The following is a 57,671-nucleotide window of genomic DNA, read 5'->3' as shown; positions in this document are numbered from 1 at the left end:
TTCGCGGCTACGCCGCGTCAGTCTCCAAGACGATCGGCCGGTTCCGCGCGCTGGTCAGGCTGGAGCAATCTGCCGGTCCGCCGGCATCGCACATGCGGCCAAGGGTATGTTCGAGGCACGGCTCGTGTCCGATGCAAGGCCGGGCGCCACGGCAAGAGCCGGGCCGCCGGCGTCCAGGCTGCCGATCTCGAGATATGGGCAGACGACTCCGCCCGCCTCGCTCACGAGCAGTAGGCCGGCAAGGCAATCCCAGGAATTCATGTGCAGTTCAATATAGCCGTCCAAGCGGCCATCAGCGACGTAAGCGAGCGCCAATGCGCCGGAACCGGCGCGGCGAACATTGGCGCCCATGCCGAGCAGCGCTTCCATGACGCCGAGATAGGCCGTGTTCGGAACGCGCATCGACCAACCCATTTCCAGCGACGCAGCATCGAAGCGGATTGTTTGAGCGACCCGGATGGGAACCCCATTACGCGTCGCGCCCGCGCCTCGGCGCGCGAAGTAGAGTTCGTCCAGCGCCGGATTGTAGATCGCGGCGATCTCGGTCGACCCGCTTTGGACAAAGGCGATCGAGATGCAGAAATGCGGGATGCCCCGCGCGAAGTTCGCGGTGCCGTCGATGGGATCGACGACCCAGACCCGATCGCTTATCGCTCCCCCACCCTCTTCGCCAAAGAAGCCGTCTCCCGGAAAATGCGCGGCAAGCGCCTCGCGTATATGGGCCTCGGAGGCCTCATCCACCTCGGTCAGGAAGTCCTGAGGCCCCTTCATGGAAATATTTTGCCTCGCCTCGCCCTGAAATCCTTTCAGGATCAATGCGCCGGCAGAGCGAATGACCTCGCGACAAAGTTCTGCTCGACCATCGAGGTCATCGGAAAAAGACTGTCGACTCACTGACGCTTCCACTTCATTGCACACGCGCGCAATATTGCACACGTGTTCATTGCGTTCAAGACCCCTGAGCAGAGCCACTGCCGCAAGAGTTGGCGTCCAGGCAGGAGCGCGTGGCTCCGCAAGTTCAGTGGTCCGGCAGAGGATGCCACCCCATGCCAATCCACCGAGCGCGGTAACGCGATCGCGTTCCGGTGCCATGCATTCCGTTGCGGCAAACCATCCAGAAAAATTTGTAAATTTAAATTTGCAAATCCCTGCAACACATGTAGAAAATACAACATGTAAGATAACAACAATCGGATTTTCAGCGTCTCCCCATGCTTGTGATTCTCGCCGATGATCTGACGGGTGCTCTTGATTCAGCTGCCCCGTTTGCGGGCCGCGGCCTTCGTACGGAAGTCGCTCTCGCGCTGGACTCCGTGGATGCTGCACTGGCGGACGCACCGGACATTCTCGTCGTCAACGTGAAGTCCCGCGAGGTTTCCGCGGATGAGGCGCGCAAGGCGACATCAGACGTCCTGAAGCACATCCCTGAAAGTGCGCGGATTTTCAAGAAAGTCGACTCACGGTTGAAGGGCAATATCGAAGCTGAGCTCGACGCCACCCCTTTTGCCCGCGCGGTCGTCGCGCCGGCTATCCCCGATTTCGGCCGCATCGTGGTGGACGGCCATGTCCGGGGGTTCGGCGTGGAAGCGCCGATCCCGGTCGCCGAAAGGTTTGGCCGACATGCGGGTCGGACATTGATACCGGATACGATGTCTCGCACAGACATGCTCGCCGCCTTGGCAAGCGCCGAGGCGGCCGGCTGCGACCTCATGATCGGCGCGAGAGGGCTTGCCGATGCACTTGCCCATCTAATGACGGATAGCGAAACGCTGCCGCTGATACCGCTACCCCGGCAACCTATACTGATCGTCGTCGGATCGCGCGACCCGATCACGGTCGAGCAGGTCGACGTGCTGCGGGAAAACCATTCCACCGAATATGTCCCGGCAGCCGGAGGCAGGGTGCAGCAGCCCAGCGCCCCCGCAACCGGGACGGTGACCATCATTCAGGCGACCGAGGGCGTAACGCCGCTCGGCCCGGCCGAAGTCTCCGCCAACCTGGCCGATAGCGTCGTTCCGGCTTTCACCGGCGGGGCCGCGACCCTGCTTCTTACAGGTGGTGCGACAGCCGAGGCAGTGCTGGAACGGATGGGCGTTTCCCGGTTCCGCCTTCTGGGCGAATGCATGCCCGGGATCGCGCTGGCCTTTGCCGATGGCCGCTATATCATCACGAAGTCCGGCGGCTTCGGCGGGCCGGACACGCTGAGCGACATCGCAAGGCAAATAATGGGGGAGGCGAGATAGACGATGGGACTGCAGGAAGGGACCCCCCGCAAGGGCCTGCCCGACATCGTGTTCGAAAGAATGCACCGAGCGATCAAGTCCGGCGCCTACAAGCCGGACGAGCGTCTGCCGACGGAGCATGAGCTGGCGACGGAGTTCGAGGTATCCCGGCCCATCGTGCGGGAGGCATTAAAGCGCCTCCGGGACCAGGGGCTCATCTATTCCCGGCGCGGCGCGGGCAGTTTCGTGAGAGCCGTGGGCCTTCGCGAGCCGCTCGGCTTCGGTCAACTGGAAAACGTCGCCGATCTCCTGAACTGCTATGAATTCCGCCTGACGCTGGAACCCGCAGCCGCAGCCGCGGCGGCGCTCCGGCACGACGAGACGAGCCTCGCATCGATCCGCCGGGCACTCGAACTGCTGCGCGACGCCACCAACCGGCAGTCCCACCGGGAAGATGCCGACTTCCAGTTCCATCTTGCGATCGCCCGTGCGGCCCAGAACAGCTACTTCTCGACCGCCATGGAGGCACTGAAGGAGCACATCGCCGTGGGCATGAAGTTCCATGGCATCTCGGTGAAGCGCGAGGCAAGCGGCCTATCCAGGGTTTTCGCCGAACACGAGGCGATCGCAGATGCCATTGCCGCCGGCAGTGCCGAAGAGGCCCGCATGCTGATGCTGAAGCACCTGACGGGGTCGCGCGACCGCCTGTTCCTCGCGTCGCAGTAGAGGCCAGGGCGGCCCGAGGAGAAGGAGAGAAATACCCCCGTCCGCGCTGCTTGAATTAAGGCCCCTCCTCTTCTCCTCATCTTTGTGCTTGTCACAGAGATGAGAACCGCGCCGCATCTGCGGCGCGGGGAAGAGTTCTTTCAGCCCAAGGACTTGGTCTGGCTGGATCCCTGTGACGAACACAGGGATGAGCCGCGGCGGGTATCCCGAATCTCAACAGGTCTTAGAACGCCGCCCGGTAGATCTCCAGCACATCGGCCTCGCTCATGTCGACCGGATTGTTGTCCATCAGCCGCCGGATCGCATGCGCATCCGCGGCAAAGCGCGGCAGGTCGGCCGCCTTCGCGCCGTTGACGGCCAGAGACATCTCTATGCCGAGGCCGGCGCAGAAATCTTTCGCGGCCGACAGCAGATCACGTTGCGAGAGACCCTGCCCGAGCCCGAGGGCATCCGCGACTTCCGCCGTCTTTGCCGCAGCGGACGGCTGGTTGAAGGCGAGCACATGCGGAAAGATGATCGCATTGGCGAGACCGTGCGGCAGATGCAAGAGCGTGCCGAGCGGATAGGAGATGGCGTGCCCGGCCGCCGTGTTGACGGGGCCGAGGCATATGCCGCCGTAATAGGAAGCCAGCATCATGCCCTCGCGCGCCTCGGTATCTTCGCCGTCGCGCACGGCACGGGCGAGATATTTGCCGACGAGGTTGAACCCCATGCGGGCGAAGCCGTCGATCATCGTATGGGCTTTGCGGTTGGTGAAGGCCTCGACGCAATGGGCCATGGCATCCACGCCGGTCGCCGCGGTGACCGCAGGCGGCACGCTGTAGGTGAGTTCCGGATCGAGCACGGCGAGGTCGGCGATCATGTGCGGGCTTTCGACCGCGATCTTGCTGCCCTTGCCCGGGTCGGTGATCAGCGAACGGATCCCGGCCTCAGAACCCGTGCCGGCGGTCGTCGCGACCTGCGCAAGGCGCGTGTTGCGGCCGGCCACGCGATTGGGTCCGGCGACATCGGCGAGCGATTGCCCGGAGTCCCAGAGTACCGCGACCAGCTTGGCTACATCCATCACCGAGCCGCCGCCAAGACCGACGATCAGATCCGGGCGAGCGTTCCGCGCGGCTTCAAGCGCCGCCTCGAGCGTCGTGATATCCGGTTCGCCGGGGATGGCGTCGAATAAGGTGACCTTGCCCGAGAGCTTCAGGCTGTCGGCAAAGCGGGACGTGACCGGCGTCGCAATGACCAGGGTGGAGCCGGCCTGACCGGCCCACGCGCCGACTTCGCCGCGGCTTCCGGCGCCGACGACGAGCCGGCGCGGCTGATGGATCGTAATCATGACGCTGCCTTTCTGCTTGCCTGACCGGCCACGAGCTTGCGCGCATAGGCGATCGCGGAATTCAGGTTGCCGTGATTGGCGATACCCTTTCCGGCAATATCGAAGGCAGTCCCGTGATCGACGGAGGTGCGGTCGATCGGAAGATCTACGGATACGTTGACCGCCGTATCGAAGGCGACCAGCTTGATCGGGATATGACCCTGGTCGTGATATTGCGCGACGACCAGATCGAAGCCTCCCGAATAGGCGCGATGGAACACGGTATCGGCAGAGATCGGCCCCTGCACGTCGATGCCCTCTTCACGCGCGGCCGCCACCGCAGGCCCGATCTGATCATCGTCTTCCGTGCCGAACAGGCCGTTCTCGCCGCAATGCGGGTTGATGCCGGCGACCGCGATGCGCGGGTGCTCGTAGCCGATGCGCTTCAGGTGCGCGTTGCCGGCGCGGATCGTGGCAAGGACCCGCTCGGTGGTGGCGCGGCCGATCGCCTCCTTGAGCGACACATGGGTCGAGACGTGAATGACCTTGAGGCGCTCGGAGGCAAGCAGCATATAGGCGGCGCTCGATCCGGTCAGGCTGCGCAGCATGCCGGTATGGCCGTCGTAATGGTGGCCTGCCATATTGAGTGCTTCCTTGTTGATCGGCGCCGTGACGATGCAGCCGATGTTGCCGGCCTCGGCATCGCGTACCGCGCGCTCGATGAACCGGAAGGCTGCGTCGCCTGCCACTGCCGAAAGGCTACCCCAGGGGAGCGGCGCGCCCTCGACCGTAAGGTCGACGACATAGGGCTGAAGATCGACCGAGAGACCAAGCGCCTCCCTTGCAGCCTCGAGCGTCGCGAGGTTGCCGTAGATACGGGTCGCCTCCCGGTCAGCAGCCGACATCTCAGCAAGCGATCGGACCGTGATCTCCGGTCCGACGCCACAGGGATCGCCCATGGTGATGCCGATAATCTTGCTCATCAGTTTCTCCCCTCGTCGGCCCACCCGGGCGGCAGACGGACATATTTGATTGCCCGCCGATGGTAGGTGTAGGCGACGTGCAGGCTGCCGTCGTGTCCTTCCAGGAGCCACGGATAAGACATCTCCTTGTTGTGTCCATCGGTCGAATTGTTGGAAAGGCAGGTCCCCGGTCCGTCCTCGATCGCGATACGATCGGGGAAGGTCCGGCCGTCGTCGGCCGACAGGCAGACGCTCACCGGCGCCCGCGGCACGCCCCAGATCGGCACGCAGCCGCCTGAAGGATCGGCATCGGGCCGGCCGTCGTCGTCTCCGAGCTCGTCGTAAAGCGATGCGCGCCGGTCGGCCGAAAGGGCCGCATTCACCGGATTGCAGATCATCGCCAGCCGGCCGTCCCTGAGCCTGACGACCGCGATGGAGGAATTGTTGTTCGGCACGTCGGTCGGCGCCGGCAGGCTCCACGTCCGCCCGCCGTCGACGCTCTCGACGCGATAGACCTGGTCCGCTTGGCGGCGGCGGAAGAAAGCGGCGTAGCCGGTGTCGCCGACGCGCACCGGGCTCATGTGCACGCAACCGATCGAGCCGTTGAGATCGGCGAGCTGCCAGCTTCGGCCGCCATCGATCGAGACGCCGACGGCCGCATTGTCGTGGCTGCCGTTCCACTTCTGGCCGGGGCGCTGGATGCAGCGAAAGATCGGCAGAAGCCAGGCCCCGTCATCTCTGATGACCAGCGGCGCGCGGATAAAGCAGCCGCGCGGCAGGTCGAGATAGCGCCCCTCGGAAGCGGCAAGCCTCGTCGGATCAGCGGCATCCCTCTCGATTGCGGCCATACGGATGCGGCATTCGTCCTGGTTGCCCGAAGGCTGCGACGTGTGGAAAAGCCAGAGCCGCCCGTCGGGCGCCGTGAACAGCACCGGGTTCTGCTCTGAGTGCTCGGCATCGAAGCTCAGCCGCTGCGGCTCGCCCCATTGCGCGGCGTCTGGCGCGAGCACCGACGCGAAGATCGAAATGTCGGATTTTCCCTCGAGCGTCCCACCGAACCAGGCACAGACGAGACTTCCGTCCTCGAGCCTGTGCAGAAAGGCTGCGTGGTTCTGCACCATGGGCGAGGGCAGGAGCGATTCCAATCGCCCTCCCCCGGTCTCCCGGAGCTTGCCGGTCATTGCGTTTGCGATTTCGTCAGGCGTCATGAAAGCCTCCTCATGCATTGGACAATCGCGGAATTTCGAAAGTTGTCAAGTTTTCTATTTGTCTGCAGCGCGTTCAAGCCCGGGCCTATGTGCTACCAACATATTGTTTTTGCTACTTAGTTTCGAGATCAAAATTTTTCATCCCGGAATATCGGCGAAAACAATTTGACAAACTTGCTGAGAAATCGGATGGTCTGGACAATTCGGCGGCAGAAGGGCGCTTAGCGGCGAGGAGGCTGATTGCCGCTAATACCTGCATGGAGAGAGGCGCACGAAGGTCGCCGCGCCACACACGAGATCCTAGAGGGAGGAGAATGCAAATGAAAAGAACACTGATTATGGGAGCCCTCATGCTGGGCTCCGCGCTCGCCCCGGCCTTCGCGGCATCCGGGCCGGTCAAGATCGTTCTGCCGGAGGAGGCGGACCTGCTTGAACCCTGCATGGCCACGCGCTCGAATATCGGCCGCATCATCATGCAAAACGTCAGCGAGACTCTGACCGAGCTCGACGTTCGCGAGGGCAAGGGCCTGATGCCTCGTCTGGCGGAAAGCTGGGAGCAGAAGGAGGATGGCAGCTGGCGCTTCAATCTGCGCAAGGGCGTGAAGTTCTCCGACGGCACGGACTTCAACGCCAAGGACGTCAAGTACAGCTTCGACCGCGTGATGAGCGACAAGAATGCCTGCGAGTCGCGCCGCTATTTCGGCGGCATGAACATCAAGATCGACGTCGTCGACGACACGACCGTAGATTTCACGGTCGATCCGGTCCAGCCGATCCTGCCGCTGCTCCTGTCGTTGCTGACGATCGTGCCGGAAGAGACGCCGATGGAATTCGTGCGCGAGCCCGTCGGCACCGGCCCCTACAAGCTGACCGACTGGACGCCCGGACAGCAGATCGTGCTTTCCGCCCGGGACGACTACTGGGGCGAAAAGCCCGAGGTCACCGAGGCCACCTATCTGTTCCGCGCCGATCCTGCGGTCCGCGCCGCGATGGTCCAGACGGGTGAAGCCGACCTTTCCCCGTCGATCTCGCAGACCGAGGCGACCAACCCGGCCACCGACTTCTCTTATCTCGACAGCGAAACCGTCTATCTGCGCATCGACCACAATATCGAGCCGTTGAACGACGTCCGCATCCGTCGCGCTCTGAACCTTGCGATCGACCGCGAGGCCTTCCTCGGTACGCTGGTGCCTGACAGTGCCGTCCTCGCCACCGCGATCGTTCCGCCGCCGACGCTCGGCTGGAACCCCGACGTGAAGGTCTTCCCCTACGATCCCGAGCAGGCCAAGAAGCTCATCGAGGAGGCCAAGGCCGATGGCGTCAAGGTAGACACGCCGATCACCATCATCGCGCGCACGGCGAACTTTCCGAACGTGACCGAGATCATGGAGGCCATCCAGGCGCAGTTGCAGGAGGTCGGGCTCAAGGTCGAGCTCAAATTCGTAGAAGTCGCCGAGCACGAAGTCTATTATTCGAAGCCTTTCAAGGAAGGGCGCGGTCCCCAGCTGGTTGCGGCGATGCACGACAACTCGAAGGGTGACCCCTCCTTCTCGATGTTCTTCAAATACGACTCCGAAGGCACGCAGTCGGGCTTCTCCGATCCGAAGGTCGACGACCTGATCGCCCGTGCCTCGGCAGCCGTCGGCGACGAACGCGCCAAGCTCTGGTCCGAGGTCATCGCCTATGTCCATGACGAGGTGGTGGCAGACGTGCTGCTGTTCCACATGGTCGGTTTCTCGCGGGTGTCCGAGCGACTGGACTTCAAGCCTACGATGGCGACGAATTCCATGCTGCAGCTCTCCGAGATCAAGATCAAATGATCTGAACCGCGGACGAGCGGCCATTCGAAATGAAGACCTTCCGGCGGCGGGACCCCCGCCGCCTCATGCAAAATCGAGGGCTGCCATGCTCAGATTCATCCGCCAACGTGCGCTCGCAAGCCTGATCTCGCTCATCGGCCTGATCGTCATGGTATTCTTCCTGTCCCGGATGACCGGCGACCCGGCGGCCCTGTTTCTGCCCGTCGAAGCCTCCGCCGAGATGAAGGAGCAGTTCCGCGAGCTGCACGGACTGAACGATCCGATCCTCGTCCAGTTCGCGCGCTATGTGGGCGATGTCGTCACCGGCGACCTCGGCGAATCCCTGCGCAAGGCCCGCCCTGCGCTCGATGTCGTCCTCGAAGCCTTCACCTGGACACTCTGGCTTGCCGTCATCACGATGACGCTCGTCACGGGAGCGGCGATCGTCGTCGGCTCGCTGGGCGCCTTCCGCTCCGGCGGCTTCTTCGACCGGCTGTCCTCGATGGTCTCGCTCATCGGTGCGTCCGTCCCGGATTTCTGGCTGGCGATCGTCGCCATCGTCATCTTCTCGATCAACTTCGCGATCCTGCCGACATCCGGCACCGGATCGGTCGTGCACTGGATCCTGCCGATCGCGGTTCTCTTCGTCCGCCCCTTCGGCATCATCGTCCAGGTGGTTCGCGGTTCCATGGTCAGCGCGCTTTCCTCAGCCTATGTGAAGACCGCGCGGGCCAAGGGCGTGAAGTCCGGGCCGATCATCTTCATCCACGCACTGCGCAATGCGATGCTGCCCGTCATCACCGTGGTCGGCGACCAGGCGGCGAGCCTGCTGAACGGTGCGGTCGTGGTCGAGACTATCTTCGGCTTTCCCGGCGTCGGCAAGCTCATGATCGATTCCATCCTGCAACGCGATTTCAACGTGGTGCTGGCGGCGATCCTCGTCACGGCCATTGCGATCTTCCTCATGAACGTGCTGATCGACCTCGCCTATGCGCTGCTCGATCCGCGCATCCGGCATTGAGGAGGCAACGACCATGAGCCTGGCAACCACCGACAATGTCATCGCCGCAGAGCCGTCCTTCCCGGTCCGCATGATGCGCATGCTGCTGGCGGACAAGTTCGCGCTCTGCGCGGCGATCTTCCTTCTCGTCATTCTCACCATAGCCATCATCGGCCCGGCCTGGCTGGGCGACCTCGCGACGAAGCAGAACCTGCGCGGCCGCAACCTGCCGCCATTCGACTGGACCCGCACCTGGGTCTGGTGGATGGGGGCCGACGCGCTCGGCCGTCCGCTTTTCGCCCGTATCATCGTGGCCGCTCAGAACACCCTGATGGTCGCCGCCGGCGCCGTGATCCTCTCCTCGGTGATCGGCACCGTTCTCGGCCTCATCGCCGGCTTTTCCTCGCCGCGCATGAGCCAGATCATCATGCGTCTCGCCGACGTGATCATGTCCTTCCCGTCTCTGCTGATCGCGGTGATCGTACTCTATGTGCTCGGCTCCTCGATCCTCAACCTCATGCTGGTGCTCGCCATCACCCGCATTCCGGTCTATCTGCGCACCACGCGCGCCGAAGTGCTCGAGATCCGCGAGCGCATGTTCGTGCAGGCTGCCCGGGTCATGGGCGCCTCCAGCAAGCGAATCCTGTTCCGCCACATCCTGCCGGTCGTGCTGCCGACGCTGACGACGCTCGCCACGCTCGATTTCGCCTATGTCATGCTGGCGGAGAGCGCGCTGTCCTTCCTCGGCATCGGCATCCAGCCGCCGGAAATCACCTGGGGCCTGATGATCTCGCAGGGCCGGCAATATCTCACCAATGCCTGGTGGCTCTCCTTCTGGCCCGGCCTTGCCATCATTCTCACCACCATGTCGCTCAACCTGCTGTCCAACTGGATGCGGATCGCGCTCGATCCGGTACAGCGCTGGCGTCTCGAAATGAAGGGCGGCAAAAATGGCTGAACATCTGCTCGAGGTCCGTAACCTCTCCGTCGAATTCCACACCGCGGCCGGCGTGGTCCATGCGGTGAAGTCGATCTCCTATCACCTTGACAAAGGCGAAACGCTGGCGATCCTCGGCGAAAGCGGTTCCGGCAAGTCCGTCTCGTCCTCGGCGATCATGAACCTCATCGACATGCCGCCGGGCCGCATCAGTAGCGGCGAAATCCTGCTCGACGGCAGGGACCTGCTGACGATGCCTGCCGAGGAACGGCGCGAAGTCAACGGCCGCCGGGTCGCCATGATCTTTCAGGATCCGCTCAGCCACCTCAATCCGGTCTACAGCGTCGGCTGGCAGATCTCCGAAGCCATGACCACTCACGGGCTCGCCGGCAGCAAGGCGCGCGAAGAGGCGCTGCGGCTCCTTCGCCGCGTCGGAATCCCCGAGCCCGAGCGGGCAATGCGCAAATATCCGCACGAATTCTCCGGCGGTCAGCGCCAGCGCGTCATGATCGCCATGGCGCTGGCGCTCCGGCCGGACCTCCTGATCGCCGACGAACCGACCACCGCGCTCGACGTGACCGTGCAGGCGGAAGTGCTGAAGCTTCTGAAGGAACTGCAGCGCGAAACGGGCATGGCGGTGCTGATCATCACCCACGATCTCGGCGTCGTCTCCGAGATCGCCGACCGGGTCGTCGTGATGGAAAAGGGCGCCATCGTCGAAGCGGGAACCGTGCGCGAGATCTACAAGAACCCGCAGCATCCCTATACGCAGAAGCTCATCGCCGCCGCCCCCGGCAAGGGCGCGATGCACGAACCCGGCGCGCGCGCCGAACCCCTGCTCAGCGTGCGCGACGTGCGCAAGACCTACGGCTCCTTCGAAGCGCTGAAGGGCATCTCCTTCGATCTGATGCCCGGCGAGACCATGGCTGTCGTCGGAGAGAGCGGCTCCGGCAAATCGACGCTTGCCCGGGCCCTTTTGCGTCTCGACGAGCCGGACAGCGGCACGGCGCTCTGGAAGGGCCGCGACCTGTTCGCGCTTTCGCCGGCAGAGCTCTACAAGCTCAGGCGCGACCTCCAGATGGTGTTCCAGGACCCGACCCAGTCGCTCAACCCGCGCATGACGGTCTACCAGCTGATCTCCGAGGCATGGGTCATCCATCCGGACATCCTGCCCAAGGCAAAGTGGCGTGAACGCGTCGCGGAGCTCCTGGTGCAGGTCGGTCTTTCGGCCGAGCACATGAGCCGCTATCCGCACCAGTTTTCCGGCGGCCAGCGGCAGCGCATCGCCATTGCCCGGGCGCTTGCGCTCGAGCCGCAGCTGATCATCTGCGACGAGGCCGTTTCCGCGCTCGACGTCTCCGTCCAGGCGCAGGTGATCGAGCTTCTCGACAGGCTGCGCCGCGAGATGGGGATCGCCTTCATCTTCATCGCCCATGACCTGCCGGTCGTTCGCGATTTCGCCGATTACGTCATGGTCATGCAGCAGGGACAGGTCGTCGAGCTCGGCACCGTCCGCGAGGTCTTCGATACGCCGCGGCAGGCCTATACCCGCGCCCTTCTCGCGGCCAGCCTCAGTCCCGATCCGGATGCAAAGGCCGGCCACCTAGCATCGGTGCCGGCCGAGGCTGCCGACATTCTTATCCCAAAGCGGAGTCACTGATGTCCAAGAAAGCCTTCGTCGCCCTCGTCACCTGCTTCAACGAGGACGAGACCATCAATTACGAGGCGACCCGCGCCCAGGTACGCCGGCAGGTCGCCGCCGGCAACAATATCATGTGCGCCGGCACCAATGGCGACTTCACCGCGCTCACGCACGAGGAGAAGATCCGCCTCACCGAGGAAGTGGTCGACGAGGTCGGCGGCCGCGTCGATGTCATCGTCAATGCCGGCATGCCCGCGACCTTCGAGACGCTGCAGCTCGCGCGCGCCTTCGACCGCATCGGCGTCAGCGGCATTGCCGTCATCACCCCCTTCTTCATCGCCTGTACGCAGGACGGCCTGATCCGGCACTTCTCGACGGTCGCCGATGCCGTGGAGACCCCCGTCTATCTCTATGACATTCCCTCCCGCACCCAGAACCATATCGAGCCGGAGACGGCGTTGAAGCTTTCCGCGCACGGCAATATCGCCGGGATCAAGGATTCCGGCGGTGCGCAGGATACGCTCGAGGCCTATCTGCAGGTAGCGCGCGACGTGCCGGGCTTCGAAGTCTATTCCGGCCCCGACCATCTGGTTCTCTGGTCGCTGCAGAACGGTGCGGCCGGCTGCATTTCCGGCCTCGGCAATGCCATGCCGGAGGTGCTCGCCGGCATTCTCAGCGCGTTCAACAGCGGGAACATTGCGGAGGCGGAACGCCAGCAGGCAATCTACACCGCCTTCCGCACCGAGCTTTACGCCCTCGGCTTCCCGCCGGCCCTCGTCAAGCGCTCGCTCTACCTGCAGGATCCCTCCGTCGGCGCCTCCCGCCAGCCGGCACTGCTTCCGAGCGAGGAGCAGGACGCAAAAATCCGGGAAGTTCTGGTGCGGCACCGGCTGCTGTGAGAGCGGTCCCCACCCCGTTCATCTCGAAAGGTCTCGTTTACCTGACCGGTACAGGACCCACCCGGCAATCAGCATCAAGGCTCCCCAGAGAAGAAAGCCTGTGTCCCAGTAGACCCACTGATCGCGCGACACGGTCTCGTTGACATGATGCAGGCCGAGAATCTGGTGGTTGACGGTGCCCTCGATCAGGTTGAAGCCGCCAAACCCGATGAGGAAGGTACCGGCAATAAGCTTTGCCGACCAAAGCAGGGGTCTCCGCCGCCCCCTGCGCCACAGAACGATCAGGCCCAGCACGACGAAAACGTATGTGCCCACATGGAAGAGGCCGTCGAAGAACGTATTCAGCCTCAGATTTTCCAGGCTGTCGGGGGGAAAGCCTGCGCTGCTCAGCATATGATGCCACTGCAGTACCTGATGCAGAACGATGCCGTCGAAGAAGCCCCCGAGACCGAGGCCGAGGAGGATTCCGGCTGCAGCCGGAAATTCTGCGTTTTCTTTTGCGGTGTCGTCCAATGCCTGTACTCCGCTGATCAACCGCTCACAGAATGAATTCTTTCGAATTATTTATTAATTGATCAGTTTGATGAAATGTACTTTTCATTCCCTCTAAGCTGTCTTAATATTCTCCACGTCAGTAGAAGCGGTCAGCCGCGTTAGTATCTCACGATACAACATCCGGTCGGGAATTGCTGACATGCGATCGCGCAGACCGCAGCCCGACGGATCTTTCTGACCTCGCCTTCAGCAAAGTTGACGTCGAACTCCGGGGCGCTTCGCTCATGGACAATCCGTGAATTGGATTGACGGCAACTCTGGAGAGACTGATGATTATCGACATTAGCTGCTACCCGACCAAGATTGTGGATCTGGCCTGGCGGCACGATGGCGAGCCTTTTACAGGTGAGCGCCTCCTCAAGATGATGGACGGCCCTTATTATGTGAACGGGAAGCCGCGCCGCATCGACAAAGCTTTCATCCAGCCCCCGCAGGGCAACACCATTTACACCGACGGTTACGGCGATCTGACCGGCAAGGCGGCGATCCGGGACTACATGTCCTATACCGTCGAGCTCATTCAGAAATATCCGGACCGCTTCCTCGGCTGCTTCGTCTACAATCCCCGCTACGGCACGCAGAACGGCGCCGAAGAAATCGAGCACCACGCCAAGGAATACGGCTTCAAGATGGTGCAGCTTCAGGCGAACATGCATGCCTACCGTCCCGACCGGGCGCTCGACTGGCTGCGGCCCGCGATGCGGAAATGCGCCGACCTCGGCCTCATCGTGAAGGTGCATACCGGCGACGGACCCTACAGCATCCCGACCGAATTCTATCCGATCATCCGAGAGTTTCCGTCGGTCAATTTCGTCCTCGGGCATTTCGGCGTGCAGACGGGCGGCGTCTATGTCTTCGAGCCGTTCCAGATGGCGATGGATGCGCCGAACATCTATGTCGAATCCGGCTGGTGCCTGCAGTCGCGCATCGTCGAATTCGCCAAGGAACTGCCCAAGCACAAGATCCTGTTTGGCACCGACACGCCCCCGAACGAGCCGGGTATGTGGCTGCGCCTTCTCGAGGTGCTGTGCCACGAGCCGCCCCAGGGGCTGAACCTCGACGAGGATACGCTCGAGGACTACCTCGGCAACAACATCGCCCGGATGATCGGTCTCGATCCGACGCCGCCTCCACGCAGCGTGGAGGAGGCGCAGGCGCGCCTCAAGGGCACTCATGCCAGCCTTCAGCCGGCATGAGCCTCCCGCACGCGCGTTTCATGAAATCGGAGAAATAGCATGATCATCGATACCCACCTCCACCCGACCAATCTGGTCGACGAGGCATGGCGCCACACCGGCACGCCCTTCAACGGCGAGCGCATGCTGAAGCTGATGGACGGACCCTATATGATCAACGGCAAGCCTCGCCGGATCGACATGGGCTTCATCCAGCCGCCGCCCGGCAATACAGGTTATCGCGACGGCAACCGCATGGGCCGCGAAGGCATTCGCGATTACATGGCGTATATCGCCGAACTTTGCCAGAAATACCCGGACCGCTTCATCGGCAACTTCAACTACAATCCCCGCTGGGGGCCGGAAAACGGCGCGGCCGAGCTCGAATTCCATGTCAAGGAATACGGCTTCAAGATGCTGAAGCTGCATGCCAACATGCATGGTTACCGGCCCGACCGGGCCCTCGACTGGCTGCGCCCGGCGATGAAGAAGTGTGCGGAACTGGGAGTGGTCGTGCTCATCCACACTGGTGATGGGCCTTACACCATTCCGACGATGTTCTATCCGATCATTCGCGAGTTCCCGATGGTCAATTTCATTATCGGGCATTTCGGGATCCAGACCGGGGGCAACTACTCGTTCGAGTCCTTCTGGATGGCGATGGACACACCCAACGTCTACTGCGAGTCCGGTTGGTGCTTCCAATCCCGCATCGTCGAATTCGCGAAAGAGCTGCCGAAACACAAGATCGTCTTCGGTACGGACTCGCCGCCGAACGAGCCCGGCATGTGGCTGCGAGAGCTCGAGGTTCTCTGCCACGAACCGCCCCACGGCCTCGGCCTTTCCGAAGACGATCTCGAGGGCTATCTCGGCAACAACATCGCCAAGCTCGTCGGCATCGACCCGACCCCTCCGCCACGCAATCTCGAGGAAGCTCAGGCGCGCCTGACCGATACCTATGCGGGTCTGAGACGTGAGGAGCGCCAGCCTACTCCCGCCTGATCGGCCCTGGCCGATCCAAAAGTCAGAGCGGGATTCGGGCGGAACATCGCCCGCATTTTCCTCATCCCGCTCCAGGGCAGCGGCTCCCTCCAAGGCCGCTGCCCGCTCATGTGAAGTAAACGACACCGCGAAGGGCAGTATTATGGAGTTCGGCAGCCAGGACGTCCGCTACTTTCTCCGGGAATACCAGAAGGCGTATCCCGAAGACGTACTCACCATCGAAGACTGTATCACGGACGATCAGGACGCGTCGGCGTTCATCTGGAAGCTCAACCAGCAAGGCCGGGCGCCGCTCCTGCATTTCCGCAACGTCGAAGGCGTCGGCGGCGAAGTGATTGCCAACACCTTCGGATCGCGCGAGCGGATCGCCCGGATGTTCGGGACCTCCCAGGACCGGCTGCACGAAGCCTATCAGGCACGCTCGCGGCAAGCCCTGCCGCCGCGGCTGGTCGACGGCGGACCGGTCACCGAATGCGTGGAGGAGCACGACATCGACCTCGGCACCCTGCCGATGCTGAAGCACTTCGCGACCGACAGGGCGAAATACATCACCAGCGGCATAATCATCGCCGAGCATCCCGAAACCGGCGCCGGCAATCTCAGCTATCACCGCGCGATGATCCATTCGAAGAACGAGCTGGCGACGAGCCTGCATTCGCGCGGACATCTGTGGCGGCTGCTCAACATGGCCAAGGACCGCGGCGAGAAACTGAAGGTCGCCATGGTCATCGGCGCACATCCCCTCTTCATGATTGCAGCCTCGGCGCGCCTGGCGTTCGGTGAAGACGAGCGCGACGTCGCCGGCGGCCTCATTGGCGAGCCGCTCGAGGTGGTACGGACGCCGAAATACGGCATCCGGGTTCCGGCCTATGCCGAAATCGTCCTGGAAGGGGTGATCGAGCCCGAAGCGCAGGTTGCCGAGGGGCCCTTCGGAGAGTTCACCGGCTACTCGTCCGACCGGTCGACGAACAATCTGTTTCGCGTCGAGACCTTCCTGCGCCGCAAGGACGCAATCCTGGTCAGCGTTGCCGGCGGCAACTCGTCCGAACACCTTAATCTCGGCCGGGTTCCGCGTGAGGCGGAGATGGTGGAAAAGCTGAAGCAACGCTTCCCGAGCGTGACGGCGGTGCACTATCCGGCATCCGGCACGCATTTTCATGCCTATGTCGCCCTCAACCAGACGAGGCCCGGCGAGGCCCGCCAGATCATGCTCGGGCTGCTCGGCTGGGACGCCTATCTGAAGACGGTCATCGCAGTCGATGCCGACGTGGACATCACGCGGGACTCCGACGTGCTTTGGGCCATGTCCGCCCATTTCCAGCCGCACAAGGATGTCGTCATCATCGAAGGACTGCCCGGCAACGCGCTCGATCCTTCGGCATCCGGTATCGGTACGACGTCCCGCATGGGCCTCGACGCGACCCGCGGGCCTGATTTTCACGGCGTGCTCGCCAGGATCGACGAGGTCGCCTTCGACCGCGCTTCGACGATTCTCGCGAAACTCGGCCGTCCTTGGACTGAATAGCGGCGCTTGGAGGTGAGAGCGATGAAGGCGGACCGGGAACAGAGAAAGCGGATCATCGTCGGCATCAGCGGCGCCTCCGGCGTGATATACGGCATCCGGCTCCTGGAGATCCTGCGGGATCTGGACATCGAGACGCATCTGGTGATGAGCCGTGCCGCCCAGATCACGCTGGCGATGGAAACGGACTTCAAGGTCGCCGACGTCGAAGCCCTGGCCGCCTACGTCCATTCCAACAAGGACATCGGCGCTTCGTGCTCCAGCGGTTCTTTCCGCACGCTCGGGATGATCGTTGCACCCTGCTCGATCAAGACCCTGTCGGAAATCGCGACCGGCGTAACCTCCGGCTTACTGTCCCGGGCAGCGGATGTAACACTGAAGGAACGCCGCCGGCTGGTTCTCATGCTGCGCGAGACGCCATTGCATATCGGCCATATTCGTTCGATGGCCCAGGCGACGGAGGCGGGAGCGATCATCTGTCCCCCCGTGCCGGCGTTCTATGCCCGTCCGCAGACGCTGGACGAAATGGTCAATCATACCGTGGCCCGCGTCCTCGATCTCTTCGATATCGATACCGGGCTCGCACATCGATGGAGCGGGCGGCGCGCTGCCGTCCCTGACACTCGACGTGAAGATGTCGAGGTGAAGATGAGGTGAGGAATACCGCCCGTTCATCGGCCGGAGGAGGGTCGGGGTTCGGCGGAAGGCTCTTGGAAAAACAATGGGAGGAGCGAAATGAATACGGACTCGAAGTGCGATGCTATCGAAGCAATGTTTCCCGCGCCGAAACTGGCGGCGCTCGGCCTGCAGCATGTCCTGGTGATGTATGCCGGTGCCATCGCGGTTCCCCTGATCATCGGCAGCGCGCTGAATCTCTCCAAGGATCAGATCGCCATGCTGATCAGCGCGGATCTTTTCTGCTGCGGCATCGTCACCCTCATCCAGTGTCTCGGCATCTGGAACGTCGGCGCGCGCCTGCCGATCATGATGGGCATCGGCTTTACCGCGGTTCCCCCGATCATCGCCACGGGCACGGATCCGGACCTCGGAATGCCCGGCGTTCTTGGTGCGGTGATCGCATCCGGCGTGTTCACACTTCTGGCCGCCCCCTACTTCAGCCGCTGGGTTCGCTTCTTTCCGGCGGTGGTGACCGGAACGGTGATGCTGGTCATCGGCTTGTCGCTGATGCGGGTCGGAGTAAACTGGGCGGCGGGCGGACAGCCCATGATAAAAGGCCCCGACGGGCTCATTCCCAATCCGGCCTACGGTGAGCCCTTCGCTCTTGCGGTCGCTGCGATCGTGCTGGTCTCCATTCTCCTGATGACCCGCTTTCTCAAGGGATTTCTCGCAAACCTCGCCGTTCTGTTCGGCATAGGGATCGGATTTGCGATCGCCGTCGCTTTCGGAAAGGTAGATTTCCAGGGCGTCGCCGATGCGAGCTGGGTCACGGTGGTGACGCCGTTCGCCTTCGGCATGCCGATATTCGACCTGTGGGCGACTGTTGCGCTCTGCACGGTCATGATCGTCATGATGATCGAAGCGACCGGCCAGATCCTGGCCGTCGGCGACATGGCAGGCCGCACGATCAGCGAAGCCGACCTGGCGCGGGGGCTGCGCACGGATGGTCTCGGCAACATTATCGGCGGAATCTTCAACACCTTCACATACACCACATATGCCCAGAATGTGGGCCTGCTCCAGATCACTGGTGTGATGAGCCGCTGGGCGGTTGCCGCGGGCGGCGTGGTGCTCATCCTTCTGGGCTGCCTGCCGAAGATCGCATTCATTACCGCGTCGATACCGAGCTATGTCGTCGGGGGCGCCGCGATCGTGATGTTCGGCATGGTCTCGGCGACGGGCGTCAAGATCCTCGCCCGCGTCAACTTCGTGGACAACCGCCGCAACCTCTACATCGTCGCCGTCAGCGTCGGCCTCGCGATGATCCCGGTGGTCGCGGACAAGATCTTCGCCCAGCTGCCGGAGTTCATCGACCGGTTCTTCCACAGCGGCGTTCTCGTCGGAACCTTCTCGGCGGTGCTGCTCAACCTGCTCTTCAACGGCGTTCCTCCGCGCGAGGAGGTGCAGCCGGATTTGCTCGGTGAGGGCGCCATGCGGCATCCCGGCTAGGCGCAGCCGGAAGTGAATGCACAACATGCACCGCCCCCGGCCAGGCGGGGGCGGTGCGGTTTTATGCAAGGTCCATCAAAGAGGGTGCTCCTCGCCTTTTCCGGTCCGGCTGCGTCCAGTGGGATCCGCTGTTCCCGCTCAAACACGACAAATCCGCCGAAGCCTCCCGGCCTCGGCGGATTCTCGTCATTCCCCCGGATCAATTATCCGTATCGTCCGCCGAGGCAAGGCAACGCTCCAGTCCTTTCTCCAGCGCCGCCCGGTCGAGGTTGCGGCCGATGAAGACCAGCTTCGTATAAGGCATGTCCTTCCCCCAGACATGGTCCGGACGGAAGTCCATCAGCTTGTGCACCGCTTGGAGCACAAAGAAGCGAGGATCGCCGGCAATCGCTATGATGCCTTTGGTTCGGAAGATGTCGTCGCCTTCCTCCCGAAGCAGGCCCGAGAGGTAGTCCGTCAGGCGGCCCTGGTCGAAAGGCCGGTCGAAGACGAAGGATTCCGAGCTGACCGTCGCGTCATGCAGGTGATGGTCATGGTGGTGATGATCGTGGTGGTGATGATGATCGAGGTCGAGCAGCTTGGCCCGTTCGGCCACGTAGGACGGCGCGAAGCCGGAAATGCCGAGAATGCTCGACAGATCCACCCTGCCGTAGCTCGAGCGTACGATTTCGGCCGTCTGGTTGAGCTTGCGCATGCCGCGCTCGAGCGGAGCGATCTCTAATTCCGACACGAGGTCGATCTTGTTGATGATGATGCGGTCGGCGGCGACGATCTGGTCGACAGCCTGGTTGTCGCGCCCATCGAGCACGGGATCGTCGATATGCTGGCCTATGTGCTTGGCATCGACCAGCGTCACGATGCCGTCCAGCGTTACGTGCTTGCCGATTTCGTCATCGATGAAGAAAGCCGTCGCGACGGGGGTCGGATCGGCAAGCCCGCTGGTCTCGACAAGGATGTGGTCGAACTTGTCCTTTCGGGCAAGCAGCTTCTGCAGAACCTCGATCAGGTCGTTGCGCACATCGACGAAGCAGCAGATGCAGCCGTTCTTCATCTGGTAGATTTCTTCCTCGGAGGCGAGCACGAGATCCGAGTCCACATCCACCTCGCCGAACTCGTTCTCGATCACCGCGATGCGGTGACCGTGCCGTTCCGTCAATATGTGGTTGAGAAGCGTTGTCTTTCCGGCGCCGAGGAAGCCGGTCAGGATGGTCACGGGAATTTTGCTGTCCTGAAGATGGTTGGTCTGCATCACTGCCTCGTTTCGTTGGCTTTGGACTTGAGAGCGTTCAACACCTGCTCGGGCGTTATCGGGTAGTGGTGGAAGCGGACGCCGATGGCGTCGTAGATGGCGTTGGCGATGGCGGGCCCGATCGCGATGATCGGATCCTCGCCGACGCCCTTGGCACCGTAGGGACCGCCGGGATCCGGTGCCGTCTCGAGGATGATGGTGCGGATGGACGGCATGTCCATCGACAGGGGCATCTTGTAATCGACGAAGCTCGGATTGAGGGAACGGCCATCGGTAAGGTCGATGACGTAATCCTCGCTGAGGGTGTGGCCGATGCCCTGCTGAATGCCACCCTCGATTTGTCCGGCCGCGGCGATCGGATGGATGACCCTGCCGATCTCATGTACCGGAACGACCTCGAGAACGGCCACCTCGCCGGTCTCGGTGTCCACCTCGACTTCGGCGAAATGGGCGGCGAAGGAGTAGGACTTCGTCGGCATGTAGGTGCCTACGCCGACCAGTTGCACCGCCGGCATCCCCCGTTGCGGCCCGACGGCCTCGGAAAGCCGGATGCTGCGGTTGGAGCCGTTGGTGACGACCACGAAACCGTCCCGGATCGCGAGATTCTCGGGCTCGGCCTTGAGCATGGGCGCGGCGTGTTCGAGCACTTGTCTGCGCACGTCGGCGGCCGCGAGCTGAGCCGCCCGTCCGCCGAGATAGGTCGTGTGGCTGGCGAAGGCACCGATATCCCAGGGGACGATATCGGTGTCCCCTTGAACGACCGAGACGGCTTCGAAGGGCACGCCGAGTTCCTCGGCGACGATCTGCGAAAGGGCCGTATGCGCGCCGGTGCCGAGGCCGGCGGTGCCGGTGATCAGTGTCACCGTTCCGTCCTCGTTCATCTTCACGATTGCGTTGCCCTGTTCCTTGATGCCCGGATAGGCACTGGATCCGTGCATTTCGCAGCCGATCCCGATCCCGCGGCGCTTGACGGTTTCCGGCTTCTCCCGCCTGCGCAATCCGTGCCAGTTCGTCTCCTCCATGACGCGGCGGATGCAATCCCCGAGGCCGTGTCCGACGATCGGATGCCCGGAGGGTGCGATGTCGCCCTCGCGCACCGCGTTCATCAACTTGAACTCGGCCGGGTCGAAGCCGAGCTTCTCGGCCGCCTCGTCCATCATGAGGTCGAGCGCATAGTAGGTCTGAACCACACCATAGCCGCGAAAGGCGCCGGCGATCGGCGAATTGGTATAGATGCAGCAGCCTTCCAGCCGGACATTCTCGCAACGGTAGAGCGAGGTCAGCGCTGCGGTGCCGACATTGGTGACGCCTGGACCGTGCGAGCCGTAGGCGCCGGAGTTGAAGGTGACCCTGGCTTCGCGTGCGACGATCCGGCCGTCTTTGGTGAAGCCCTGCTTCAGCCATATCTTGCCGGGGTGTCGCGAGCGGCCGCCGAGGAACGTTTCCTTGCGGCTGAACTCCATCTTGACAGGACGCCCCGTCTGTCGCGCGAGCAGGGCGCAGAGGAACTCGTTCTGAAACAGATCCTGCTTCGCGCCGAAGCCGCCGCCCATGTGATCGACGATAACGCGTACCTTGTTCAGCGGCACGCCGAGCACTTCGGCAAGCGTGCCGCGGACCATGAATGCGCTCTGGGTCGAGGTCCACATGGTGAGCTTGCCGTTGCCGTCCCACTGGCTGACACAGACATTGGGCTCCATATAGGCCGGTGTCGGGCGTCCGAGATCGTATTCGCGCTCGAGGATCAGATCCGCTTCGGCGAAACCCCCGTCGACGTTGCCGCGGGTGACGAAGACCGGCGGCAACACCTGGTTCCGGTCGAGACCATTCTCATGGATCGGCGGGGCGCCGGGCACCGATGCGGCTTCGATTGTGAAGAGGCCGGGCAAGGGCTCGTACTCGACCTCGATGAGCGCGACCGCGCGCTCAGCGATTTCCCCGCTGACGGCAGCGACTGCGGCGACGCCCTCGCCCCAATATCGCACCCTGTCATCCAGGATGTACTGATCCTTGGTAACCGATGCCGAGCGCGGATGCGGTGAGCCCGCATGCAAAACGCGCGGCACGTTCTCGTGCGTCAGCACCGCCTTGACGCCCTTGAGCGCCAGCGCCTTGCTCGTGTCGATGCTCCTGATGCGCGCATGCGCGATGTTGCTGCGCTTCATCTTGGCGTGGAGCATGCCGGGCAAGGCGACGTCGCCTGCATATCTGGCCGTCCCCGTGACCTTCTCCAGAGTATCGGAACGCTTGACGCTCTTGCCCACGACGGTGAAGTCCCGGTCGGACAGGTCTCTATCGATCCTTTCATATGTGTTCATAGCGTCCCCGCCTTTCTCAGTTCCTCGGCCGTGGCCCGAACAGCGTCGATGATCTTGGTGTAGCCGGTGCAGCGGCAGATATTGCCGGCCAGAGCGAAGCGGATTTCGTCCTCGCTCGGGTCCGGGTTTTCGTCGAGCAGCGCCTTGGCCATCATGATGATGCCCGGCGTGCAGAAGCCGCACTGCGCACCGCCGTGCTCCATGAATTTCTGTTGCAGGAGGTGCGGCTGGTCATAGGCCGGCTGCAGGCCTTCGATGGTCTCGATCGTCGCACCTTCGGCCTCGATGGCGAGCACCAGACAGGCATTGACCGGCCTTCCGTCCATGATGACCGTGCAGGCACCGCAGTCGCCGACGTCGCAGCCTTTCTTGGTTCCGGTGAGACTGCCTTCGTTGCGTAGCGCATCGAGCAGCGTGCGGTTGGGAACGACCGCGAGTTCACGGGCCTCGCCATTGACCGTCATCGAAACGAGCCGGTTCATTGGGCACCTCCCATGGCGTAACCGATTGCCCGGCGCGTCAGCACGCCGACCATGTCGCGGCGGTAGGCCGCACTTGCCCGCACATTGCCGATGGGAGTGGCTTCCTGCATTGCGCTTTCCGCAGCTTCGGCCAGCAGCGCCGCGTCGATCCTGCGTCCCCTGATAAGGTCCTCGGTCCTGCGGGCGCGGATCACGGTCGGCGCCACGGCGCCGAGCGCGATGCGGATGTCCGAACATTGTCCGGCGACATGCTCGATGCTGACGGCAACGCCGACGGTCGCGAGTTCCATCGCCTTGCGGCGGCCGTGCTTGATGTAGGCGCGGCCGCTCGTCGGGCGGGGCGCCGGCAGGGATATGCCGGTTACGATATCTCCGGGCGAAAGAACCGTCCGGCCGGGACCGGTGAAGAAGTCCTCGAGCAGAATGGTCCGCTCGGTGCCTCCATTATAGACGGACAGGCTGGCGCCGTCGGCGATCAGGGGCGGGATCGTGTCGGCCGAGGGGGAGGCGCGACAGATGTTGCCGACAATGGTTGCCCGGTTGCGCACCTGTACCGAGCCGAGGAGGCTTACCGCCTTGGCGAGGTTCGGATAGTTGCCGATGACGTGCGGCGAGGTCTCTATCTCCCGGACCGTCACCAGCGCGCCAAAGCGAAGCCCGGCGGCCGGATCATAGGTAAAATCCCTCAGGTTCGGGATCTTCTTGATGTTGACGAGATGAAGGACGCTGCGAAGCTCCTCCTTCATCTCGACGAGCAGATCGGTGCCGCCCGCGATGATGCTGGCATCCTTGCCGAGCCGCCTCAGCAGATCGCTGGCCTCCGCCAGGCTCGCCGGCTCGTAATATTCGAACGGTTTCATGCATTCCTCCTCCCAAAAACAGCGGTACGCCGCCGCGTTCCGCACTTGATTCAATCGATACCGGCGTCACCATCCTCCCGTTGTGCGCTTTCGCCGGACGCGGCGTTGGCCTGAACGGAGCGAAACGCCTGCATGGCCGCGGCGCGATCGGCCACCAGTTCACGTTCCAAGGCCCGAAGGTGCTCCATATTGAGGCGGGCGGCCCTTTCGCCGTCTCCGCTCGCTATCGCTTCGACGATCTCGGAATGCGCGTGATTGCCGCAGAATCGCGGCTCGGTATCCGGCCTCGACCAGGAGAGCAGCGGCTGGCGGTTGATGAGATCGCGTATCACCCCCGTCAGCACGTCGTTGCCGGCCATTTCCGCCAGAAGCAGATGGAACCGCCGGGACAGATGCCGGGCTTCTTCCATGCGGCCCTCTTCATAGGCGTTGCGTTCGTCCTCCACGAACGACCGCAGGCGCGCACGCTCCGTCTCGCCGATCGTGCCGGCGAGCTTCTCGACCGTCGCCGTCTCGATCACGATGCGCGCGTCGAATATCTGCCGCGCTTCGTCGGGCGAACACATGGCGATGGACGCTCCCTTGTTGGGGCTGAGTTCCACCAGCCCCGCATGCGCCAGCCGCATGAGCCCGTTGCGTATGGCCGACCTGCTGGCGCCGGAGGCGATCGCCAGCTCGCGCTCGATCAGTCTGGCGCCGGGGGCCACCCGATGATGCATTATCGCCTCGACGATGACCTGGACGACACGTTGCTCGGCCTCCGGCCCGCTCATCGCGGCCCCGGCAGGGGGACGGTATCTTGCACTCCTGAAAAAGGGCGACGCGGCCATCCGAAACACTCCAGATTAGATTGTCAACAATCTATACTTGGATGCCTGGATGTCAACGTTATGTATTATCGCGCCGCTAAACGCGTAAATGTATGGCTTAAAAGTATTCTCCTCGCGAATTGCATGACTTGGTCGCGGTTCCTGGCGCGTAACCATACACAAATTTGCAGAAATGAAATCACTTCCGGAATTTCTGCGGATCGCATCTCCGCAGAAACACCTGCTTGGTAGCCGATAATACGATTTTCTTGGCGGATAAAAACACTGACGCGTGATAATATATTATATCGTTCCTTTTGATATCGCGCACTGCACTGACGGATGCGGTGCCGTGGGAACATTCATGAGAAAACCGAAACAATATATATCTATTATGAAATTGCCTCAATAATCGTCGCTTCTTAGTCTCCATCCAGATGGAATGACCCAGACGGAACGGGTCAGACGGAATGGAATGGAGTCACTCGATGCATACGGTTCTCGGAACCCGTCATGGCGGCGCCCGCCGTGCACTTCTCCTGCGTGGCTGCCGGATTGCCGGCGAAGCCGCGGCAGCCGATGAACGCGATATCCTCGTGGGGGAAGACGGGCGCATCGCCAGCATCGGCCATCGCCTGGAAGTGGGGCCGGATGTGATCGGCGTCGATCTCCGCGGCGCGCTCGTCTCGCCGGGCTTCGTCGACGTCCACCAGCATCTGGACAAGACAGGTGTCCTCAAATTCACGCCCAATCCCTCGGGAACCTTGCAGGGAGCGCGGGAGGCATTCGCCAGATATGCCCGCCAGGCGCCGGAAGACGACGTGACGCGACGTGCGGCGCGGACAATGGAACGCTGCCTTGCCCGCGGCACCACGGCGATACGCAGCCACATCAATGTCGACAAGGATGCCGGCTTCAACGGCATCAACGCCTTGGCCCGGCTGAGATCCGAATGGGCGGACCGGCTGACGCTGCAGCTCGTCGCTTTCATGACGCCGCATCCCAATCAGGATATCGAATGGCTGGAGAAGAACATCGATGCCGCGGTCGAACAGGCCGACGCGGTCGGGGGCACCCCGGCGGTCGCCGAGGACCCGATGCGGTATCTCGACATCCTCTTCGCCGCGGCCGAGCGGCATGGCCGACCCATCGATCTGCATCTCGACGAACACCTGAACCCCGAACGGCCGCTTTTCGACGCCGTGTTCGAGCGGGTCCGGAGATTTGGCCTGCAGGGGCGCACCGTCCTCGGTCACGCATCCGTCCTGAGCGCGCTGCCGAGGAAGGAATTCGAGCGCATACGCGACCAGATGATCGATCTCGACATCGCGGTCGTGACACTGCCTGCGGCCAATCTCTACCTGCAGGGCCGCAGCCACGACATGTTGCCGCCCCGCGGTCTGACGCGTGTCGCCGAACTGATCCGCGCGGGGGTGGCCATCGCGACCGCATCCGACAATATCCAGGACCCGTTCGTGCCGACCGGCTCGGGCGACATGCTCGAGATCGCGCGCTGGACGCTGCTTGCCGGGCATCTGCGGGGCGACGAGCTCGCCACCGCCTATGACATGATCACCGCAATACCGGCACGCATGATGAATCTGACCGACTACGGCATCCGCGAGGGCGCCTGGGCGGACCTTGTCGTCACCGATTGCGAGGATGTCAGCGCTCTCGTCGGCGGGGGTCCCGACTGCATCCAGGTGCTCGCGAAAGGCCGGCCGGTCGCAGCACCCGCATCGCCTGCCGTGGAGGCCATACGCGCATTGGAAGATGTCCCCTGAACGGCAGCAAGCCGTCGGACGGGCATGATGAGGAGAGGAAGGGAGGAGCATCATGATGATTACCAGAAGAGGCTGTTTGGGGTCGGCGGTTGCAATGGCCGCGCTCATTGCCGCGGGGCCGGCTTTCGCCGAGGGCTCACCGTTCAAGATGGGACTGCTGGTTCCCGGCAGTGTTTCGGAAGAAGGATGGAACAGGATAGGCTTCAACGCACTCAAGGGCGTGGAGGCGGAACTTGGTGCCGAGGTCAGCTATGTCGAGCTGCAGCAGAACCCGGCATCCTTCGAGAAAGCCTTCCGTGACTTCGCCAGCCAGGGCTACAACGTCATTCTCGGGCACGGCTTCGAGTTTCAGGATGCCGCTCTCGAGGTCGCGCCGGAATATCCCGATACGGTCTTTCTCATTTCCTCGAGCTATATATTCGAGGGAAATGTCATCGGCCTCAACACGGATACGAGCCAGCCCTTCTACCTGATGGGCGTGATCGCGGCCAAGACGGGCAAGAAGGCGGGTCTCGTCGGAGGGATGGAGATCCCGCCGATCAAGGAGGCCTTCGAGGGCTTCACCAACGGTGTGCGAAGCGTCGCGCCGGACTTCCCCGTCAGCGAGGTCTATATCGGCAACTTCACCGATGCGACCGCGACCAAGGAGGCGAGCCTCAGCCTGATCTCGCAAGGGGCCGACTTCGTGCTGCCGAATGCTTCAGGGGCGACGGTGGGCGGTTTCCAGGCCGCCGCGGAATCCGGTGCCGACGTCAAGACCTTCAGCATCTTCAGCGATTACACCTCGGTCGCTCCCAAGAACATCCTCGGGCTTTACGTCGCCGACTATGCCCGGGGCGTCATCCGCATCGTCGGAGACATCAGGAACGGCAAAAAGCCGACGACCAATGTCGAGTTCGGCCTGAAAGATGCCGACGTCATGAAGTTCACCTACAATGATCAGGCTGCAAATCCCGTGACGGAGGACGTGCGCAAATACGTCGATGAGGTGAAGGGCAAGATCGCCGCCGGAGAAATCAAGACCCGGCAGAAATAACGACCGCAGGCGCGAGAAGGATGGGGCACTGCCCGATAGGTTGGGCCGGACCGGCGCCGTTCGGCGTGTGCCCCATTCTGCCACGATAACCGCTTCGATCGATTGTTCGATGGAAAGCTTCAGGCTTTTCCTAATCCGAAGGCAGCAAACTCATGGCAAACAGTGAAAGTGGACAGCCGCTGGCGGTCGTCCCCCAGGCCTATGGCGCCCTTTGGCGAGGCCTGCTCGGTCCTTTACGCACGATTATCCAGCCGGCCGCCGCTGTTGTTCTGGCTCTCGCATGCGGCGCGGCGCTCCTTGCCTTCAACGGTTACGAAGCACGCGCCGTGATCGATGTGATGGTGCTTGGCGTCTTCCAGGACACCCGCTCGATCGCCGAAATTCTCCTGAAAGCAACGCCGCTGATCCTGATCGGCGTCGGCCTTTGCGTCGCCTTCCGCTGCAGCATCTGGAACATCGGCGCCGAGGGGCAATTCTATGCCGGCGCCATCGCCGCAACCGCCGTCGGCGTTTCCTTCGACGGGTTGACCGCGTGGATCTACGTCCCGCTGGTCATGATTGCAGGCGCTCTTGCAGGTGCGGCATGGGCGGCGATCGCCGGACTTCTGAAGGTCTATTTCCGGGCCAGCGAGATCGTGACGACGATCATGCTGAATTACATCGCCATTATCATGACGAGCTATCTCGTGACCGGCCCGCTGCGGGATGCGGCTGCGGCCTATCCGCAATCGGCCCGGCTGGTCCAGGAGGCATGGATGCCGCGCATCCTGCCGCCGACCCGCCTCCATATCGGCATCCTCGTCGCCCTGGCGCTGGCCGTCGTGATGTACATCTTTCTGTTCCGCAGCACCCGGGGCTATGCGCTGAGGGTGGTCGGCATCAGCCCGGACGCCGCGCGCTATGCCGGGATCAGCGTTCCCAGGAACATCATGCTGTCGATCTGCCTGAGCGGCAGCATGGCCGGGCTCGCAGGGGCCTTCGAGATCGCCGGCGTCACCCGGCGGCTCTTTCAGTCGATCTCTCCGGGCTATGGCTTCGAAGGCATCGCGGTCGCTCTTCTCGCAAACAACAATCCGATCGGAGCGGTCTTCTCCGGCCTCTTGTTTGCAATTCTGCGAAGCGGCTCCGAGCTCATGCAGATCACGGCACAGGTGCCTCAGGTTCTCGTGCTCGTGATTCAGGGCATCGTCATTCTCTCGGTCGTGGGATTTGCCGTGTTGCGGATCCCGTCGATGCGCCCTTCCGAATAGGTGGACCCATGGAAGATGTAGCTAGCCTGAGCTTTCTCGCCGCGACCATTGCAGCCTCATGGCGGCTGGCAGCGCCGCTGATGTTCGCATCGATCGGCGAAGTGTTTTCCGAGCGCGCCGGTGTCCTCAATATCGGCCTCGAAGGCGTGATGCTTGCGGGTGCCTTTGCGGGTTTCGCCGCCGCCTTCACCAGCGGAAGCATCCTGCTCGGTGTCGCCGCGGCGGTCGCGGCAGGTGTTCTCGTCGGCCTGTTGTTTGCGTTCTTCACCATCACGATCAAGGCGGACCAGATCGTGGTGGGCGCCGCCATCAACCTGCTCGGCCTCGGCCTGACGGCCTTTCTGTTCCGCGCCTATTTTTCCTCGGCCGGCAAGGGCATCGAAATCGCCAAGCCTGTCGATCTGCCGTGGCTGAGCGATCTGCCGTTCTTCGGCGAAGCGTTCTTCCGGCAGAACGCCTTTGTCTACAGCACGCTACCGGTGGCCGCGCTTGCCGTCTTCGTGCTCTACAGGACGTCGTTCGGACTGACGCTTCGCGCCGTCGGCGAGCATCCCAAGGCTGTCGACGTTTCGGGCCGCAGCGTGGCGCTCTACCGCTACGGCGCGGTGCTTATCTGCTCGGCGCTCGCGGCGCTCGGCGGCGCCTTCCTGACGCTCGCCCACTCCAACCAGTTCGTCGAAGGCATTTCCTCGGGCCGCGGCTTCATCACCCTTGCCGTGGTCGTCTTTGCGAGATGGTCGCCCATCGGCGCCTTCATCGTCTCGCTGCTCTTCGGGGTGTTCTATGCGCTGCAGCTGCAATTGCAGGCGCAGCCGGTGCTCTTCCTTCCCTATCAGCTCTTCCAGGCTCTGCCCTACGTCATGACGATCGCGGCGCTGATACTTGTCCGAAACCGGGTCGACACACCGAGCATGCTCGGCGTCGCCTACAAGAAAAGCTGAGGGGGAGAAATGGCGGGCAAACAACTGCTTTTGATGGATGGAATCCATAAACGATTCGGACCGCTCATCGTCAGCGCAGGCGTGACCCTCGACGTCGAGGAGAACGAGATTCACGCGCTGCTTGGCGAAAACGGCGCCGGCAAGACCGTTCTGATGAGCATTCTTTGCGGTGTTCTCTCGCCCAATGAAGGGCAGATCGTCTTCAAGGGACGGCCACTCAAGCTAGGCTCCCCCCGCGAAGCCATCAAACATCGCATCGGCATGGTCCACCAGCACTTCATGCTGGTCCCCAACCTCACGGTCGCGGAAAACTACGTGCTAGGACAGGGCTCGCCCTTCAGCATGATCCGCGACATGAGGGCGGTACATGCGCGCATTCTGGAGCTCAGCGACCGCTACGGTCTCGACGTCGCGCCCGACGCGCTCGTCTCCAGCCTGTCGGTTGGCGAACGGCAGCGGGTCGAGATCTTGAAGGTGCTCTACCACGGCATCGAACTGCTGATCCTGGACGAGCCGACCGCGGTCCTGACGCCTCAGGAAACCGACCGTCTCCTGCATCTGCTTCGCCAACTCGTCGCAGACGGAAAGACGGTCATCTTCATTTCGCACAAACTGGACGAGGTGATGCGCGTCAGTGATCGCGTCAGCGTCATGCGCGATGCCAAGGTCGTCCGTACGGTGAAAACGTCCGAGACGACCGCGCGCGAGCTGGCGCGCATGATGGTCGGCAGAGACGTTCTGATGGATTTGCCGCGGGCACCTCTCGAGCCCGGCCGTGTCGTGCTGTCGGTCGAGCATCTCAGCTGCGACGGCGAAGCCGGGCTTCCGGCACTGCGAGACGTATCTTTCGAGGTCAGGGCCAATGAAATAGTCGGGATCGCAGGAGTCTCCGGCAATGGCCAGAGCGAGCTGGCGCTGGCCCTGACGGGGCTTCTTCCGGTTGCCTCCGGCAGCGTCACGCTCGACGGGACCCAGCTGGCGGGCCTGTCATCCTACGAGATCAATCAATTGCCTATGGCGCATATCCCCGAGGACCGCCACAGGATGGGCATCGTGCTGCCGCTGCCACTGACGGAGAATGTGATCCTTCAGCGGTTCGACAAGCCTCCCTTCTCGTCTCGTGGATTGCTCGACCTGAACGAGATCACGAGGCAGACCCGTGATCTCATGCGCCACTTCAAGGTCAAGGCGTCGGGACCGGGCGACCGCATCCGGAATTTGTCGGGCGGCAATCAGCAGAAGCTCGTCGTCGGGCGCGAGTTGGACCGCCGGTTCGATTTCCTGCTGATCAATCAGCTTACGCGCGGTATCGACATCGGAGCGACCGAGCTGGTGATGCACAAGATTCTCGAGCAGCGCAGCGCCGGCAAGGCCATTCTGCTGATATCCACGGAGCTCGAGGAATTGTTCACGCTCTCCGACCGCATCCTCGTCATGTATGAAGGCCGCCTCGTCGGCGAGATTCCGCCCGACCGCAGCCGTCTGGAAGAGATCGGGCTGCTGATGGCCGGCAAATCTCCGCTATCGGCAGCTTGAGGAACCGGTCTAAGGCGATCGCGGGTACATCCATTGTTTTTGCGCCCGAAAAAGGGGAACTTGGCTCAAGCGGAACGGGAACAGGCAGCGCTGCTGCCTGGCGCGAGACAGAGAAGTACCGATGAATGTGACACTTCGCCAGTTGCAGGCCTTCATTGCCGTGGCCGAACTCGGGCGTTTCCATCTGGCAGCCGATCACCTCGGACTTACACAGTCGGCGATCAGCATCCTGATCAAGGATCTGGAGGTTGCCCTCAAGCATCGGCTGTTCGACCGGCACACACGCATGGTCAGCCTGACGACGGCCGGAGCGGAATTTTTGCCGCAGGCCCGCAAGGTCATGTCGGACCTCGAGATAGCGGTTGCGAATGTGCACGAACTGGCGAGCCTGCAGCGCGGCCGGGTCACGATCGCGGCGGCAATCGTGCTTGCTGCGACCTTGCTGCCGCCGGTCATCGCGCGCTTCGTCAAGCGCTATCCCGACATATCGGTGCAGGTGCGGGACATGCCGGAGGAGGAGATCCGCTCCGCATTGAAGCGGAACGAGGCGGACCTCGGCATCGGCACCGTTTCTGCCGACGATCCGGAGATCCAGGCCAGCGTGCTGATGCGGGACCAGCTCACCTTGATTTGCCGCTCCGACCACAGATTCGCAAAGGCGCGGCAGGTGAGCTGGGCAAGCCTTGCAGGCGAGGGCCTGATCGGACTGGCAAAGGACAATCCCCTGCGCGGGCTCGTCGACCGCGCGCTGATCGCCTCCGGTGTAGAGGTCAAGACGAGATACGAGGTGCGTTTCTCGACGACGGCGATCAGCATGGTGGCGGAGGGCCTGGGTATCGCGATCCTTCCGGAAAACTCCCGCCAGCTCACGACCAATGTGGACGTCCGGATCGTCGAGCTGGTCGATCCGGTCATCAGCCGCAACATCTCCATTCTGCAATACCGCCAACCGATGCTCTCGCCGGCGGCCGCGAAAATGAAGGAGTTTCTCATGGGAGCGAGCCGCAAGCTCTCGTGATTTAGGGCACTTCCCCGTCTTCGAGACAGTCCGGCGGCAGGATGTCGGATTGAGGGTGATGACTCCGCCCACGGCATCATTCTGTCCGCCGATGAACGTGGTCGCGATCTCGACGACGACGTCGACCCCGAAATCACGCGGGCGGCAGACCGCCGGCGACGCTAAGCTATTCGCAGATCACCACGATGCTGCGCGCATGCGCCAACTCCGGCGATCGCCTCGACATAGAGCACCTTCGTTTCTTCCGTAAGCGCATTCTCGACACCGCCATCAAGACGGCCGAACAGCCGGCGGCCGCGCCAGCAGCTCCGGCCGCTTCCGACACGCCGGTAGAGCCGAAGCGGCCTGCTGCCAGCCCGCTGCCGGCCGGCACCTACATTCCGCTATACGGGCTGGCGAGACAGCCAAAACCCACCAATTGCAGCCCGCCTATTGGGAAACGCTGGAAGAAGTCAGCTTTCGAACGCGCGACGACAAGGGTTAGCGGATTCCGCAGGAGCGGCTTGTGGCCAAGGCGCTGAACCTGCTTTTCGCAAATACAATTTCCCGGTCGTTCGTGAGGGCGGGGAATAGTTGCCAAGCCATCATGCTTGCGTGCAATCATGGAGGCAGGATCGCTCCGACCGTTTGCTGCGTTTCCCGATCGGTCTATGTGTGGTAGTGTTCAATCCTACTTAGCACGATCCGAAACGGGAGATTCCCATGCGCAGCACGCAACAATTCAGCGTCACGTTGCCGAATGAAATGGCACAGATGGTCAAGACGAAGGTTTCGTCGGGCGAGTATGCCAGCGAGAGCGAGGTTATCCGCGACGGGCTGCGCGCCTTGCAGGCGCGCGACAAGGCCCTTGAAAGCTGGCTGCGCACGGAAGGCGTTGCCGCCTACGACAAGCTAAAGGCCAACCCGAGCCGGGCGCTCAGCGTTGACCAGGTACGCCAGCATCTTGCCAGCAAGCGTAAGCGATCTGACCCGGCGTGACGCACACCGTTCATTTCACCCCGGAGGCTCGCGACCAGCTCGCCACGCTGGAAGTCGATATTTCCGAGGCAGCGTCGCCCGCCGTGGCGGCGCGCTATGTCGATTCCATCGTGGACTATTGCGGGAAGCTGCAAACCTTTCCGCACCGAGGCACGCGCCGCGACGATCTTCGGCCAGGCTTGCGAACGCTTGCGTTTCGCCGGCGTGTGACGATTCTGTTTGAGGTAGCGGACGGCACCGTGAATATCATCGGCGTCTATTACGGCGGCCAAGGCTACGAAGCACCTTTGCGGGACGGGGATTTGACGGAGATCGAGCATGACGACGACGAATCCTAGCTGTGCCGCGTGTCGCCAGCGTCGTCATGGGGGAAACACCCTGGCGAGCTGGTATGAGCCTCATGGCGTTCGACAGCCTCGAAGCGTGGCAGCGCGTAGCCACATGGTGTCGACCGCGTTCGCCGGGATCGCGGATTTCGAGCGGTCCTTGATCGTAGAGCGCACCAGCGCCGGCCGGATCGCGGCGAAGGCGCGAGGCGTGCGGTTCGGTCCCTCCCCTGCCCTGTCCGCCGCGCAGATCGAAAACGCCCGGAAGCTCATCAAAGACGAGGAAAAGACGGGGCCGAGGTCGCTCGGCTCTTGGGTGTGCATCGTGCGACCCTTTATCGGGCGTTAGCCGATGCGCCCGCCGAGGCTTGATGCTTGCCGACTCAGACGAAAGGACACTCCGAATGCAGATGATTCCACGGAACCCGCGCAACGGCATCTATCCAGCTACCGACGACTATGTGCATGCGATGGAGGTGAGCGGCGCGGCACGGTTTCTGTTTGTCAGTGGCACTATGGGGCTTGATCCCGAAGGGAAGGCTCCAGACAGCCTGGAAGAACAGCTATCGCTGATCTGGTCCAATATCCGGCGCATCCTCGCCGAAGCAAACATGACGACCGACAATATTGTGCGGTTGACGAGCTACTTGCGCGATGCCTCTTATGCCGAGGCGAACCAGAATGTCCGCATTGCGGCTTTGGGCAATCGTCGTATCCCGACAACTGCGATCGTGGCCGAAACCCTTGTCCCGGAATGGTTGGTCGAGATCGAGGTGGTAGCTGCCGCATGAGATCGCTGGCCGGCCCGCTCTTCACATAGGGCCGTAGCTATTTGGCTGCTCTCAGGCGGGAAGGCGAAATAACCGAGGTCGAAGCCTTCCGGCGCGTCCGCCGATGCGCCGATCTGCCAGGTGCCGTTCAGCGGCCTAACCGTTGAGGAAGAGCATATTCAAGCCGGAAAACGTTCAGGCGGCCATCGAAGCCGTCCGCCCCTGGGCGGACGATTCCCTCACCCACACGAACTAGCCGCTTCCCGGAGGCGGCTTTCGCAAGGATATCGACAAGATCGCGGCTTTCGTGGAGGCGGCAAGAGCGGCCTGAGCCCCCACCTCCATAAAGAACAGATCCGTGATCATCCGGTCGCGTCGGTTCGCCGTTGCTCTTGAAGAGCACGGCGCATCGACTAGATCATAGATGTCGTCCGGCCCCCGGAGGTTCACAATGGAGGCCCACAACGCTTCATGACATCCCGATCCAAAGGAGCGTCGTTCATGAAGATAGCCCAGATCGCACCGCTGTTCGAACGTGTCCCGCCGAAGCTCTACGGCGGAACCGAGCGCGTCGTTCACCACCTGACGGAAGAGCTCGTCCGACAGGGCCATGAGGTCACGCTCTTCGCGAGCGGCGACTCGATGACCTCGGCAAAGCTCATCCCCTGCTCGGATATGGCGCTGAGATTGAACCCTGCGGTTCAGGATCCTATCCCCTATCACATGCTGATGCTGGAGGAAGTGCGCCGGCAGGCCAACGGCTTCGACGTCCTGCACTTCCACATCGATCTCCTGCATTTTCCCCTCGTTCGCAGCCTCGCAGGAAAGACGGTGACGACGCTGCACGGCCGCCTCGATCTGCCCGACCTCCAGCCCTTCTACGCCGCATTCCCGGATGTTCCCCTGATTTCGATCTCCGACGACCAGCGAAAACCGATGCCGCCGGTCAATTGGGTCGCCACGGTCCATCATGGTCTGGCTCCTGACGTCCTTCCCTTCACCGGCCAGCCGAGGGGCGATTATCTCGCCTTCCTTGGCCGCATCTCGCCCGAAAAGCGGCCCGACCGCGCGATCGAAATCGCTGCCCGGGTCGGCATGCCGCTGAAAATCGCCGCCAAGGTCGACAAAGCGGACGAGGCCTACTGGCTGAACGAGATCGAGCCGCTTGTCCGGCGCTATCCGAATGTCGAATTCATCGGCGAAATCGACGAATGTCAGAAGGGCGAATTCCTCGGAAATGCACGCGCCCTCCTCTTCCCGATCGATTGGCCCGAACCATTCGGGCTGGTGATGATCGAGGCGATGGCCTGCGGCACGCCGGTGGTCGCCTTCCGCTGCGGCGCGGTGCCGGAGGTGATCGACCACGCCGTGTCGGGCTTTATCGTCGACAGCATGGAGGAGGCCGTGAAGGCGGTCCACGATCTCGACCGGCTCGATCGCCACACGGTCCGGGCGACCTTCGACAGACGCTTCACCGCCCGACGCATGGCAGATGACTATCTGGATCTCTATCGCGCCCTGGCAGGCGGCGCTCAAAGGGTCATGCCGATCCATGCGGCGAACGAAAGCGGTGCCGGCCTCGGCTCTGCCAGGGTCGCCTGATACCGGATCACGGATGAGTTCTGATCGACCTGAACGCATCGTGATCTACTCGAGGAGCGAGAGCGGGATGCGGGCGGAAAACGGCACGCACCACCCTCACCCTGCTCCTATGCAACGGAGACCGATCCGATGGGAACCAATCTCTCCGGGGGGCCGGCCGAAGCCGCCCCCGACGTGACATCTGCGGACGACCTGGGACCCGCAGCGGTCTCGCGTTACGAGCGAAGCTCCAGATCGCTGAAACACGGCGATACCTTCGCAGTGTTCGACCACAACGGCGATGCGTTTTCCTCTCCTTCCAATCCGGAGGGGATCTTCCACCGCGACACCCGCCATCTGTCGGAGTTCGTGCTGACATTGAACGGCGCCCGGTCGCTGTTGCTGAGTTCCACGCTCAGGGACGACAATGCCACGCTCGACTGCGATCTCACCAACCCGGCTCTCGTGCTCGATCCCGGTGGCGAGGTCTTGAAGCATGACCTCATTCACGTGCGGCGTACCCGGTTCCTCTGGCAGGAGGCCTGCTACGAACGCCTGGTCCTCCGAAACTTCGATGAAGTGCCGAGAAGGCTGCAGGTCGAATTGTCCTTCGCCGCCGACTTCGCCGACCTTTTCGAGGTGCGCGGCACCCCCAGGCGACGCCGCGGCACCCATCACAGCGCGCTGGTCGGCAACGCCCGGGTCGTCCTGGCCTATGACGGCCTCGACGGCCAGACCCGCAGCACGACGCTCCGCTTCGATCCGGAGCCGCAGAGGCTCACCGGACGGGAGGCGAGCTTTGTCGTCGAACTCGCACCGCATCAGGCGCAATCGATCTTCATCGAAATCGCCTGCAACAGTCTCGAAGACAATCCGCACCCTCCGGCCTTCACCTTCTTTCTGGCGTTGCGCGATGCCAGGAGGGCGTTGCGCTATTCCGCCTCGCGCGCCGCCGCGGTCGTGACCTCCAACGCCGTGTTCAACGAGGCTGTGAGGCGCAGCGTCACCGACCTCTACATGCTGCTTACGGAGACACCCGAAGGTCCCTACCCTTACGCCGGCATCCCCTGGTTCAGCACCGTCTTCGGCCGCGACGCGCTCATCACCGCGCTCGAAACACTTTGGCTGGACCCGGAAATCGCGAAAGGCGTGCTCAGGCATCTTGCCGCCAATCAGGCGACCGATTTCGACCCCGCCGCCGATGCGGAGCCGGGCAAGATCCTGCATGAGATGCGCTACGGCGAAATGGCGGAACTCGGCGAGGTGCCCTTCCGGCGCTATTACGGCAGCATCGACTCGACCCCTCTCTTCATCATGCTTGCCGGCGCCTATCTCGATCGCACCGGCGATCTCGATACCGTGCGGAACCTCTGGCCGAACGTGGTGGCGGCGCTTGACTGGATCGACCGTTTCGGCGACCGCGACGGCGACGGCTTCGTCGAATATGGAAGCCGCACCGCAAAGGGCCTGGTGAACCAGTGCTGGAAGGACAGCCACGATTCGATCTTCCATGCCGGGGGCAATCTGGCCTCGGGGCCGATCGCGACCGCCGAGGTACAGGCCTATGTCTTCGGCGCCTGGCAGGCGGCCGCGCGGCTGTCGCGCAAGCTCGGCCATGTAGAGGATGCGCTGAGGCTCGAACGACGGGCCGAAGAGCTGCGCATCCGGTTCGACACGGCCTTTTTCGACGATGAGCTTGGAACCTATTCGCTGGCCCTCGACGGGGAAAAGAACCCCTGCCGCGTCCGCTCCTCCAATGCAGGCCATGCGCTCTTTACCGGCATCGCCCTGCCGGAGCGCGCCGGCAGGGTAGTGTCGACGCTGATGGCGCAATCCTCCTTCTGCGGCTGGGGCGTGCGCACGATCGCCGCCTCGGAGGCGCGTTACAATCCGATGAGCTACCATAACGGCTCCGTCTGGCCGCATGACAATGCGCTGATCGCGGCAGGCTTCGTGCGCTACGGCTTTCAAGCCGAGGCGGCGAGCATCTTCGAAGGGCTGTTCGCTGCCTCCACCTACACCGACCTCAGACGTCTGCCGGAGCTATTTTGCGGCTTCGCGCGCCAGCGCGCCCGCGGGCCGACCTTCTATCCGGTTTCCTGCGTCCCGCAGGCCTGGGCGGCGGCTGCCCCTCTCTATCTGCTCCAGTCGATGATCGGACTCGGCTTCGATGCCGGCAGGATGCATGTCACCCTGAACGAGCCGACGCTCCCGCCCTTCCTGGACGAGGTCGTGCTGAAACGGCTGCGGGTCGGTTCGGGCATGGTCGACATAGCCCTGAGACGGTCGAGATCCCAGGTCGTGGTCGACGTCCTGGAGCGGAGGGGCGGAGTGAAGGTGCTGACGACGCATTGAGTTAGAACGTGGCCGGAGCACTGGAGGCTGCTCCCGGCCCGCCAGATCTACACTAATGCATTAGTGTATTGTGCCCTGTTTCCCGCCATGCTACACCCGCGTGGAAGATCCACCTGTCGGGAATATCCAAGCCAATGACATCCACACTTCGTAGCGCACGGTGGTTTGCCCCCGATGACCTGCGCTCTTCCGGTCACCGCTCCCGCCTGATGCAGATGGGCTACGACGCCAAGGACTGGGGCGAGAAGCCGATCATCGCCATCCTGAACACATGGTCGGATCTCAATCCGTGCCACGCTCATTTCAAGCACCGGATCGACGACGTGAAACGCGGCGTGCTGCAGGCCGGCGGGTTTCCCGTCGAACTGCCGGTGCAGTCGCTCTCGGAAAGCTCGCTCAAGCCGACGACGATGCTCTATCGAAACTTCCTGGCCATGGAGGCGGAGGAATTGCTGCGCGGCCACCCGATCGACGGGGCCGTACTGATGGGCGGGTGCGACAAGACCACGCCTGCCCTCGTCATGGGTGCGATCAGCGCCGGCCTCCCGATGATCTTCCTGCCGGCCGGCCCGATGCTGCGCGGGCACTACAAGGGCGAGCATCTCGGCTCCGGCTCGGATGCATGGAAGTATTGGGACGAGCGCCGCGCGGGAACGATAACGGATGAGCAATGGATCGGCGTGGAGGAGGGGATCGCCCGCTCCTACGGCCATTGCATGACCTTCGGAACGGCAAGCACGATGACGGCGATCGCCGAGTCGCTCGGTTTGACGCTTCCCGGCGCCAGCTCGATCCCCGCAGCCGACGCCAACCACATCCGTATGAGCACGCGATGCGGCAGGCGGATCGTCGAGATGGTTCACGAGAAGCTGGGACCTGAGAAGATCATCACCGAGAAGTCGGTCGCAAATGCGAGTGCCGTAGCAATGGCGACCGGCTGTTCGACCAATGCCGTGGTACATCTCATCGCCATGGCGCGACGGGCCGGGGTGCCGCTGACGCTCGAAGATCTCGACGGGATCAGCCGCACGACGCCCGTCATCGCCAATATCAGGCCTTCCGGCAAGCAGTACCTCATGGAGGATTTCTATTATGCCGGCGGCCTGCGCGCGCTGATGGCGGAGATGAAGGAGCTGTTGCATCTCGACGCGATGACGGTGAGCGGATTTCCGTTGGGGGCGACGCTCGAAGGGGCGGAGGTGCACAATTCCGACGTCATCCGGCCGCTTTCCAACCCGATCTATCATGAAGGCTCGCTGGCCGTCCTCAAGGGCAATCTGGCGCCGGATGGCTGCGTCGTGAAGCCGTCCGCCTGCGAGGAGCGGCTGCGGGTCCATGAGGGGCCGGCGCTCGTGTTCGACAGCTATCCGGAGATGAAGGCCGCCATCGACGACGAGGATCTCGACGTCACGCCCGACCACGTGCTCATCCTCAGAAATGCGGGGCCCAAGGGCGGGCCCGGCATGCCGGAATGGGGTATGCTGCCGATCCCGAAAAAGATCCTGAAGCAGGGCTATCGCGATATGCTGCGCATCTCCGACGCCCGCATGAGCGGGACGAGCTACGGCGCCTGCATTCTGCACGTGGCGCCGGAGTCCCATGTCGGCGGGCCCCTTTCGCTCGTCAGGACCGGAGACATCATCCGCGTAGACGTGCCGAACCGGACGATCGACATGCTGGTCGACGAGGAGATATTGGCGATGCGGCGGGCCGCATGGACGCGCCCCGCCGACAAATACGAACGAGGCTATGGCTGGATGTTCTCGAAGCACATCAAGCAGGCCAATGAAGGCTGCGACTTCGACTTTCTCGAAACCGCCTTCGGAACAGCCGTGGGCGAGCCCGACATTTTCTGATTTCACGAACTTCCCAGGGAGGAAACATGACCACCTATGTTCTGTCCGACGAGACACGCAGGAAATTCGAAGGCGTAAGCTGCGCCACCTTGTGCACCGCCCTCTTCAAGCGCGGCCTGCGCAACCAGTTCATCCAGGACGTTCGTCCGGTCGCGCCGAAGGCGAAGAACATGGTCGGCCAGGCCTTTACCCTTCGATACATCCCGGCGCGAGAAGACCTGAACCAGCTTTCCGCCTTTCAAAATCCCGAACACCCGCAGCGCGCGGCCGTGGAGAAGTGCCCACCCGGTTTCGTCATGGTGATGGATAGCCGGAAGGATCCGCGGGCGGCTTCCGCGGGTTCGATCCTGGTTTCGCGGCTGATGGTGCGCGGCGTCGCCGGCGTCGTCACCGACGGCGGTTTCCGGGACAGCCCGGAAATCGGCGAGCTCGACATCCCCGCCTATCACAGCCGTCCTTCCGCGCCGACGAACCTGACGCTGCACCAGGCGCTCGACATCAACGTTCCGATCGGCTGCGGCGACGTCGCCGTCTGGCCGGGAGACGTCGTCGTCGGGGATCGCGAAGGCGTGGTCGTCGTCCCCGCGCATCTTGCCGACGAGATCGCCGCCGAAGCCGTCGAGATGACGGCCTTCGAAGACTTCGTCACCGAGGAAGTCCTGAAGGGCCGCTCCATCATCGGCCTCTATCCCGCCACCAAGGATGAGACGAAGACGGAATTCGCAGCCTGGCGCCGGACCAAGGGACGCTAGGCATGACGATGCTCCGGGACATCACCATCCTTCAGGCCGCCGAACTGCCGGAAAAGACCGATCTGGAACTGAAGGAAACCTTCAATACCGTCCGGCTGCCGAGGGATGCCTCGGCGATCGGGCCGTTTCTTTCCGAGTACGGAGCGCGTATTCGCGGCATCGCCGTCAGGCACGCCCATATCGATGCGGCCATGCTCGACCGCCTGCCGGCGCTGGAGATCATCTCCAGCTACAGCGCCGGTCTCGACGGCATCGATGTCGAGACCGCGCATGCCCGTGGCGTCGTCGTCCGCAACACGTCGAAGATCCTTGCCGAGGATGTCGCCGATCTTGCGCTTGCACTGAGCATTTCGGCCACGCGCGGCCTCATGCGCGGCCACGATTTCGTGCGCGAGGGCAAGTGGGGCGAGAGCGCCTTCCCGCTCGGCCGCTCGCTGAGATCGATGAAGACGGGGATCGTCGGGCTTGGACATATCGGCTCGGCGGTCGCCGCCCGGCTGAGCGTGATGGGAGCGCCGACCGCCTATTACGGCCCGAGACGGAAGCCTGTCGACCTTCCCTACTTCGACGGCATCGGGGCGCTCGCGGCCTGGGCCGATCTCCTGATCGTCACCTGCCCTGCGAGTCCCGAGACGATCGGGCTCGTCAATGCCGCCGTGCTCGCGAGCCTTGGCTCGGAAGGCTATCTGGTGAACGTCTCGCGCGGCACGATCGTCGACGAACAGGCGCTCATCACGGCGCTGGCCGGAAACGGGATCGCCGGCGTGGCCCTCGACGTCTTCGAGAAGGAGCCCTTCGTCCCGGAAGCGCTCCGCACCGACCCGCGCGTCGTCCTGTCGCCGCACATGGGTAGCGGCACGCGCGAGACGCGGCAACAGATGGGCGACAGCATGGTCGCCGCATTGGTGGAGCATTTCGAGAGCCGAAGCGCGTGATGCGGCTGCGGGCCGGGTACGCTCGCGGCCCCGCCCCTATCCTCGCCTCTTCCCCTCGCGGTGAAAGAGCAACGCGATCGCCCCGAGGATGATCGCTCCGCCGATCACGACCTCCAGCCGGATCGGCTCGCCGAAGAGCACGAGGCCAAGAATGAGGGCGATCGGCAGCCGGATGAAATCCACGATAACCAGCAGCGAAGCGTCGGCGAGCTTCATTGCCCTCGCGAAGGATAGCTGGGCGAAAAGGCCGCCGATGCCCTGCAGCGCCATCAGCGCGAGGCTGAACAGCGAAGGCGTCTGCCAGAAAGGCAGAGCCATGACGAAAGCCACCGGGACCGTCACGAGCAGGTTCAGCCAGGCGATGCTGAGCGGGTCCTCACGCTCGGCCGAAACCTTCATCAACAACGCGACGATGGCGAGGCCGACCGCTGACGCCAGCGCCAAGACCGCGCCTGACTGGAAGGTTGCGGCGCCCGGCCTGACGACGATCAGAATACCGGCGAAGCCGGCAACGAGGCTGAGGACCCGGGCGGCCGAGAACCGCTCACCGAGGAAAAGTACCGACCCGAGCGCGACGAAGAGAGGCATGGTGAAGGCGATCGCGGTCGCGGAGGCCAAAGGTATCTCGGTGACGGCAATGAAGGCCGCGACGAGCGCAAGAAGCTTGATGACGGCCCTGATCGCATGGACGGAGAAATGCATCGCCCGCCCGCTGGATTGCGCGATGCCGAGCGGAAAGCCGCGGCGGCACAGCAGCAGATAGAGCGCGATCAGGCTGGCAAGGTTACGGAAGAAGACGATGCCGATCGGGTGGACCTCCCCGGTCACGAAGCGCACGACCACGCCGTCCATCGCCGCGACCAGGGAATTTGCCCCCATCAACAGGGCTCCTGCGACGACCGCAGGCAGGGCGATCTTCTTCATGCCGCGTCGGCGGCTGTCTGCCACTTCGGCTTCGGAGTCGCATTGATGAGCTGGCGCGTATAGGCATGTTGCGGATTGCGGAAGATCTCTTCCGTTGTCGCATGCTCGACGATCTCGCCGCTCTTCATGACGATGATGCGATCGGCAAAGTGACGAACGATCGGCAGATCATGGGTTATGAAGATGTAGGCGAGGCCCAGCCGGTCACGCAATTCCGCCAGAAGGTCGATGACCTGCACCTGCACCGAGACGTCCAGCGCCGAGACAGCCTCGTCGCAGACGACGAGCTCCGGATCGCAGGAAAGCGCCCGGGCAATGGCGATGCGCTGCCGCTGGCCCCCTGAGAACTGGTGCGGATAGCGTTTGGCGTGCTCGGGGTTCAGGCCGACGAGCCCCAGCAATTCGGTGACACGGTCGCGCCAGCGCGTCTTCTCCAGAATGTCCTTGTGGATGCGCCACGGCTCCGAGACGATGTCGAACACCGTCATGCGCGGGTTCATCGAACTATAGGGGTCCTGAAACACCATCTGCACCTTCCGGCGGAAGGCCAGCAGTTGCTTGCGGTCCATCTTCAGGACGTCGCGTCCGTGAAACAGCGCCTCGCCGCCGGAAGCCTCGTTCAGGCCCAGAAGCACGCGTGCGACGGTCGACTTGCCGGAGCCGCTCTCGCCAACGATCCCGATCGTCTCGCCGGCTGCGACGTCGAAGCTCAGGTTCTTGACCGCATGCAATCGCGCCGGCTTCGCAAAAAACCCGGACGAGAGCGTATAGAACTTGTCGATGTTCTTCACTTCCAGGATCGGTTTCCCGGCCGGCCTCGCCGGCCTCGGCGGCGCTCTATCATCGGCATGCGGGAGGGCGTTGATCAACGTCCGCGTATAGCTGTGGGCGGGATTTTCGAAGACGGCGCGGGCTTCGCCCTCCTCCACGATGCGGCCGGACTTCATGACGATCACCCGGTCGGCCATGTTCGCGGCCACCTCGAGGTCATGGGTGATCATGATGATGGCAAGGCCGTCTTCGGCCTGCAGCTTCTTCAAAAGCTCGAGGATCTGCGCCTGCACGCTCACGTCGAGCGCCGTCGTCGGTTCGTCGGCAATCAGGATTTCCGGCCTGAGCGCGATCGCCATGCCGATCATGATGCGCTGGCGCTGGCCGCCGGAAAACTGGTGCGGATACTGATCGATGCGCTTCTCCGGCTCCGGGATGCCCACGCGCCCCAATATCTCGATCGCCCTCTGCCGAGCCTCGGCACCGCTCGCCACTCCGTGGACAGTGAAGACCTCCTCCAGCTGCCAGCCGATCGTATAGACGGGGTTCAGATGCGACAGCGGGTCCTGGAAGATCATCGCGATCCTGCGGCCGTTGAGGTCCCGCCGCTCCCCCTCGGAAAGCGAGGAGAGATCGCGTCCGCGGTAGGCGACCGACCCGGCGCAGATATCGCCCGGAGGCGTGTCGATGAGCCCCATGACCGCACTGGCGCTGACCGACTTGCCGGAGCCGGACTCGCCCAGGATCACGAGCGTCTCGCCGGCGTCGACATGAAAGCTGACCCCGCTCGTCGCACGGAAGGCACCGCCGAGCGACAGGAAATCCACGGTCAGATCCTTGACCTCGAGGAGGTGTGGGCCGGTCATTTGCGTTTCTCCGGAATGCCCTTCTTGGAGCGGGCGAGTTCGATCCGCCAGCGCTGCTGCGGATCGGCATAGGTGCGCCACCAGCTCGACAGGATATTGAGCGAAAGCGTCGTCAAGAGGATCGCGAGTCCGGGCCAGAAGGCGATCCACCAGGCGGTCGAGAGATAGCCGCGGCCGGTGGCGACCATGGCGCCCCAGGTGAACTCAGGCGCCTGGATGCCGAGGCCGAGGAAGCTCAGCGACGACTCGGCAAGAACAACGGTTGCGAAGTCGATGGCGCCGATCGTGACCAGCGTCGGCAGCACGATCGGCGCGATGTGACGGAAAAGGATGCGCGTGTGGTTGGCGCCGAGCGCGACGGCGGCGCTGACGAACATCCGCTCTCTCACCTCGAGCACTTCCGCACGCGTTGTGCGCAGATAGATCGGCACGCGGGTGATTGCGAGCACCAGTATGAGATTGGTGACGGAAGGGCCAAGGCTGAAGAGGACGATCAGCGCCAAAAGCAGCGAGGGGAAGCTCATCACGATGTCAGCACCGCGCATGATCATCGTGCCGGCGGCGCCTCGCGAATAGCCGGCAATCAAGCCGAGCATGCCGCCGATCACGACCGAGCAGAACACCGCAAAGAACGCGATGCCGATCGTGTCCTGCGCACCCACCACGAGCCGCGCGAGCAGGCTGCGGCCGAGCGTGTCGGCGCCGAGCACGTAAGTCCAACCCTGGGACAGGCTGAACGGCGCCATGTTTCGGGCGCGGAAATTGGGTTTGTCTATAAGGTCGCCCATCAGCCACGGGCCGAAGACGGCGCACGCGACCACGAGCAGCAGGAAGATCACGGCGGCGAGCGCCAGCCAGTCCCGGCTGATGAGGCGCAGTATCTGAAAACGCGAGACTTTCGTCTCGGGGGTATCGGCGGAAGTCGTCATGGCCGTCGCGCTCATCTCGTTTCAAACCTTATGCGTGGATCGAGCCGCGCATAGACGAGGTCTATCGCGATGTTCAGAACGAAAATGGCAATCGCCGTCACCAGCACCGTCGCCTGGATGAGCGCGAAGTCGCGCCGCACGATCGCGTCGATCATGAGCTTGCCGATCCCCGGCCAGCCGAAGATGGTTTCCACGACGACGGCGCCGTTGACGAGGCTGGCGGCAAGGTCGCCGGCGACGGTGATGACCGGGAGCAGCGAGTTGCGCAGGGCGTGGCGGAAGACGATCCGGGACCGGTTCACGCCCTTGGCCCGCGCCGTCTTCACATAGGGCGAGGCAAGCGCACCCATCATCGTGCCGCGAACGACCTGGACCAGCAGGCCGAAGGGTCTGAGGGTCAGAACGAAGATCGGCATGATCCAATGCAGCGCCGTTCCCGTCCCGGAGGTCGGAAGCAGGCCCAGTCCGACGGAGAAGACAAGGATCGCCACGATCGCAACCCAGAAATCCGGGGCGCTGGCGCCCGCAAGCGACGCGGTGCTCGCGATCTTGTCGAACAGGCTGTTCGGGCGTGCCGCGGCAAGCGACCCGACGACGACGGCGAAACAGAGAGAAAGAACGATCGCGATCACCGCGAGCTTCAGCGTTTGCGGAAAGGCCTCGAGCGCGACTTCCATGGCCGGCCGGTTGCGGCTCAGCGCGTCCCCGAAATCGAATCGGGCGAGATCGACAAGGTAACGGCCGAATTGCACGACAAGAGGATCGTTGAAGCCGTGCGTCTCCGAGAAGGCCTGACGCTGCGCTTCGGAAGAATCGAGCGGCAGATAGAGATAGGCCGGATCGCCGGTAAGCCTCGAGAGGAAGAAGACGAGCACCAGAAGTCCGATCACCGCGATCAGGCTCTGGCCGGCGCGTCTGAGAATGAAAGCGAACACGGCGTTTCCTTTCCACCGTAATCAAGGAGGGCGCCGCGACGTGAGACACGCCGCGGCGGCAGGTCGGGTTCGTCAGTCCTTGAAATGGATCTCGGAGAGCGCGATCTCGCTGTTCGTCTTGAGATCCGGCTTCCAGTCGAGGCGCGAGCCGACGCGGACATAGCCGATCATGTGGTACATCGGCACGTCTGCGACGATTTCGTCGTGCACCTTCGCGAAGACCTCCTGAAACAGCTTTTCACGCTCGTCGCCGGTCGCGGCCATGGCTTTCTTCAACACGACGTCGAGGTCGGGATCGGCGATCGTCGAATATTGTCCCTCGCTCAGATACATGACCGGAGCGGTAAACCCGGCGTCGCCCGTATTGTTGTCGTGCTGCTGCTGGAAAAGCGTCGGCCCGCGTCCCTCCGGGAAGGGCTTGTCGAGATAGCGCACCCAGTCGGCCGCTTCGAGCTGGCGTATCGAGACGTTGAGCCCGATCTCCTGCCACATGGATCGCATCGCCTCGAGGCTTTCGGCCGAGTTCGGGAAGAAGCCGTTGCGCCCGATCAGCACGATCTCCTTGTCGACCGGAGCGCCTGCGGCCTTGGCTTCCTCGACCAGCTTCATCGCCTCTTCGGGATTGTAGGTCCATGGCTTGATATCGGGATTGTGGCCGCGCACGCCCGGAACGACCATTTGCGAGGCCCGCAGGACGTCCTTGCCGAACAGCGCTTCGCCCATGCCGTCCCAGTCGATAGCCATGTTGAGCGCCTTGCGGATGCGGACATCATCGAGCGGCGGGATCTGCGCATCGATGCGCATGCGGGTCGTCTCGGAGTTCAGATAGGCAAAGTCAGACTCGGCATTGGTGGCGTCCTGCACGGCGATGGATGGGGTCATGTCCGCTTCGCCGGATTCGACCATGGCCGCCCGGATGGCCGACTCGCTGCGCCAGACATAGGTTGCGCGCGTGACGTCCGGCTTGGCGCCCCAGTAAGCATCGTGACGCTTCAGGACGATCTGCTCGTTGGACTTGCTTTCGACCACATAGGGTCCCGTGCCGACGGGATCGTTGCTTTCCTTGTCGAACGGCATGTTGGGGGAGACGATCTGCACGGTGCCGAGCAGCGTCGGCATGATCGGCACCGGGCTGTCGGAGGAGATCTCCACCGTTTGCGCATCGACCGCCTTCGGCGTCAGCTTGACGTCGCCGAATTTCGAGCGGCTGTCGCAGGTGAGGCCGGGGTTCATCAGGCGGTTGATGGACTTGACCACCGCTTCGGCATCGAACGCCGCGCCGTCCTGAAACTTGACGCCGCTCTTGAGATGCACACGCCAGTTCAGATCGTCCACCTGCTCCCATTTTTCAGCAAGCCAGGGGCCGACGGTGCCCTTCTCCGTGTCGATGACGGTCAGGGTCTCGGTAATGTTGGAATTGATGATGCGGCCGATATCCGACCTGATGGAGCGACAGGGATCGAGGTTGGCCGGCTGCTCCGGCAATACGATCTTCACCTCGCCTTCGGCGGCCATCGCGACGCCGGAAAAGAGCGTCGCGGTCAAGAGCGCCACGGCGCGGGTACAATAGCGGATGGTCATTTCTTTCTCCTCCTCGGTAAAGACCAGGACGTTGCGGCGGGCCGTTTTCGGCCTCGTAGTCCTCCGGCACCGCATCCGCACTAGCGCACTAATGTATTAGTGTGTCCACACAGAAGTGTCAACTCAGGCTGAAGCCGCCGCCGCTGCCTTTCCGGAGCGCCTCAGGCAGGCGGCTTCCGCCGCCTTCAAGGCCTCCACCGCGGCGCCGACGGGGCCAAGCTTCGCAGCACCCAGATTGGAGATCATGGGCATCAGCGGGCCCGTGTCGGCGATCCCCGCCAGCCGCATGCCGTCATGAAGCACCTGCAAGCCGCCAAGGTCCGTGCGAACTCTCTCGAACTCCAGAAACGGCTGGCTGAGCTCCAATGCCTCGGCGCCGCGCCCGGCCTTGTAGAGCGTAAGGAGCTCCATCGCGGCCGAAGGGGCAATGCAGACCGCGCCCGAAGTATAGGTCGTCAGTGCGCGGCGGCCGAGATGATCGTGGATCGGCGTTTCGCCCATGCCGCTCGCCATCCGGTCTTTTCCGATCGCCCCTATGACGGCATCGAGATAGGCGTCCTGCGCCGGATCGGCCCGCTCCACCGCATATTTGACGAAATCGACGGCGCCTTCGGAGACGAGGCGGGCAAGCTCGTCCGGATCGACATAATTCTCCCGCTTCAGATAGAGCACGAGGCCATGGCCGAGAATCGCCGCGAGGCGGCGCACGCCATTGGCGACACCGGCGGGATCTGCCGGGAATTGGGTCGGGAGCAGCATCACGTTCTTGAAACCCAGGTCGCGGGCGATCGGCGCCTGCGCCATGGCCTTGCCGAAATCCGGACCGATCGACGTTATGAGACCGGTCTGCGGCGCAGCAGCCGCGATCACCGCCTCCATGCCCGCGCGATAGTCGTCCAGGCCGAAATGATAGAGGTTGGCATTTCCGCCATAGAGGAGAATGCGCACCCCGCCTGCCTCGATATGACGAATGATCGCCGCGTTGGCGTCGGCGTTCACCGTCAGATCCGCATTCAGCGCGATGGGCGGGACCGCCACCACCGAAGCTGCGTAATCACGGGCACCAAGTCGAGTTTGCATGAGAACCTCCTCCATAAGTCGGTTTTCATTACAACATGGCCAACGATTTGTAAAATATATTTACCTATCAGGAGTCGATTGTACCGTCCGTCATCCTTCGGCGCGCGTTGATGATGTGCGTTTCCATCGCCACCCGCGCCCATACGGCATCTTTCGTGCGGATCGCTTCGACGATCTCGGCATGTTCGGCAATGACCCGGCGGGCACGTGCCTGCGATCCGGACCGGGTGAGGGCAAGCGAAACGTTCATGAAGCTGGTCAGCGAAACCTCCGGGCCCTCCAGCGCCTTGGCGAAAAACTCGTTTCCCGTCCCCTCGCAGATCGCAAGATGGAAACGCCTGTCGCTTTCCGGCAGGAAGGCCCCGCGGCCGACCTCATGGGCGAAGGCCTCATGGGCCTCGATAATGGCGGCAAGCTGCTTTTCCGTGCGCCGCTCCGCTGCCAGTGCTGCCGCCTGGCCTTCCACGTAGAAACGAAGCTCCTGATAGCGCAGGAAGCGCGAAATATCCTCCAGGTCGGCCAGGTTCGGCAGATCTTGCGAGGGCCTGCTCAAGACATAGGTGCCGCTGCCGCGCCGCGCTTCCACGAGGCCGTCGACCCGCAGGCGCGCAAGCGCCTCGCGGACGACCGGCCGCGAGACGCCGAAGCGTTCGGCGAGTTCGTTTTCCGTCGGCAGACGTGCGCCCGGTTGAAAGATGCCGTTCAATATGTCGTGCAGGATGCGCCCGTAGACCTGATCGGCATAGCTCGACGGGCGGGCTTCGGCTAGGCTTTCGAGGATGGGCGACTTCTCGGGCACGGCGATCCTTCCTGTCCTGCCGGGGAGGCCGGCCGGCGAGATCCACTTCACACTAACACATTAATGCATTATTACAGGATCGGGAACCGTCCTGGAGGATTGGATTTTTGACATCGGAAGCTCCGGCTGCCAAACATCGCAGCGGCCTCGACCGCACCCGGCAGATCGCGCCGCAAATCGTGGAATATCTTCGCGAGAGGATCCTCGCGCTCGACCTCGCCCCCGGTACGGCGCTCTCGCGTGTCGAACTGCAGAAACAGTTCGGTCTCAGCCAGACGCCGGTGCGTGACGCGCTGATGCGCCTGGAGGAGGAGGGCCTCGTCACCGTCTACCCGCAATATGCGACGCTGGTCTCCAAAATCGATATCAATCTGGCCCGCCAGACCCACCTCATGCGCCGTGCGGTCGAGCAGGAAGCCGTCTTCAATCTGGCGGAAAAGGCCAACAGGGGACAGATCGCAGACCGGCTGCGAGTGGCGAACACCAAGCTGAAAGCCCTCGCTTCGAAGGAACATGCGGAGTTTCTCGCGGCCGACCGTGCGTTTCACTTCATCATCTTCGAGGAAGCGGGGCTGGAGCACATCTGGCCGATCATCCGCCGCCACAGCGGCCATATCGATCGTCTGCGGCGCCTCAATCTCGTCAATGTCGGCACCAAACGTGTGGTGGACACCCACGACATGATCATCGAAGGGATCGAAAAGGGTGCGCCGGTCGAGGCAGCGCAAGCGATGAAGACCCACCTCTCCGGCACGTTGTCGATGATCGACGACATCGCGGCGCGTTATCCGGATTACATAGAACTCGGGTAGGCTGCCCGGGAGCCGCGCGCGGACACCTAATCGGTAGGTTCGCGGACGACGTTTCCGCGGCTCTCCTTGTCTGATCCGGCTCGCCTGAGGGCAAGTTCGACATGATGGATTATCTGCTCCTCGCCGCCTCGGGTTTCATCGCCTGGATCGTTTCGACGATCGGCGGCGGGGGTGGAGCCATGCTCCTCGTGCCGCTCATCGGCTTCATCGCTGGTGCCCAGGCCGTCGCTCCCGTGGTGGCTGTCGCCACCCTCATTGCGGGAGGCGGGCGCATCCTGATTTTTTTTGGGGATATCGAATGGCGCGTCGCCGCCTGGGGTCTCCCCAGCGCGGCGCTCGGCGGCGTCCTCGGCGCCGCCGCCTTCTCCAACACCTCGGCGGAATGGCTTCAGATCGTCGTCGGCCTGTTCCTGATCTCGACAATATTCCAATACGGCTTCGGCCGGCGGGAAAGGACCTTTGCGGTAGCTACCTGGTGGTTTTTCCCGGCACAGTTCGTCGTCGGCTTTCTTTCCGGCCTGATCGGAGCCATCGGGCCGATCCTGAACACGCTCTATCTCAATGCCGACATCACCAAGGAAAAGATGGTAGGGACCAAGACCGCGATCTCCTTACCCATGCATCTCGCCAAGCTCGGCACATATACGGCACTCGGTGCGTTGACAGGCAAGCTGCTGTTGTTCGGCATCGCCGCCGGGCTGGGAGCGCTTCTCTCCAACTGGCTCGCCAAGCGGGTGCTGACGAACATGAGCGAGCTGAATTTCCGCGTGATCGTGGTCGGCTTCATGGCGCTGAGCGGAGCGGTCATGATCTGGGAGCAAAGAGAGACGCTCCTGCGGATATTTCCGGGGAGCACTTGATCCCGCCGGGGATCTGGCCCGCCAACCAGGCCACCGCCCGATGCCAGCCGGACTTCTCCGGCTGGCATCTTGCCGATCAGGAAAGGTGGTGGCGTTCCTGGAGGCCATAGACGGGCGTCGATATGCCTTCGCAGCGCGCTTTCAACTGCAGCGAAAGATATTGGGAATAGTGCCGCGACTGATGCAGGTTGCCGCCGTGGAACCAGAGCGCCTCCTGCTGCGTCGGCTTCCACATGTTGCGCTGCTCGCCCTCCCATGGACCCGGGTCTTTCGGCGTATCGGAGCCGAGGCCCCAGACCTTGCCGACCTTGTCGGCGACCTCCTTCGAGATGAGGTCGGCCGCCCAGCCGTTCATCGAACCGTAGCCTGTGGCGTAGACGACGAGATCGGCCGGAAGCGCCGTGCCGTCCTTCAGCACCACGGCATCCTCGGTCAGGTGGCTGACGTCGGAGCCGGATTTCAGCTTGATGCTGCCATCGATGACGAGGTCGCAGGCGCCTACGTCGATATAGTAGCCGGAGCCGCGGCGCAGATATTTCATGAATAGGCCGGAGCCGTCGGCGCCCCAGTCGAGCATGAAGCCCGCCTTTTCGAGATCGGCGTAGAACTTGGCGTCCCGCTCGCCCATCTTCTCGTACAGCGGGATCTGGAACTCGTGCATGATTCGGTAGGGGAGCGAGGCGAAGATCAGGTCGGCCTTGCGCGTCGTCACGCCGGCGGCAAGCGCCCGCTCGGAATAAAGATCGCCGAGCCCGATCTCCATCAGCGTGTCCGATCGGACGATGTGCGTCGACGATCGCTGCACCATGGTCACATCCGCGCCGCCTTCCCAAAGTGCGGCGCAGATATCATGCGCGGAATTGTTGGAGCCGATGACGACCACCTTCTTGCCGCGATAGGCGTCGGGACCGGGATGCTGCGAAGAATGCTGCTGCTCGCCCTTGAAGATGTCCTGGCCTTCGAGCTTCGGCACGTTCGGCTTGCCCGACATGCCGGTTGCGAGAACGAGCTGTTTCGGCCTGAGGACGACCTCCTCGCCGTTCCGTTCGACGATCACCGTCCATTCCTCGGTCGCCTCGTCGTATCGCGCCGACTTGCAGGTTGTGGAGCTCCAATAATTGAGTTCCATCACCCTGGTATACATCTCCAGCCAGTCGCCGATCTTGTCCTTCGGCGCAAAGACCGGCCAGTTTTCCGGGAAGGGGATATAGGGCAGATGGTCGTACCAGACCGGGTCGTGCAGGCAGAGCGATTTGTAGCGCTTGCGCCAGCTGTCGCCGGGGCGTTCGTTCTTCTCGATGATGATCGTCGGCACGCCGAGCTGCCGCAAGCGCGCGCCGAGCGCGATCCCGCCTTGGCCGCCGCCGATGATGACGGCATAGGGCTGCGTCGTGTAGCCGAGTTCGGCTGCTTCCGCTTCGCGCTTTTCCTTCCAGGTCTTACGGTCCGGGTCATGACCGTGTTCGGCGCCGAGCGGCCGCCTGAGCCCCTTCGGTTCCTCATGTCCCTTGAGCTCCGTCATCGTCGTCAGAAGCGTCCAGATCAGCCCGTTCCTGAGACGGATATGGCCGTGGCCACGCGCCACCTCCGTCTCGAACTCGAACCAACCTTCGGTAACGCCGTCGCCGGCGCTCGCCGGTTCCTTCTCGTCCTGGCGCAGCCGCGCCGGCTTGATCGCAGCGAGTTGCGTCGTCAGCATGTCGCGGATCTGATCCTGCCCCTCCATCGTCTTGAGATTCCAGGTGAAGGCGACGAGGTCGCGCCAATAGCAGTCGGCCTGAAACAGATTGACGGCCGCATCGATGTCGCCCTGTTCAAGGGCCTTTCCGAGTTTGGCGAGCACGGTATCGACGCGGGTGCCGGGACTTTCTTCAAGCATGGGTATCCTCCTCTTCGCTTGGATGGCACACGGGCGGCTCCTCAACCGCCCGCAGACGCTAGTCGTCGAACCACCTTCTGCAATGACCGTGCCAGGGCAGAAAACCGAGTGTTTTCAAGAGGCAGAGAACGTGGAGGTGTCGCATGATGCGACGCGGCTGCAACATGTGTGGCGCCGCGCCTGTTGCACGGCCGCCTGCCGCGACGGATTGCGCCTCAATGGCGGTGCGGTTTGAGGCGGTAGCGCTTGATCTGCCGGTGCACCGTCGAGCGATCGAGCCCCAGCCGGCGGGCAGCCTCGGAAATGTTCCAGTCGCAAGCGGCGAGCGTCAGGCTCAAGGTCGCGCTCGCCTCGTTTCCGCCGACAGTGTCCGCATTCGCCAGGAGGTGGTCCGGCAGGTCGCCGAGCTCCCCGACGCCGTTCTCGGCAAGTGCCGCGGCGACCGCGATGACGTTGTCGAGCTCGCGGATGTTTCCCGGCCAATCGTGGGCCTTGAGGGCAGAAAGCGCGGCCGGGGACAATATCAATTCGCCATCGCCGTGCCGCTTCAGGAGTTGCTCCAGAACCCAGTCGAAGTCCGGCCGGTCCCGGAGCGCCGGAAGGGTGAGCGTCGCGGCATTGAGCCGGTAATAGAGGTCCTCGCGGAACGCCCCTTTCGCGACGAGCGTCTGCAGCGGCCGGTGCGATGCCGAAACGACCCGGATCCGAACCTTCCGCGGCGCCGTTCCGCCGACCGGCAGCACCTCGCCTTCGGCAAGCACGCGCAACAGCCGGCTTTGCAAGGCAAGCGGCATGTCGCCGATTTCGTCGAGGAAGAGCGTTCCGCCGTCCGCCTGCTCGATCAGGCCCTTGCGGCCCTTTGCCGAAGCGCCGGTGAAAGCTCCCGGCAAGTAGCCGAAAAGCTCGCTTTCGATCAGCTGCTCCGGGATTGCCGCACAATTGATGGCGACGAACGGGCCCTCGAGACCGCTGCCCTCGTGGATGGCCCGCGCGAGATGTTCCTTGCCCGTTCCGGTCTCGCCCTGAATGAGGATCGGCAATGGCGTCCGCGCAAGCTTTGCCGCCTTTGCCTGCAGCGCCGCGATCACGGGCGCGTCGCCGCCGAGCCGCCGCAAGGCCGGTGGAATTTGCTCGCGCGAAACGAGCGGTGCGCGGACCTTCGAGTGCGGCTCGATCGCATGGGCGAAGAGCGCGTTTCCGTCCCGCGCGAAGACGAGCCGCTCCCGGGTCGGGCGCCGGCGGGTAAGGTCGGAAAGATTGTCGACCTCGATGTCGAAGAAGCGCGACACCGGCTCGCCGATCAGTTGCTGCGGATCGCGCCAGTCGAGGCCTGTCGAACGCGCAAGGATTTTCGCTCCCGCATGCGTCATGCCGGCGATGCGGCCGAGACCGTCGATCGAGATCGCCGCCTCCGGATCGACGTCGAGGAATTCGGGTGAGCGCGAGAATCGCAGGACCCATTGATTACGCGCTTGCGCCATGAGATTGGCGAGCTCGATGCGCCTTACGGTCGCGCTCACCAGGTGCAGTGCCAGGTTCTGGCTCGCCTTGAGGATCGGCGAACTCAGAAGCGAGATGTCGAGCACGGCGGAGAGTTCGCCCTGGATGTCGTAGATCGGCGCGGCCGTGCAGGAGAGCGGCGTGTGGGTGTTGTCGAAGTGGTCGGTCTGGTGGATCGTCAGCGCCTCTCCCGTTTCCAGGCACGCGCCCACCGCACAGGTCCCGGCGCGCCACTCGGACCACTCCGAACCCAAATAGAGCCCCGCCTTGCGCAGGCTGTTGCCGAAGAGGGGATCGCCGAGGAACTCGACCGTCACGCCTTCGCGGTCGGAAAGCAGCAGCACGTAGTTCTGCCCCGCCACCTGGCGGAACAGGTTTTCGAGCCCCGAACGGGCGATGGCGATCAGATCCTCCGATTGCTGGCGGTGTTCCCTAAGTCGCGTTTCCGGAACGATATAGGCTTCACAACTCTGCGCCGGATCGAGCCGGTGATGCTCCAGGCAGCGCAGCCACGATTTCACGACCGTCTCGTCGCGGCGCACGGGAAGACCACGGCTGACGCGTTCGATTTCGCGGATGTGCTCGGAATGTGAAACCATCACCGCCTCCCAACGGACCGCACTTGCTCCTCCGGCAGAGTGTGCGCATGGCAGGGGCGAAAGTAAAGGAAGCGGCGGCTCGATGCACTACCGATGAAGTTGCGCATGAGTCCCATGAAGCGATTGTGATCGTTCCATCGCGGTAGGAGCCCCGTCGAGCAGGCGATCGACGATCATGCGGCCGATCGGAATTGCCGAGGTCGCAGCCGGCGACGGCGCGTTGCAGACGTGGAGCATCCTTTCGGTCTGTTTGAAGAGGAAGTCGTGGACGAGGCTGCCGTCGGCCATGACCGCCTGCGCCCGGATGCCGGCCTGCGGGACTGCGAGGTCGTCGATCGTGAGCGACGGGCAGTATTTCCGGCACTCCCGCAGATAGCGGAACCGCGATGCCGAATTGGCGAATTCCGTGATCGCCGAACGCCAGTTCTTCGCCGCCATTTTCCAGAAGCCGGGAAACGCCGCCATGTTCGCCACATCGGCCGCTTTGAAGCTGCCCTTCGGGTAGCCCTCGCGGGCAAAGCCCAGCACCGCATTGGGGCCGACGGTCATGCCTCCGTCGATCGTCCGGGTCAGGTGAATTCCGAGGAAAGGCAGGTTCGGGTCGGGAATGGGGTAGATGAGGCGCCTGGTCACACCGGCCTTCGATGCCGGCAACACGTAATATTCGCCCCGGAACGGAACGATGCGGTGGTCGATGCTGAGGCCGGCCATGAGCGCGAGGCGGTCGGACTGCAGGCCGGCGCAGGCGATCAGCCTGCGCGCTTCGATGCGGCCGATTGCACTTGCGATCCGCACGCCTCCGTCCTCTTCGGCAATGGCAGTGGCCTCGATCCCGCGCCGGATTTCGCCGCCCCGGACTTCGATGCGCTCGGCCATCGCCCGGCAAACGGCCGAATAATCGACGATCCCCGTCGCATGGACGAGAAGCGCACCGAGGCCGGCGATGTTAGGCTCGTCCGATCGCAGTTGCGACTTCGACAGGCGAGTGTATTCGATCCCATTCTGCTGCGCTCTTTCTTCCAGGCTCTCCATGCGCTCGATCTCGGCATCGTTCGTCGCGACCAGCAATTTGCCGCAGGTTTCGAACGATATGCCGTTCCCGGTGCAGAATTCTTTCGTGGCCTCCGCTCCCTCGCGGCACAGCTTCGCTTTCAGGGATCCCGGTGCATAGTAAATCCCGGCGTGGATCACACCGCTGTTGTGGCCCGTCTGATGCCGCGCAAGCTCCCGCTCCTTTTCCAGAAGCACGATGCTGGCGCCGCCCATCATTTCCTGCAGCGCCATAGCGGTCGCAAGACCGACGATCCCGCCTCCGATGATGCAATAGTCGTACAAGCCGCAACCCCTCCCGCCCGATCCTGCCGGCATTGGGGGAACATAATGCACCAGACGTCAAGGTGGAAAACCGGCGAGACGGCTGTCGTCAACTTACTCGGTTGCCGGTCGGGAAGCGCGCACGCGCGGCAGCACCGTGCGCCCGAAGACGTCGATGAATTCGAGCTGATTGCGCCCGACATTGTGGAGGTAGATCTCGTCGAAGCCTGCCGCGATATCCTCTTCGATCCAGGCGAGGTGCCGCCCCGGATCGGAAGAAATGCGGACATAGGCGTCGAGGTCCTCCGGGCGGACACCGCTCGTCGCGGTTTCTATGTCGCCCGGCGTCCTCAGGGTTTCCGACTGAAAGGCGCTGAGCGCATTGCTCCGCCACTGGTCGAAGGCGTTCCGCCGCGCCTCCTCGTCGCTTCGGGCATAGGACACATGGACCTGAAGACAGAGCGGCTTGCCGTCGCCGCCGCCGCGCTTGAAGGCCTGGGCGATCGCCGCGAGCTTTTCCGGCGACTGATTGACGGTGATGAGGCCGTCGGCCCATTCGCCGGCACCTTCCGCCGTTTCGGGCGTCAAAGCCGCTGCGATCAGCGCAGGCGGAGTTTCGGGAAGCGTATAAAGCCGGGCCTCGGAGACGGCAATGGGCGCGTCCCTCGTCACCGTCCGGCCGGCAAAAAGCTCGCGGATGACGTCGACCGCCTCGCGCAGCCTTCCGTTTCGTTCCGCCTTTCCGGGCCAGGCCCCGCCGACGACGTGTTCGTTCAGTGCCTCGCCCGTGCCGAGCGCAAGCCAGGCAAGGCGCCGCGGAAACATCTGGGCAAGGGTTGCGGCGGCCTGGGCCGTTATCACCGGGTGATAGCGCCAGCCGCAGGGAACCGTGACGAGGCCG

At 63.2% G+C, this 57,671-nt stretch carries 50 protein-coding genes (1 of these 50 only partly in view); 28 read left to right on the top strand and 22 right to left on the bottom strand.

Going from position 1 to position 57,671, the window contains the following annotated elements; all coding sequences use genetic code 11:
* Nucleotides 1-54 precede the first annotated feature (54 nt).
* Complete coding sequence (locus tag M1D43_RS17835) at nt 55-894, bottom strand: inositol monophosphatase family protein (RefSeq protein WP_010975064.1); 840 nt, start codon at nt 892-894, stop codon at nt 55-57.
* Nucleotides 895-1,211: 317 nt separating this feature from the next.
* Here M1D43_RS17835 and M1D43_RS17830 point away from each other — a divergent pair, with 317 nt between their 5' ends.
* Both M1D43_RS17830 and M1D43_RS17825 read left to right on the top strand, forming a co-directional pair.
* Nucleotides 1,212-2,243, top strand: coding sequence for a four-carbon acid sugar kinase family protein (locus M1D43_RS17830; RefSeq protein WP_014527601.1), 1,032 nt, complete (start codon nt 1,212-1,214; stop codon nt 2,241-2,243).
* A 3-nt stretch (nt 2,244-2,246) separates the two neighbouring features.
* Nucleotides 2,247-2,948, top strand: coding sequence for a FadR/GntR family transcriptional regulator (locus tag M1D43_RS17825; RefSeq protein WP_003532059.1), 702 nt, complete (start codon nt 2,247-2,249; stop codon nt 2,946-2,948).
* Between the two features lie 223 nt (nt 2,949-3,171).
* Here M1D43_RS17825 and M1D43_RS17820 read toward each other — a convergent pair whose 3' ends face one another.
* The 3 genes from M1D43_RS17820 to M1D43_RS17810 are packed head-to-tail and all read right to left on the bottom strand — an operon-like array spanning nt 3,172 to nt 6,427.
* Entirely contained in the window at nt 3,172-4,278 is a 1,107-nt protein-coding gene (locus M1D43_RS17820; protein ID WP_027990000.1) for an iron-containing alcohol dehydrogenase, read from the bottom strand.
* Nucleotides 4,275-5,240 carry a 4-hydroxythreonine-4-phosphate dehydrogenase PdxA gene (pdxA, locus tag M1D43_RS17815; protein WP_003532057.1) on the bottom strand — a complete coding sequence of 322 codons (966 nt, stop codon included), beginning with the start codon at nt 5,238-5,240 and terminating at the stop codon, nt 4,275-4,277. The genes M1D43_RS17820 and pdxA overlap by 4 nt, the downstream gene beginning before the upstream one ends.
* Entirely contained in the window at nt 5,240-6,427 is a 1,188-nt protein-coding gene (locus M1D43_RS17810; RefSeq protein WP_014527602.1) for a sialidase family protein, read from the bottom strand. The genes pdxA and M1D43_RS17810 overlap by 1 nt, the downstream gene beginning before the upstream one ends.
* Nucleotides 6,428-6,747: 320 nt before the next feature.
* Between M1D43_RS17810 and M1D43_RS17805 the strand changes: the two genes are divergently transcribed.
* The 5 genes from M1D43_RS17805 to M1D43_RS17785 all read left to right on the top strand — a co-directional run bounded on the left by M1D43_RS17805 (nt 6,748) and on the right by M1D43_RS17785 (nt 12,704).
* On the top strand, nt 6,748-8,247 hold the full coding sequence (locus M1D43_RS17805; RefSeq protein WP_013850154.1) for an ABC transporter substrate-binding protein: 1,500 nt from the start codon (nt 6,748-6,750) through the stop codon (nt 8,245-8,247).
* 85 nt (nt 8,248-8,332) lie between these two features.
* The gene (locus tag M1D43_RS17800; protein ID WP_003532054.1) at nt 8,333-9,247 is read left to right on the top strand and encodes an ABC transporter permease; all 915 of its coding nucleotides are present in this window, start codon (nt 8,333-8,335) and stop codon (nt 9,245-9,247) included.
* Between the two features lie 13 nt (nt 9,248-9,260).
* A complete protein-coding gene (locus tag M1D43_RS17795) occupies nt 9,261-10,184 on the top strand; it encodes an ABC transporter permease (protein ID WP_014527603.1) in 924 nt (307 codons plus the stop codon).
* Nucleotides 10,177-11,823, top strand: coding sequence for an ABC transporter ATP-binding protein (locus M1D43_RS17790; RefSeq protein WP_014527604.1), 1,647 nt, complete (start codon nt 10,177-10,179; stop codon nt 11,821-11,823). The genes M1D43_RS17795 and M1D43_RS17790 overlap by 8 nt, the downstream gene beginning before the upstream one ends.
* Nucleotides 11,823-12,704, top strand: coding sequence for a dihydrodipicolinate synthase family protein (locus tag M1D43_RS17785; RefSeq protein ID WP_014527605.1), 882 nt, complete (start codon nt 11,823-11,825; stop codon nt 12,702-12,704). The genes M1D43_RS17790 and M1D43_RS17785 overlap by 1 nt, the downstream gene beginning before the upstream one ends.
* An 18-nt stretch (nt 12,705-12,722) precedes the next feature.
* On the opposite strand, the gene M1D43_RS17780 is transcribed toward M1D43_RS17785, so the two are convergent.
* Nucleotides 12,723-13,217: a DUF2243 domain-containing protein gene (locus M1D43_RS17780; protein WP_014527606.1), complete on the bottom strand. Its 495-nt coding sequence runs from the start codon at nt 13,215-13,217 to the stop codon at nt 12,723-12,725.
* A gap of 311 nt (nt 13,218-13,528) precedes the next feature.
* On the opposite strand from M1D43_RS17780, the gene M1D43_RS17775 reads away from it, so the two are divergent.
* The 5 genes from M1D43_RS17775 to M1D43_RS17755 all read left to right on the top strand — a co-directional run bounded on the left by M1D43_RS17775 (nt 13,529) and on the right by M1D43_RS17755 (nt 19,085).
* Nucleotides 13,529-14,455, top strand: a complete 927-nt coding sequence (locus tag M1D43_RS17775; protein ID WP_014527607.1) for an amidohydrolase family protein — start codon at nt 13,529-13,531, stop codon at nt 14,453-14,455.
* A gap of 39 nt (nt 14,456-14,494) precedes the next feature.
* Nucleotides 14,495-15,436: an amidohydrolase family protein gene (locus M1D43_RS17770; RefSeq protein WP_003532048.1), complete on the top strand. Its 942-nt coding sequence runs from the start codon at nt 14,495-14,497 to the stop codon at nt 15,434-15,436.
* A 142-nt stretch (nt 15,437-15,578) separates the two neighbouring features.
* Nucleotides 15,579-16,961 carry a UbiD family decarboxylase gene (locus M1D43_RS17765; protein WP_027989999.1) on the top strand — a complete coding sequence of 461 codons (1,383 nt, stop codon included), beginning with the start codon at nt 15,579-15,581 and terminating at the stop codon, nt 16,959-16,961.
* A gap of 21 nt (nt 16,962-16,982) precedes the next feature.
* Complete coding sequence (locus M1D43_RS17760) at nt 16,983-17,615, top strand: UbiX family flavin prenyltransferase (protein WP_014527609.1); 633 nt, start codon at nt 16,983-16,985, stop codon at nt 17,613-17,615.
* 78 nt (nt 17,616-17,693) lie between these two features.
* Entirely contained in the window at nt 17,694-19,085 is a 1,392-nt protein-coding gene (locus tag M1D43_RS17755; protein WP_003532045.1) for a nucleobase:cation symporter-2 family protein, read from the top strand.
* A 199-nt stretch (nt 19,086-19,284) separates the two neighbouring features.
* Here M1D43_RS17755 and M1D43_RS17750 read toward each other — a convergent pair whose 3' ends face one another.
* The 5 genes from M1D43_RS17750 to M1D43_RS17730 are packed head-to-tail and all read right to left on the bottom strand — an operon-like array spanning nt 19,285 to nt 24,824.
* Complete coding sequence (locus M1D43_RS17750; protein ID WP_014527610.1) at nt 19,285-20,334, bottom strand: CobW family GTP-binding protein; 1,050 nt, start codon at nt 20,332-20,334, stop codon at nt 19,285-19,287.
* Nucleotides 20,334-22,652: a xanthine dehydrogenase family protein molybdopterin-binding subunit gene (locus M1D43_RS17745; RefSeq protein WP_027989998.1), complete on the bottom strand. Its 2,319-nt coding sequence runs from the start codon at nt 22,650-22,652 to the stop codon at nt 20,334-20,336. Before M1D43_RS17745 ends, M1D43_RS17750 begins: the two co-directional genes overlap by 1 nt.
* Nucleotides 22,649-23,134, bottom strand: a complete 486-nt coding sequence (locus M1D43_RS17740; RefSeq protein WP_010975049.1) for a (2Fe-2S)-binding protein — start codon at nt 23,132-23,134, stop codon at nt 22,649-22,651. The genes M1D43_RS17745 and M1D43_RS17740 overlap by 4 nt, the downstream gene beginning before the upstream one ends.
* Nucleotides 23,131-23,994 carry an FAD binding domain-containing protein gene (locus tag M1D43_RS17735; RefSeq protein WP_003532039.1) on the bottom strand — a complete coding sequence of 288 codons (864 nt, stop codon included), beginning with the start codon at nt 23,992-23,994 and terminating at the stop codon, nt 23,131-23,133. Before M1D43_RS17735 ends, M1D43_RS17740 begins: the two co-directional genes overlap by 4 nt.
* Nucleotides 23,995-24,044: 50 nt before the next feature.
* Nucleotides 24,045-24,824 (bottom strand): GntR family transcriptional regulator, encoded by a 780-nt coding sequence (locus M1D43_RS17730; RefSeq protein WP_010975048.1) that lies wholly within the window; start codon nt 24,822-24,824, stop codon nt 24,045-24,047.
* 467 nt (nt 24,825-25,291) lie between these two features.
* Here M1D43_RS17730 and M1D43_RS17725 point away from each other — a divergent pair, with 467 nt between their 5' ends.
* From M1D43_RS17725 to M1D43_RS17690, 8 genes are all read left to right on the top strand, one after another.
* Nucleotides 25,292-26,587 (top strand): amidohydrolase family protein, encoded by a 1,296-nt coding sequence (locus tag M1D43_RS17725; protein ID WP_015243506.1) that lies wholly within the window; start codon nt 25,292-25,294, stop codon nt 26,585-26,587.
* A gap of 52 nt (nt 26,588-26,639) precedes the next feature.
* Nucleotides 26,640-27,623: a BMP family protein gene (locus tag M1D43_RS17720; RefSeq protein ID WP_013850162.1), complete on the top strand. Its 984-nt coding sequence runs from the start codon at nt 26,640-26,642 to the stop codon at nt 27,621-27,623.
* A gap of 152 nt (nt 27,624-27,775) precedes the next feature.
* The gene (locus M1D43_RS17715; RefSeq protein WP_013850163.1) at nt 27,776-28,873 is read left to right on the top strand and encodes an ABC transporter permease; all 1,098 of its coding nucleotides are present in this window, start codon (nt 27,776-27,778) and stop codon (nt 28,871-28,873) included.
* An 8-nt stretch (nt 28,874-28,881) separates the two neighbouring features.
* Entirely contained in the window at nt 28,882-29,814 is a 933-nt protein-coding gene (locus tag M1D43_RS17710) for an ABC transporter permease (protein ID WP_127576827.1), read from the top strand.
* 9 nt (nt 29,815-29,823) lie between these two features.
* Nucleotides 29,824-31,350: an ABC transporter ATP-binding protein gene (locus tag M1D43_RS17705; RefSeq protein ID WP_088195085.1), complete on the top strand. Its 1,527-nt coding sequence runs from the start codon at nt 29,824-29,826 to the stop codon at nt 31,348-31,350.
* 121 nt (nt 31,351-31,471) lie between these two features.
* Nucleotides 31,472-32,368, top strand: a complete 897-nt coding sequence (locus M1D43_RS17700) for a LysR family transcriptional regulator (protein ID WP_013850166.1) — start codon at nt 31,472-31,474, stop codon at nt 32,366-32,368.
* 702 nt (nt 32,369-33,070) lie between these two features.
* The gene (locus M1D43_RS17695; RefSeq protein ID WP_003536795.1) at nt 33,071-33,346 is read left to right on the top strand and encodes a type II toxin-antitoxin system ParD family antitoxin; all 276 of its coding nucleotides are present in this window, start codon (nt 33,071-33,073) and stop codon (nt 33,344-33,346) included.
* On the top strand, nt 33,343-33,684 hold the full coding sequence (locus M1D43_RS17690; RefSeq protein ID WP_164836866.1) for a type II toxin-antitoxin system RelE/ParE family toxin: 342 nt from the start codon (nt 33,343-33,345) through the stop codon (nt 33,682-33,684). The genes M1D43_RS17695 and M1D43_RS17690 overlap by 4 nt, the downstream gene beginning before the upstream one ends.
* Nucleotides 33,685-33,744: 60 nt before the next feature.
* Here M1D43_RS17690 and M1D43_RS17685 read toward each other — a convergent pair whose 3' ends face one another.
* The gene (locus tag M1D43_RS17685; protein WP_162145577.1) at nt 33,745-33,996 is read right to left on the bottom strand and encodes a hypothetical protein; all 252 of its coding nucleotides are present in this window, start codon (nt 33,994-33,996) and stop codon (nt 33,745-33,747) included.
* 80 nt (nt 33,997-34,076) lie between these two features.
* Here M1D43_RS17685 and M1D43_RS17680 point away from each other — a divergent pair, with 80 nt between their 5' ends.
* The 6 genes from M1D43_RS17680 (at nt 34,077) to M1D43_RS17655 (ending at nt 41,921) form a co-directional block, all read left to right on the top strand.
* Nucleotides 34,077-34,463, top strand: coding sequence for a RidA family protein (locus tag M1D43_RS17680; RefSeq protein ID WP_013850168.1), 387 nt, complete (start codon nt 34,077-34,079; stop codon nt 34,461-34,463).
* Nucleotides 34,464-34,943: 480 nt separating this feature from the next.
* Nucleotides 34,944-36,044, top strand: coding sequence for a glycosyltransferase family 4 protein (locus M1D43_RS17675; protein ID WP_017273130.1), 1,101 nt, complete (start codon nt 34,944-34,946; stop codon nt 36,042-36,044).
* 129 nt (nt 36,045-36,173) lie between these two features.
* On the top strand, nt 36,174-38,378 hold the full coding sequence (locus tag M1D43_RS17670) for an amylo-alpha-1,6-glucosidase (RefSeq protein WP_010975036.1): 2,205 nt from the start codon (nt 36,174-36,176) through the stop codon (nt 38,376-38,378).
* A 134-nt stretch (nt 38,379-38,512) separates the two neighbouring features.
* A complete protein-coding gene (gene araD, locus M1D43_RS17665) occupies nt 38,513-40,234 on the top strand; it encodes an L-arabinonate dehydratase (RefSeq protein WP_014527618.1) in 1,722 nt (573 codons plus the stop codon).
* A 26-nt stretch (nt 40,235-40,260) separates the two neighbouring features.
* Nucleotides 40,261-40,986: a ribonuclease activity regulator RraA gene (locus M1D43_RS17660; protein WP_010975034.1), complete on the top strand. Its 726-nt coding sequence runs from the start codon at nt 40,261-40,263 to the stop codon at nt 40,984-40,986.
* Between the two features lie 2 nt (nt 40,987-40,988).
* Nucleotides 40,989-41,921 carry a 2-hydroxyacid dehydrogenase gene (locus M1D43_RS17655; RefSeq protein ID WP_010975033.1) on the top strand — a complete coding sequence of 311 codons (933 nt, stop codon included), beginning with the start codon at nt 40,989-40,991 and terminating at the stop codon, nt 41,919-41,921.
* 36 nt (nt 41,922-41,957) lie between these two features.
* Here M1D43_RS17655 and M1D43_RS17650 read toward each other — a convergent pair whose 3' ends face one another.
* The 7 genes from M1D43_RS17650 to M1D43_RS17620 form a co-directional block, all read right to left on the bottom strand.
* Nucleotides 41,958-42,845, bottom strand: coding sequence for a DMT family transporter (locus M1D43_RS17650; protein WP_127576822.1), 888 nt, complete (start codon nt 42,843-42,845; stop codon nt 41,958-41,960).
* Nucleotides 42,842-44,482 carry an ABC transporter ATP-binding protein gene (locus M1D43_RS17645; RefSeq protein WP_088195081.1) on the bottom strand — a complete coding sequence of 547 codons (1,641 nt, stop codon included), beginning with the start codon at nt 44,480-44,482 and terminating at the stop codon, nt 42,842-42,844. The genes M1D43_RS17650 and M1D43_RS17645 overlap by 4 nt, the downstream gene beginning before the upstream one ends.
* On the bottom strand, nt 44,479-45,411 hold the full coding sequence (locus M1D43_RS17640) for an ABC transporter permease (protein ID WP_027988309.1): 933 nt from the start codon (nt 45,409-45,411) through the stop codon (nt 44,479-44,481). Before M1D43_RS17640 ends, M1D43_RS17645 begins: the two co-directional genes overlap by 4 nt.
* A gap of 11 nt (nt 45,412-45,422) precedes the next feature.
* The gene (locus M1D43_RS17635) at nt 45,423-46,346 is read right to left on the bottom strand and encodes an ABC transporter permease (protein WP_010975029.1); all 924 of its coding nucleotides are present in this window, start codon (nt 46,344-46,346) and stop codon (nt 45,423-45,425) included.
* Between the two features lie 72 nt (nt 46,347-46,418).
* Entirely contained in the window at nt 46,419-47,927 is a 1,509-nt protein-coding gene (locus tag M1D43_RS17630) for an ABC transporter substrate-binding protein (RefSeq protein ID WP_498814340.1), read from the bottom strand.
* Nucleotides 47,928-48,050: 123 nt separating this feature from the next.
* The gene (locus M1D43_RS17625; protein WP_040121162.1) at nt 48,051-49,022 is read right to left on the bottom strand and encodes a dihydrodipicolinate synthase family protein; all 972 of its coding nucleotides are present in this window, start codon (nt 49,020-49,022) and stop codon (nt 48,051-48,053) included.
* Nucleotides 49,023-49,074: 52 nt separating this feature from the next.
* On the bottom strand, nt 49,075-49,806 hold the full coding sequence (locus tag M1D43_RS17620) for a FadR/GntR family transcriptional regulator (RefSeq protein WP_003532177.1): 732 nt from the start codon (nt 49,804-49,806) through the stop codon (nt 49,075-49,077).
* Between the two features lie 107 nt (nt 49,807-49,913).
* Here M1D43_RS17620 and M1D43_RS17615 point away from each other — a divergent pair, with 107 nt between their 5' ends.
* Nucleotides 49,914-50,618: a GntR family transcriptional regulator gene (locus M1D43_RS17615; RefSeq protein WP_003532175.1), complete on the top strand. Its 705-nt coding sequence runs from the start codon at nt 49,914-49,916 to the stop codon at nt 50,616-50,618.
* 101 nt (nt 50,619-50,719) lie between these two features.
* On the top strand, nt 50,720-51,478 hold the full coding sequence (locus M1D43_RS17610) for a sulfite exporter TauE/SafE family protein (RefSeq protein ID WP_498814338.1): 759 nt from the start codon (nt 50,720-50,722) through the stop codon (nt 51,476-51,478).
* Between the two features lie 76 nt (nt 51,479-51,554).
* Here M1D43_RS17610 and M1D43_RS17605 read toward each other — a convergent pair whose 3' ends face one another.
* From M1D43_RS17605 to M1D43_RS17590, 4 genes are all read right to left on the bottom strand, one after another.
* Nucleotides 51,555-53,357, bottom strand: a complete 1,803-nt coding sequence (locus M1D43_RS17605) for an NAD(P)/FAD-dependent oxidoreductase (protein WP_017263433.1) — start codon at nt 53,355-53,357, stop codon at nt 51,555-51,557.
* 215 nt (nt 53,358-53,572) lie between these two features.
* The gene (locus M1D43_RS17600) at nt 53,573-55,456 is read right to left on the bottom strand and encodes a sigma-54-dependent Fis family transcriptional regulator (RefSeq protein ID WP_017268398.1); all 1,884 of its coding nucleotides are present in this window, start codon (nt 55,454-55,456) and stop codon (nt 53,573-53,575) included.
* An 87-nt stretch (nt 55,457-55,543) separates the two neighbouring features.
* The gene (gene lhgO / locus M1D43_RS17595; protein ID WP_164836865.1) at nt 55,544-56,791 is read right to left on the bottom strand and encodes an L-2-hydroxyglutarate dehydrogenase; all 1,248 of its coding nucleotides are present in this window, start codon (nt 56,789-56,791) and stop codon (nt 55,544-55,546) included.
* Between the two features lie 93 nt (nt 56,792-56,884).
* Nucleotides 56,885-57,671, bottom strand: partial view of a TIGR03885 family FMN-dependent LLM class oxidoreductase gene (locus M1D43_RS17590; protein WP_010975020.1) — the 3' portion only. The gene runs 200 nt beyond the window's last position; 787 of the gene's 987 nt are visible here — the last part of the coding sequence; its start codon lies beyond the right edge, outside the window — the gene reads right to left on this strand; it ends in the stop codon at nt 56,885-56,887.

Source organism: Ensifer sp. R1-3, assembly GCF_056739175.1.
Note: the sequence above shows the minus strand (reverse complement) of the source record. Positions and strands in the feature narration are given on the sequence as shown.

Coding starts and splice junctions, on each gene's coding strand:
- M1D43_RS17830 (WP_014527601.1), top strand. CDS start 1,212: ATGCTTGTGATTCTCGCCGATGATCTGACGGGTGCTCTTGATTCAGCT.
- M1D43_RS17825 (WP_003532059.1), top strand. CDS start 2,247: ATGGGACTGCAGGAAGGGACCCCCCGCAAGGGCCTGCCCGACATCGTG.
- M1D43_RS17820 (WP_027990000.1), bottom strand. CDS start 4,278: ATGATTACGATCCATCAGCCGCGCCGGCTCGTCGTCGGCGCCGGAAGC.
- pdxA (WP_003532057.1), bottom strand. CDS start 5,240: ATGAGCAAGATTATCGGCATCACCATGGGCGATCCCTGTGGCGTCGGA.
- M1D43_RS17810 (WP_014527602.1), bottom strand. CDS start 6,427: ATGACGCCTGACGAAATCGCAAACGCAATGACCGGCAAGCTCCGGGAG.
- M1D43_RS17805 (WP_013850154.1), top strand. CDS start 6,748: ATGAAAAGAACACTGATTATGGGAGCCCTCATGCTGGGCTCCGCGCTC.
- M1D43_RS17800 (WP_003532054.1), top strand. CDS start 8,333: ATGCTCAGATTCATCCGCCAACGTGCGCTCGCAAGCCTGATCTCGCTC.
- M1D43_RS17795 (WP_014527603.1), top strand. CDS start 9,261: ATGAGCCTGGCAACCACCGACAATGTCATCGCCGCAGAGCCGTCCTTC.
- M1D43_RS17790 (WP_014527604.1), top strand. CDS start 10,177: ATGGCTGAACATCTGCTCGAGGTCCGTAACCTCTCCGTCGAATTCCAC.
- M1D43_RS17785 (WP_014527605.1), top strand. CDS start 11,823: ATGTCCAAGAAAGCCTTCGTCGCCCTCGTCACCTGCTTCAACGAGGAC.
- M1D43_RS17775 (WP_014527607.1), top strand. CDS start 13,529: ATGATTATCGACATTAGCTGCTACCCGACCAAGATTGTGGATCTGGCC.
- M1D43_RS17770 (WP_003532048.1), top strand. CDS start 14,495: ATGATCATCGATACCCACCTCCACCCGACCAATCTGGTCGACGAGGCA.
- M1D43_RS17765 (WP_027989999.1), top strand. CDS start 15,579: ATGGAGTTCGGCAGCCAGGACGTCCGCTACTTTCTCCGGGAATACCAG.
- M1D43_RS17760 (WP_014527609.1), top strand. CDS start 16,983: ATGAAGGCGGACCGGGAACAGAGAAAGCGGATCATCGTCGGCATCAGC.
- M1D43_RS17755 (WP_003532045.1), top strand. CDS start 17,694: ATGAATACGGACTCGAAGTGCGATGCTATCGAAGCAATGTTTCCCGCG.
- M1D43_RS17750 (WP_014527610.1), bottom strand. CDS start 20,334: ATGCAGACCAACCATCTTCAGGACAGCAAAATTCCCGTGACCATCCTG.
- M1D43_RS17745 (WP_027989998.1), bottom strand. CDS start 22,652: ATGAACACATATGAAAGGATCGATAGAGACCTGTCCGACCGGGACTTC.
- M1D43_RS17740 (WP_010975049.1), bottom strand. CDS start 23,134: ATGAACCGGCTCGTTTCGATGACGGTCAATGGCGAGGCCCGTGAACTC.
- M1D43_RS17735 (WP_003532039.1), bottom strand. CDS start 23,994: ATGAAACCGTTCGAATATTACGAGCCGGCGAGCCTGGCGGAGGCCAGC.
- M1D43_RS17730 (WP_010975048.1), bottom strand. CDS start 24,824: ATGGCCGCGTCGCCCTTTTTCAGGAGTGCAAGATACCGTCCCCCTGCC.
- M1D43_RS17725 (WP_015243506.1), top strand. CDS start 25,292: ATGCATACGGTTCTCGGAACCCGTCATGGCGGCGCCCGCCGTGCACTT.
- M1D43_RS17720 (WP_013850162.1), top strand. CDS start 26,640: ATGATGATTACCAGAAGAGGCTGTTTGGGGTCGGCGGTTGCAATGGCC.
- M1D43_RS17715 (WP_013850163.1), top strand. CDS start 27,776: ATGGCAAACAGTGAAAGTGGACAGCCGCTGGCGGTCGTCCCCCAGGCC.
- M1D43_RS17710 (WP_127576827.1), top strand. CDS start 28,882: ATGGAAGATGTAGCTAGCCTGAGCTTTCTCGCCGCGACCATTGCAGCC.
- M1D43_RS17705 (WP_088195085.1), top strand. CDS start 29,824: ATGGCGGGCAAACAACTGCTTTTGATGGATGGAATCCATAAACGATTC.
- M1D43_RS17700 (WP_013850166.1), top strand. CDS start 31,472: ATGAATGTGACACTTCGCCAGTTGCAGGCCTTCATTGCCGTGGCCGAA.
- M1D43_RS17695 (WP_003536795.1), top strand. CDS start 33,071: ATGCGCAGCACGCAACAATTCAGCGTCACGTTGCCGAATGAAATGGCA.
- M1D43_RS17685 (WP_162145577.1), bottom strand. CDS start 33,996: ATGCACACCCAAGAGCCGAGCGACCTCGGCCCCGTCTTTTCCTCGTCT.
- M1D43_RS17680 (WP_013850168.1), top strand. CDS start 34,077: ATGCAGATGATTCCACGGAACCCGCGCAACGGCATCTATCCAGCTACC.
- M1D43_RS17675 (WP_017273130.1), top strand. CDS start 34,944: ATGAAGATAGCCCAGATCGCACCGCTGTTCGAACGTGTCCCGCCGAAG.
- M1D43_RS17670 (WP_010975036.1), top strand. CDS start 36,174: ATGGGAACCAATCTCTCCGGGGGGCCGGCCGAAGCCGCCCCCGACGTG.
- araD (WP_014527618.1), top strand. CDS start 38,513: ATGACATCCACACTTCGTAGCGCACGGTGGTTTGCCCCCGATGACCTG.
- M1D43_RS17660 (WP_010975034.1), top strand. CDS start 40,261: ATGACCACCTATGTTCTGTCCGACGAGACACGCAGGAAATTCGAAGGC.
- M1D43_RS17655 (WP_010975033.1), top strand. CDS start 40,989: ATGACGATGCTCCGGGACATCACCATCCTTCAGGCCGCCGAACTGCCG.
- M1D43_RS17650 (WP_127576822.1), bottom strand. CDS start 42,845: ATGAAGAAGATCGCCCTGCCTGCGGTCGTCGCAGGAGCCCTGTTGATG.
- M1D43_RS17645 (WP_088195081.1), bottom strand. CDS start 44,482: ATGACCGGCCCACACCTCCTCGAGGTCAAGGATCTGACCGTGGATTTC.
- M1D43_RS17640 (WP_027988309.1), bottom strand. CDS start 45,411: ATGACGACTTCCGCCGATACCCCCGAGACGAAAGTCTCGCGTTTTCAG.
- M1D43_RS17630 (WP_498814340.1), bottom strand. CDS start 47,927: ATGACCATCCGCTATTGTACCCGCGCCGTGGCGCTCTTGACCGCGACG.
- M1D43_RS17625 (WP_040121162.1), bottom strand. CDS start 49,022: ATGGAGGAGGTTCTCATGCAAACTCGACTTGGTGCCCGTGATTACGCA.
- M1D43_RS17610 (WP_498814338.1), top strand. CDS start 50,720: ATGATGGATTATCTGCTCCTCGCCGCCTCGGGTTTCATCGCCTGGATC.
- M1D43_RS17605 (WP_017263433.1), bottom strand. CDS start 53,357: ATGCTTGAAGAAAGTCCCGGCACCCGCGTCGATACCGTGCTCGCCAAA.
- M1D43_RS17600 (WP_017268398.1), bottom strand. CDS start 55,456: ATGGTTTCACATTCCGAGCACATCCGCGAAATCGAACGCGTCAGCCGT.